We start from the raw sequence: 54,551 nt of genomic DNA on the forward strand, positions 1-54,551 counted from the left end.
TCGAGGTCGTTGAGCCCCCAGCTGGCCGGGAATACGATGGCCGGATACCGCCCGGCGGCGGACGGGGCGACGACATTGCCCTTGAGGACCACCCCGGAGCCGGGGAGGTCGACCCACCGGACCGGGGCCGTCGCGACGGCCGCCGCTGGGGCCTTCGCCGCGGCGCGCGGGGCGGCGACGGCGGCCGCCGGGATCGCGGCGCCGACCAGGACGGCGGCGGTGACCATGGACAGCAGGTGTACGAGCGGGGTCGAGCGGCGTGGCACCATGCGCACTCCTGAAGACAGGACGGGACGGTTGTCCAGGTAGCGGTGCGCTGTTCTGCCTGTGTGACGAGGACTACAGCGCTTGGTGGCCGGAGCGTAGGAACCGGTACCGAGAAATTGAAGACGGTGACATTCTCGTTACCGGCCGGTAACGTATGGGGTCAGCTCGGAAGGAGCGTGACATTGCTGTACGGTGCCCAGACGTCGCGTCGCCGGGACGCCCAGCGCAACCGGGCCGCCATCATCGCGGCGGCGAGCGAGGTGTTGAACGGCCCCGAGCCCGTCTCGTTGATGCCCGAGGTCGCCCGGCGTGCGGGTGTAGGCCAGGCGACGCTGTACCGGCACTTCCCGGACCGGCACGCGCTGACGGTCGCCGTCATCGGCCACTACCTGCAGGTGCTGGAGTCCGCGGCCGCCGCGAGCGTCGAACGGCCGGCGCTGTTCCGACAGTTGCTGCGCGAGGTGCTGCACACACTGATCAAGATGCGCCCGCTGGTCCTGCTCGCGCAGCGCCTCGACGCCGATGCCCGGCGCCGGTACATCCGGCGTGCCATCGCGGCGCTCTCGCCCCCGCTGCGCAGCGCGCAGGAGAGCGGGTACGTGCGCCACGACCTCGTGCCCGACGACCTGATCCTGCTGTTCACCATGGTGCGGGGCGCCGCCGAGGCCACGGGCGACGTGGTGAGCGGCCTGGTCGCGGGCGACCGGTCGATCGACCTGGTGCTGGACGGCGTCTTCCTCTGACACCGGCGGGGAACGACAGACGGTCCCTTCCCGCGGGAGAGGGACCGTGAGGTGTCGCGGCGCGCCGGCCCAGGCCGCCGGGCCCGGGTCTCAGTTCTTCCGGCGCTCCTCGTTCTGTCGCAGGGCCTCCTCGAGCTGGTCCTCGAGGATGATGATCCGGACGGCCGCGGCCATGTCGGTGCCCTGGTTGCACATCTCCCGGGCCCGTGCGGCGAGGCGCAGCTGATACCGCGAGTAGCGCCGGTGGCCGCCCGCGGACCGGAACGGGTCGATCAGTTTCGCCTCGCCGAGCCGCCGCAGGAAGTCCTGCGGCACTCCGACGATCTCCGCGGCTCGGCCCATCGTGTAGGCGGGGTAGTCGTCATCGTCGAGCATGTCATCGGGTTGGGCCATGTCACCTCCACGTCGCCGGGCCCCGGCGCGAAGTGCGCCGGGGCCCAGGGTTACGGGTCTCGGCGAGAAAGTCTAGTTGCCGATGCACAGCTTTCCTCGGCGGGCGTACGCAATTGTCGCCGGCGCCGCCGCGGGCTCCTCGCCGCACGCGGCCGTGCGGGCGGCGGGTACCGTTGTGACGACGCCCGCGCCCGACCCGACGGGCGCGCGGCCCGAGGAGGCGAAGTGGTCGAGCCGGCCCGCGGAGCCCGCGGCGCGGATCCCGTGCCGGGTCCGGTGCCTGGAATCGCGCCATGACCGCGCCCGGCACCACCGCGCCCGCGATCCACCGGGGGCGCTTCGATCATCCCGGCCTGCTGTACCGCGACCCCGGCGAGTATCTGTCCGGCACGACCGCGTTCGTCCGCTCGGCCCTCGCCGCCGGCGATCCCGTGCTGGTCGCCGTGCCCGGGCCGAACCTGGACCTGTTGCGTGGCGCCCTCGCCGACGTCGCCGGCCGGGTGACCTTCGCCGACATGGCGGTGGCGGGCCGCAACCCCGGCCGGATCATCCCCGGCGTCCTGCTCGCGTTCGCGGCTGCCCATCCCGGGCGCCGGGTCGCCATCATCGGCGAGCCGATCTGGCCCGGCCGCACCGAGTTCGAATATCCGGCCTGTGCCGCGCACGAGGCGCTGATCAACGCCGTCTTCGCCGGTCGGGACGCCGCCATCCTGTGCCCGTACGACGTCGCCGGGCTCGACGGCTCGGCGGTGCGCGATGCCTGGCGCACCCACCCGGTCATGCTGGAGCGCGGCGGCCGCCGCCCGAGCGGGGCGTACACCGACCCGCTCGTGACCGCCGCCAGCTTCAACCTGCCGCTGCCGCCGGTGCCGCCCGGCGCCGCGTTCATGGAGTACGACAGCGAGCTGCTCCTCGCCGGCGTACGCCGGTTCGTGCTCGGGCAGGCCGCCGGCGTCCTCGACGCCGACCGCGCGGACGACCTGGTGCTGGCGGCCAACGAACTGACGGCCAACACGATCGAGCACGCACCCGGCGGCGGCCGGATCACCGTCTGGACCGAGCTGGGCCGGCTCGTCTGCCAGATCGACGACGACGGACACCTGCGCGATCCGCTCGCGGGACGCATCGTGCCGCTGCCGCAGACGGAGGGCGGCCGGGGCCTGATCCTGGCCAACCAGCTCTGCGACCTCGTGCGGATCCACACGACCCGCGAGGGGACCAGCATCCGCCTGCACATGGCGCGCTGACACCCGCACACCGAGGTCAGGGCGCCGCCCCGTCGCCCGCGTCCGCGGGAAGCCGGCGGACGGCCAGCAGGGCGATGTCGTCGGTGGGCTGTTCGGTGCCGATGTTCGCCATGATGGTGGTGCAGACCGTCTCGGCGCCGTCCGGCCGGACCGCGTCGGTCAGGCGCTCGATCCCCACGTCGATGATCTCCCCGCGGTGCTCGACCAGCCCGTCGGTGTAGCAGACCAGGACGGCACCGGGCGGGAAGTCGATCACCGTGGTGGTGCGGGCCGCCGACGGCCGGCCGACGCCCAGGGGCGGCCCGACGGGTACCTCCGGCACGAACGCGCGGCGGCCGGGCGCGGCCAGGACCGGCGGCAGGTGCCCGGCCAGCGACAGATGGATGGTGGAGCGGTCCGGCGAGATCATGCCGTAGAGCGCGGTGGTGAGGTTCCCGGTCTCGAAGTGATGGACCTTGCGGTCCAGCAGCGTCAGCGCGGAGGCGGGGTCGTCGCAGACCAGGGCGTAGGCGCGCAGCGCGCTGCGGACGCGGCCCATCACGACGGCGGAGCCCAGGCCGTGGCCGGACACGTCGCCGATGACCACCCCCAGCCAGCCCGACGGCAGGCCGAAGACGTCGTACCAGTCCCCGCCGATGCCGAAGTCGTGCCCGGGCACGTAGCGGGCCGCCATGTCGACGCCCGGCACCCCGGGCAGCTGCGTCGGCAGCAGGCTGCGTTGCAGGGCCAGGGCGGCCGCCTGGTCGAGCTTGATCGATCGGATCTGTCCGGCGATGCTGGCGCGGTCGGCGACGAGCTGCAGCAGGTGTATGTCGTCGGGGGTGAACACGCGGGGGGTCAGGCTGCCGATGTGCAGGACGCCGACCACGTCGTCGCCGGCGAACATCGGCACGCCCAGCAGCGACCGGATGCCCTTGTCCAGCAGGACCGGGTTGACGACGTCGTCGGGGGTGACGTCGGCGATGGCGAGGGGCTGCCTGGTGTGGGCGATCCGGCCGGCGAAGCCACGGCCGATCGAGACCCGGAAGCCCTGCCGGACCTCCTCCTCGAGGCCCTTGGCCGCGGTCGCGACGAGCTGCCGGGCGTGCACGTCCACCAGGAGGATCGCCGCGGTGTCGACGTCGAGCAGGTCCCGGACGCGGTCGAGGAGTTCGTCGAGCAGATCGGCGACGGCGAGCCGCGACAGGGCGGTGTCGGTGACGGCCTCGAGCCGGCGCAGCCGCTCGTCGTCTCTGATCCCCTCGGCCTGCGACACGCCAGCAGCCTAGTACGTGAGCGGTCGCCGTCCCGCCGGACCGCCCCCATCGGCCGGCGGGCGGGGGTGCCTGGTCAGGAACCCTCCGACGAGTGCCCGGGGAAGAGGTGCGCCGCCGGGTTGATGGCCACGGCGGCGTTGTTGACGGCGGTGGCCGCCTCGCCGAACCCGGTCGCGATCAGCCGCACCTTGCCCGGGTAGTCGACGATGTCGCCGGCGGCGAAGACCCGGGGGAGGCTGGTGGCCATGGTGCTGGTCACCACGACGTGGCGCCGGTCGAGCCGCAGGCCCCAGTCGGCGAGCGGGCCGAGGTCGGCGGTGAAGCCGAGCGCGGCGACCACCGTGTCCGCCGGAACCCGCCGCGTCGACCCCTGGTTGTCGGCGATGTCGGCGGCGGCCACCCGGCCGTCGCCGTGCAGGGCGGTGACCTGCGCGTTGACCAGAATGCGCACGGAGAGCGCCCGGACCCGGTCGATGGTGGCCTCGTGCGCCCGGAACCGGTCGCGGCGGTGCACGAGGGTGACCGTCTTCGCCACCGGGTGCAGCGCGAGCGCCCAGTCGAAGGCCGAGTCGCCGCCGCCGACGATGAGCACGTGCTGGCCGGCGAGCTCGTCGAGGCGCGGCACGAAGTAGACGACGCCGGCGCCCGTGAACCCGTCCGCCGCCGGCAGCGGCCGCGGGGTGAATCCGCCGAGCCCGCCGGTGACGATGACGGCGCCGGCGGCGACCTGGCTGCCGTCCGCCAGCCGCAGCACGGGCGAGTCGTCGCGGTACGACAGCGTCTCGGCGCGCACGCCGAGCAGGTAGCGCGGCGCGAACGGCGCGGCCTGTGCGACGAGGTTGGCGACCAGGTCCCGTCCCTTGACCGTCGGGAAACCCGCGACGTCGAGGATGTCCTTCTCCGGGTAAAGGGCGGTGATCTGCCCGCCCGGCTCGGGCAGCGTGTCGATGACCGCGACGCTCAGGCCCCGGAAGCCGGCGTAGTACGCGGCGAAGAGGCCGGACGGGCCCGCACCGATGATGGCGACGTCCACCTCGAGCATGCCGCCATCGCCGCCCTTCCGTCGCACGGAACCACGGACCGCTTCTCCGTGACGGTAGGCCGATGGTACCCCCGGGGCGGCGCGCGACGCCGCGTGAACGCCGGGTCGCGGGCGGCGGAAACTTTTCCGCGATCCGGCGAACAAAAGGCCGCGGCGGGGTGACCAACACAGTGAAAGCCCATCACAACGGAGGAGAACCCCATGCACCGTCCGTCGTTTCACCGCCTCGTCGCCGCCGGCGCGCTCGCACTCGCCGTGCTGGCCACCGCCGCGGCACCCGCGTCCGCCTCGCGCGGCACCGCCGGCGGGGCCCGGACCGGCGCCGCCACGGTGGTCCCGGACACCTCCGTCCTGAGTGTCCGGGGCGCGGGACCCTACCGGATCGGCGCCCGCCAGCAGGCCCTGGCCGCGGCCGGGCTCCTCTCCTGGGTCGCGCCGCAGCCCGGCTGCGACGTCGTGGTCGCCGGCGCGACCGGGGACTGGGCCGGGGTGATCCTGCTGTCGTTCCGCAGCGGACGGCTGGCGGAGGTCGGCACCGCCACCGCGCCGCCCCGGTCACCGGCCGGGGCCTCGGTCGGCATGAGCTGGGACGACCTCGAGGACATCTACGGCGGCCGCGGCCGGATGATCCACAACGCCGACGGCGATCCGGCCTACGTGGTGCGCGCCGGCTCCCGGGTGGAGCTGTACACCGGGCACCCGATCCGGGCGGGCGCCGGCTACTTCCAGGCCGGACCGGCCGACTTCGTACTGCGCAACTTCCTGCGCGGAACCGTCTGCTGATCACGTGACGGATACGCCCGGACATCCCGTCCGGGCGTACCTGTCGGGTCAGGTGTGCCAGCCGTCCGCGGTGCGCCGCCACTCGGTCTCCGAGCGGGTCTCGAAACGGCCGTCCCGCCAGTGCCGGACCCGCAGGCGCAGGCTCTCGCCGGACAGTTCGAGAACCGTGTAGGACTGGCTCTCCCCGGCCCGGACCCGGCGGGAGCAGGCCGTGCCGCTCATCAGCCCGATCATGTGCCGCCCGAGGCCCGGCCGGGTGAGTGACAGGTCGGCCTGCGCCGCGACGTGGTCGTGCCCGCAGACGACGACGTCGACACCGGCCCGGGCCGCCGCCCGCAGCGCCCGCCCCGCCCCGTGCAGCAGCGTCAGGCCCGGGCGCTGCGCTGACCGGAACACCGGGTGGTGCACCATCAGCACCCGCAGACGGGCCGGCCCGGTGAACGCGGTGCCGATCCGGGCCACCTGCCCGGCGTCGACCCGCCCGTTCTTCCACAGGTACGGCCGCGCGGTGCTCAACCCGAGCACCTGCAGCCCGCCGGCGTGCAACATCGGTTGCGGCTGCGCGTCGACGAACCTCCGGTACCCGTCGAGCGGGCGCAACGCACGGGTCAGCACCCGGTCCAGCGGCAGGTCGTGGTTGCCCGGCACGCTGGTCCACGGCCGGCCGATCGACTCCAGCAGCGTCCTCGCCGCGCGGAACTGTCCCGTCCGCGCCCGCATCGTCAGGTCGCCGCTCACCAGCACCCGGTCGACGTCCTGCGCGGCCAGGTCCGCGCGCAGCCCGGCCACCACGTCGGGGTCCTCTGCGCCGAAATGCAGATCGGTGACATGGACCAGGCGCATGGCACGAGCCTAATACCATCCGGTACGGGCTACAGATCTTTCCGGGCGCTGCCCGCCGATGCCGTAGCCTGGTCGTCTGTCGCGTCGGCAGCGGCCTGGAGGGACGGCGTGATGCGGGTTTTGATGGTCGCGCCACCGGGCGCCGGCAAGGGCACGCAGGGCGCGGTGATCGCCGCACACTTCGACGTCGCGCACATCGCCACCGGCGACCTGCTCCGGGACCATGTGGCCCGGGGTACCGAGCTCGGGCTCGCGGTGCGCCACCATCTCGACAGCGGCGACCTGGTTCCCGACGAGATCGTGCTGGACATGGTCCGCGACGCGATGGTCGCGGCCAAGGAGCGCGGCGGCGGGTACGTCCTGGACGGCATGCCCCGCAACATCGCACAGGCCCGGTCGCTGTACCGCACGGCGCAGACCCTCGGCATGACGGCGAACGTCGCGCTGCACCTCAAGGCCGAGGACGACGAACTCATGCGCCGCCTGCTCGCCCGTGCGGCCCTGGAGCACCGCGCCGACGACACCGAACCGGTGATCCGCCGCCGACTCGCGCTGTACCAGGATGCGACGCATCCGATCATCGCCTGGTACGCCGAACGCGGCATCCTGGTCTCCGTCGACGCCATGCAGCCCGTCGAGCGTGTCGCCCGGCAGATCCTCACCGCGCTGGAGGCGATGCGCCCGCTGCTGGAGCACGTACCGGAGCACGCCCGCCGCCCGGTCGACCTCACCGGCCTGGGCGCCGCGTTCGGCCTCGACGCCTGACGCCGCCGCGCCCGCAAGGCGTGAGGTCAGTCGATGCCGAGCCCCGCGTGGTAGTGAGCGGGCGGCGCGATCCGTGCGGTGGAGAGCGCGTCGATCACGCTCGTCAGGTGGGCGCGCATGACCCGCTCGGCCGCCTCGGGATCCCGCGCGATCGTCGCCAGGCCTGGCCCCGGGCCGTGGACGGCAGGCTCGTCCCTTCGGATATCGTCTGGCATCGATAGCCGCGGGTCGGTGCAGAGGAGGTCCGATGAGGAGTAGTCCGCTGCGCCGCGGGCCCGCCCTCACCGAGCTGGGCATGGGCGCCGCCCAGCTCGGCAACCTCTACCGCGAGACCACCGACGAGGCGTCGGTCGCGGCCGTCGACGCCGCGTGGCGGGCCGGCATCCGCTACTTCGACACCGCGCCGCACTACGGCGTCGGGCTGTCCGAGCGGCGCCTCGGCGCGGCGCTCGCCGGGCGGCCCCGCGCCGAGTTCGTCGTCTCCACCAAGGTCGGCCGCCTGCTCGTGCCCAGCCCCGGCACCGCACATCTGCGGGACGACCAGGGCTTCGCCGTCGCGGCGGATCCGGTACGGCGCTGGGACTTCAGCCGCGACGGCGTGCTGCGCTCGCTCGCCGGCAGCCTCGATCGCCTCGGCCTCGACCGGGTCGACATCGTCTACCTGCACGACCCCGACGAGCACTGGGAGCAGGCGGCCGGCGCCGGGATGCGTACCCTGATCGAGCTACGCGACCAGGGTGTGGTCGGCGCGGTCGGCGCCGGCATGAACCAGGCCGCCATGCTCACAGAGTTCGTCCGCCGCTGCGACGTGGACGTCGTCATGGTGGCCGGGCGCTACACCCTGCTGGAGCAGCCGGCCGCGCGGGAGCTGCTGCCCCTGGCCCGCGAGCGCGGCGTCGGGGTCGTCGCCGCGGGCGTGTACAACTCCGGTCTGCTCAGCGCCCGCGAGGTGCCCGACGGCGCGCACTACGACTACGGCCCGGCGCCGGCCCCGCTGATCGAGAAGGCCAGGGCGATCGCGCGCGTGTGCGAGCGGCACGGGGTGACGCTGCCGGACGCCGCGGTGCGGTTCCCGCTACGCCATCCCGCCGTGGTCTGCGTCCTTTTCGGCGCCCGTACCCCGCAACAGGTCGACGGCGGCGCCGAGCGTCACGCCGCGGCGATCCCGGACGGGCTGTGGGCCGAGCTCGCCGAGGCCGGGCTGCTGTCCGGCCGATGACCGTCGTCGACACGCACCAGCACGTCTGGGATCGGCGGCACCCCGGCGCAGCGCGCCCGGGTGGCGCGCCCTGCTGGCCGCCGCCGCGGAGAATCCGCTGACCCACGCCAAGCTCTCCGGCCTCTACCCGGCCACCGGCCGGCTGGACTCGTGGACGGCCGACACGATCCGGCCGTTCGTCGACGACGCCGTCGAGCTGTTCGGCGCCGCCCGGCTGATGTACGGCGGCGACTGGCCCGTCTCGGTGCTCGCCGGTGGCTACGACCGCGTCTGGGACGCACTCTCCACAGTCGTCGCCGGCCTCGCGCCCGCCGGACGCGACGCCATCCTGGGCGGCACCGCGACCGCCTTCTACCGGCTCCCGATCGGGCGCTCCCGGGCGGGGTAGCGGTACGGGTCGCTACCGTGCGGGGGTGGAGCTCGACTTCTCGGACCCCGACTTCCTGCGCGATCCGTACCCCGCGCTGGGCCGGCTGCGGGAGCAGGCGCCGGTGAGCTGGCACGCCCCGACCGGCAGGTGGCTGGCCGCCAGCCACGCCGCGGCGAACGCCGTGCTGCGCGACCGGCGGCTCGGCCGGTTCTGGCGCGACCGGGAACCAGCCGAGATCTACGGGCCGTTCAACCTGCTGCACCGCAACCAGATGATGGAGAACGAGCCGCCCGCGCACACCCGGCTGCGCTCGCTGGTCGCCAAGGCCTTCGCCCGCGGCCACGTCGAGCGGCTGCGCCCGGCCGTCGCCGCCGAGGCCGCCGCGCTGCTGGCCGCCGCCGGTCCGCAGTTCGACCTCATCGCCGACTACGCGGAGCCGCTCGCCGTCACGGTCATCGCGGAGCTGCTCGGCGTGCCCGCCCCCGACCGGCACCGGCTGCGCCCCTGGTCGGCGGCGCTCGTGCGGATGTACGAGGTGTCGCCCACCGCGGAGGCGGAGGCCGCCGCGCTGACCGCCTGCCGCGAGTTCGCCGCGTACCTGGGCGACCTGGCCGCCCGCCGCCGCGCCGAGCCGCGCGACGACCTGGTCTCCCACCTGGTCGCGGTCCGGGACGGCACCGACCGGCTCTCCGGCGACGAACTGGTCGCGTCGGCGATCCTGCTGCTCAACGCCGGCCACGAGGCCTCGGTCAACGCGCTCGGCGGCGGCGTGGTCGCCCTGCTCCGGCACCCCGCCCAGCTGGCCCGGCTCCGCGCCGACCGCACGCTGATCCCCACCGCGGCGGAGGAGATGATCCGCTACGACGCGCCGCTGCACCTCTTCGTCCGCACCGCCGCCGCCGACGTGCCGCTGCCCGGCGCGACCGTCCCGGCCGGTGCGGAGGTCGCCGCGCTGCTCGGCGCCGCCAACCGGGACCCGGCCGCCTTCGCCGACCCGGACACCTTCGACGTCGGGCGCGACCCCAACCCGCACCTGGGCTTCGGCGCCGGCCTGCACTTCTGCCTCGGCGCGCCGCTGGCCCGCATCGAGCTGCAGGCCGCCCTCGCCGCCCTGCTCGACCACGCGCCCGACCTGGCCCTGGCGGCCGACCCGGTCCGCCGCCCGACTTTCGTCCTGCGCGCCTTCACCACGATCCCGGTGACGACGCGGCCGGCCTGACCCCCGGCCGGTGCCCGCGCCCCTGTCTCGGCCCGCCCTGGTCGCGTCCACCCCGGTGGTCAGCCGGGCGGCTTCGCGCCCGTCGCGAAGCCCGCTACCGCCGGGCGGGTCCGGGCGAGGCGTGGGCGTCCGAGGGCTCCCGTCTACGGCGCTGCACCCGTGCTGCTGCGCAACCGCTACCGTCCCCGCCCCACGCGCCGCACAGACTTCCGGCATGGTGGTGATCAGCAGCTGGAGCGTCGACGACCGGCCGCAGCGCCGGCTACACGTCGCCCGCGAGCTGATCATGGTGTGGGCCGTGCACCTCCACCGCTCCTTCCGACTCATCCGCGGCGGCTGAACCCCGCGGTCAGCCGCGACACCCGCAACGCGGCGAGGCCCCGGGCGGCGTGGCGCATCGACGTTCACCCGGCGAGGTTCAGCACCCGTCCGTAGCCGATCCGGTGGTACACCTCCGGTTCGAGCGTCCCGATCACACAGCGATGGTGCAACGCCAGCAGCGCCGTGTGCATTGCGTCGAGGCGTTCTCCGGTGTTCAGCTGCGTGATGACGTCGGCCTGCCGGAACGTCAACGGTGGCACGTCGACCACCGCCGCCGACGCCGGGTTCTCGTCCGCCGGCCGGTGTCGCAGTATCCGGTGGAGCCGCTGGTCGGCGCCGCGGACGCCGGCCAGTTGGTCGGCGATGTGCACGTATGCCAGCGGTGACACGATGACCTGGCAGGCGCTGTCTGCGACCGCGTCGATCAGCGCCGCACCGACGGTCTGGCTGTCCAGCCGGGCGAACGACAGCAGGACGCTGCCGTCGATGACGAAGTTCGGCCGGCACCCGGCCGGGTCCCGGTAGTCGGCGAACCCGAGCCCGCCGATGTGGGCGAGCAGCTGTGCGTACTCCTTAGGTTGCGGTTCCGCCTGCCGGTTCTCCCGCAGCTGGGTCAGCAGCATCTGGTAGATGCCGTCGAACCAGACACCTGCCTGCTGGTACTGGCCGAGGATGTGCGCGGAGGCGAGCTCACGCGACGAAGGCTGTTGATCCACGACGGGAGACCTTAGACAGGTGGCCCCGTTCGATCAAATGTATGAAACGGCAGGTCGGCGGGGGTGTTTCCGGTCGCTGCAGGTCAGCGCCGCCCGCCGCCCCGAGGCGTTGCCGGGATGCGGGAGAACCGACCCTTGCGAAGGATCGGAGACGCGGCAGCGGCCCGAGGAGGAGTACACCGTCCGGTACCAGCGGGCCGGGGACTTGTGGGCCATCTCCGTGCCGGAGCTCGACATTCACAGCCAGGCCGCATCCCGTGAGGAGATCGCATACCTGGCGCGTGACGCCATCGCGCTCACCCTCGACGGCCCCCTGGGCGACTGACTGCGGGCGTTGCCGTCCGAGATCTGCCGTCGATCTCATTCGGTGGGTTCGGGTCGGCCGGCGAGGAGCGTGGCGAGGATGTCGTCGGCGTAGGCGGTGCGGGCCGGCCCGGGCTTCGGCAGCAGGCCGGGAGCGGTGCGCAACAGCTGGAGCTGGCCCAGATAGGCGCTGTAGGCGAGCAGCGCCCGGCGCCGGGCCCGCGCTGGTGGGAAGCCCAGTTCCCGGAAGAGCGCGGCGATGTAGCCCAGCCGCTGTTCGGTCACCTCGGCCAGGGCCGACGCCACCAGGGGGTTGCCGGCGTCCGCGAGCAGTGCCAGGTCGGCATCGGTACGGGCCTGCGGGGCGAACACCTGGGTGAAGAGCTGCCTCAGCCGCTGGGTGGCGCTCGCGCCGCCGGCCTCGAGGCGCTCGATGATCGACGTGGTGCCGGCCTGCCGCCACAGCTGCAGTGCGGCCTCGACCAGCTCCTCCCGGCTGCCGAAATGCCAGTAGAAGCTGCCCTTCGTGGTGCCGAGCCGGACGGCGAGGGGCTCCACCGCCACCGCGGCGAGCCCTCCGCCGCTCAGCGCGTCCAGGGCGGCGGAGGCCCACTGTTCCCGGCTGAGTCTCGACACCTTCCGTACGCTACCGTATGGTCAAACCATACGGTACCGTATGGAGCGGGGTGGCGATGGGGCAGCGGCCGGATTCCGGGGTGGCGGCGTGAAACGGGGGGCCGCCGCGGGAGGCAGCGCGCTGTTCTTCGCGCTCGCGCCGGGCACGGTCGCGGGCCTGCTGCCCTGGGCCCTGACCGGCTGGCATACCGGGGCCGAGCTGCCCTGGGCCGTGCGCGGATTCGGCGCGCTGCTGATCTTCGCCGGGCTCCTGGTGCTCGTGCCGGCGTTCGTGCGGTTCGTCGTGGAGGGCGCGGGCACCCCGGCGCCGGTGGCGCAGACCGACCGCCTGGTCGTCGGCGGCGCGTACCGCTTCGTCCGCAACCCCATGTATGTCGCGGTGCTGCTGGTCGTAGTCGGCCAGGCGATGGTGCTCGGCCGCGCCGGGCTGGTGCTCTACGCCCTGGTGGCGGCCGCCGCGATGGTCGGCTTCGTGAAGGGCTACGAGGAGCCGCATCTGGCGCGCACCTACGGAGCCGAGTACGAGGCCTACCGCCGCGCGGTGCCCGGCTGGTGGCCGCGATGCCGGCGGTCGGGGTGCCTTCCGTCGCGTGACGGCGAGGGTGGCTGACGACCCCGGCTCCGCGGCGAACCCGCCCTTGCCGTCGGGAGCGGGCGCATAGGATCGCCGGCATGGCACTGCGACCCGTTCACGTGAACATCAAGGCCGTCGATCACGCGGCGGTCGGCCGGTTCTGGGCGGAGGCGCTCGGCTGGGGTGTTCACGGCCGTGCGACGACCTACGTCGGGCCCGGCGCGGACCTCGTCTGGCCGGACCCGGTCGCCGTCGGCATCGACGTCGTTCCCGTCGCGGAGCCGAAGACGACGACGAAGAACAGCGTGCACCTCGATCTCGCCACCACCTCCGCGGCGCATCAGGCGGAGCTGGTCGCGCGCCTGCAGGCTCTCGGTGCGACGCCGGCGCACGTGGGCCAGGGCGAGGTGCCGTGGACGGTCCTCGCCGACCCGGAGGGCAACGAGTTCTGCGTGCTGGAGCCGCGGGAGGTCTACCGGGACACCGGGCCGATCGCCACGGTGGTGGTCGACTGCGTCGACCCGCGGGTCATGGCCGGATTCTGGGGCGCCGCGATGGACTGGACCCTGCATGACGTGAACGACGATCACGCGAGGTTTCGCTCCGCCAAGGGCGTCGGCCCGTATCTCGAGTTCCTCCGCACGCCCGGCGTGAAGACCGTGCCGGACCGCATCCATCTCGACCTGCTGCCGTACCCCGGTGACGACAGGGCGGCGGAGGTGGCCCGGCTGCGGGACCTCGGCGCCACCGACCTCGACGTCGGCCAGGGCGACGTCCCGTGGACGTGCCTGGCCGACCCGGAGGGCCACGAGTTCTGCGTCCTCGCCCCGTCCTGACGCGGAGCGGGCGCTCGCCGGGCGGTGAGCCTCGTCGCCGATGAGTCCCGACGTGGGAGAACGGGCGCGGGATCGGCTACGGTGGGATGCGTTGCAGTCGTATTGTAAAGACTGGGGTCCCGATGCATCTGATCGAGCTGTCCGAGGAAACCGCCGGCATGGCGGCCCTGGCCGGTGGCAAGGCGGCCGGCCTGGGCGAGCTGATCCGGCAGGGCGAACGGGTGCCGCCGGGCTTCTGCGTCACCACCGAGGCGTACCGCCTCGGCGTCCTTCCCGAGGCTGAGATCCTCGCCGCGTACGCGCGGCTCGGCGCGGGTCCGGTGGCGGTGCGCTCCAGCGCGACCGCCGAGGACCTGCCGGACGCGAGCTTCGCCGGGCAGCACGACACCGTCCTCGGGGTGACCGGCGCCGCCGACCTGCTCGCCGCGATCTCCAGGTGCTGGGAATCGCTGCACAGCGCCCGTGCGGTCGCCTACCGCGACGCACACGACATCGATCATGAATCGGTGCTGATGTCGGTCATCGTGCAGCGGATGGTCGACGCCGAGACGGCGGGCGTGCTGTTCACCGCGAACCCGCTCACCGGCAGCCGCGCCGAGATGATGGTCGACGCCGCGCCGGGGCCCGGCACCGCCGTGGTGGAGGGCGCCGCCGATGTGGATCACTATGTCCTCGGCGCGGGGGCGCCGGCCGCCGGCGGGTGCGTGCCGCCGGGGCGGCTGGCGGAGCTGAGGGCGCTGGGGGAGCGGCTGCAGGATCGCGCCGGCGCCCCGCAGGACGTCGAGTGGGCGATCGACCGGGACGGCACGCTCTGGCTGCTGCAGTCGCGGCCGATCACCACCCTGTTCCCGCTGCCGCCGGAGAGCGACAGGCCGCAGCCCCGCGTCTACTTCGAGTTCGGCCACGTGCAGGGCATGCTGCAGCCGGTCACCCCGATGGGCATGTCCACCCTGAAGGTCCAGGTGGCGGGGATGCTCGCGGCGCTCGGCGTCCGGGCCGAGATCGTCGACATCGGCGGGCGCCTCTACGGCGACCTCACCGACCTGGCGCGCCACCCGGCCGGGCACAAGCGGCTGGTCAAGCTCATGGCGGTCGACTTCGGTCCCCGGGCGCAGGCGGCGATGGAGCACGTCCTGGCCGATCCGCGATTCGCGCCGCACCGGGACGGCACGCCCCGCGGGCAGGGTGCGGCCGCGCCGTCGCTGCGGACGGCCGTACGCGCGGTCCGCGGGATCGTCGGCAGCCTGGCCCGGCCGGACGCGGCGCGGACCCGCGTGTTCGGGGCGATCGAGCGGCTGCGGCTCGCGTCGGCCGCCCCCGGCGATCTGTGCGGTGCCGCCGACCGGCTGCGGTTCGTCCGGGCGCGGGGCGCGGCGGACGGCGCCGACGACCTCACCTGGCCGATCGTGGCCGGCATGATCTCCGCCGCGCTGCCGGGGCAGCTGCTCCGGGGCGTCGCCACCCCGGACGAGATCCACACCGTCCTGGGCGGGATGCCGCACAACGTCACCATCGAGATGGACCTCGCGCTGTGGCGGCTCGCGGGGCGCGCCGGTGAGTACCGCGAGCTGCTGCTCGGCACGCCGCCGGACGAGCTCGCCGCCCGGTACCGGGCCGGTACGCTCCCGGATCTCGGCCTGGCCGGGTTCCTCGAGGCGTACGGCCATCGCGGCATCGCCGAGGTCGACCTCGGCGTGCCGCGCTGGGACGAGGACCCGGCGCCGGTCTTCGCCATGATCGCGAACTGTCTCCGGGTCACGGACCCCGAGCAGGCACCGGACCGGCGCTTCGAACGGGCGGCCGAGGCCGCCGAGGCCGCCCTCGGCGACCTCGTCGTGCGGGCCCGGCGTCGCCGGCCGGTGCGCGGCCGGATCGCCGGATTCCTGCTACACCGGGCCCGCTCGCTGGCGGGCCTGCGGGAGGCGGGCAAGTTCGCGGGCCTGTATCCGCTGCGCGAGATGCGACGGCAGCTCCTGCTCGTCGGCGCCGAGTTGGCCGCCGCCGGGCGCTTGGAGCGGGCCGACGACATCATGTTCGTGACGCTCGACGAGGCGGACTCCGCCGTGGACGCCGGCGCCGACCTGCGGGAGATCGTCGCCGGGCGAAGGGCGGTGCACCGGCGGGAGCTGCGTCGCCGTGCGGTGCCGGTGGCGCTGCTGTCCGACGGCACCGACGTCGAGACCGTGCTGCCGGCGACGTCCGAACCGGACGGCGCGCTGCGCGGCGTCGGCGCGTCGTCGGGCCGCGTGACCGGACCCGCCCGGGTCGTGCACGACCCGGCCACCGCCCGGATCGAACCGGGCGACATCCTGGTCGCGGCGACCACGGATCCCGGCTGGACCCCGCTGTTCCTCACCGCCGGCGCGCTGGTGACGGAGACGGGCGCGGTCATGGCACACGGGCCGACGGTCGCCCGGGAGTACGGCATCCCGGCGGTGATCTGCGTACCCGGCGCCACCGAGAAGATCACTACCGGGCAGCTCGTCACGGTGGACGGTGCGGCCGGAACCGTCACGCCGGTCTCCGCCTGAGCGGCCGGGCGGACGGTGGCGCCGGCGTCCTCAATGGCCGGTTCGGGTCCCGGTGCCATGCCCGGCGCCGCGGGCCCAGCCCGGAGACCTCCCGCTGAGGTTACTCGCTGGCGCGGACCGGTAACCGTGCGATAGCATTAGCACCCTTTTGTTATAACATCACACGTTTTGATGGCGCGGCCCGACGAGGGAAGCGCCGTCATTTCAACTCTCCTGTTTTCCGGACATTCGGCGCCCAGAAGGAGATCTACCGAGTCCGGGCCCCTGGCTCTGTCCGCTATCGGCGTGACTGGGCCGAAAGCAAGGGCACGGACCCTCACCGGTCGGCTTGCCCAACTCGAGGAGGCCTCGTGAACGCTCGACCGCATGCCGTGTGCGCGATCGTCGGCTATGACGGATCTCCGGAGGCGAGCGCCGTGATCGACGTCGGCGCGGCGCTGTTCCCGCAGGCCCGCGTCTGGATGACACACATGTGGAGCCCGCCGTTCGCCAGCGAGACCCTGCGCCGGCGGCTGTGGGCCGGCACCGGGCATGTCGACGACTTCGTCGACGCCATCGAGCGTGAGGGCGAACGGGAGGCCGCCCGCATCGCCGGTGTCGGCGTCACGCTCGCCAAGGCCGCCGGGTGGGACGCGGAGCCGCTGGTCCGGCGCATCTACGGCGGCGAGGGCCTGGAGTTCGCGCAGCTCGCCGAGAAGTACGATCCGGACCTGGTGCTGCTCGGCTCCCGCGGGCTGGGCGGCACCAGCGCGGCCCTGGGCAGCGTCTCCGACGTGGCCGCGCACTACACGCCTCGGCCCGTGCTGGTCGCACCGCACCCGATGCTGATCGCCGAGCAGGAGGCGCTTCCCGCCGGCCCGGTGCTGGTCGGCTGGGACGGGTCCCTGGGCGCCGAGGCCGCGTACGGCACCGCCGTGCGCCTGTTCCCGGCAAGGGAGGTGCTGCTCGTGCACGTGGAGCAGGCCGGCGGGGAGCCGCACCCCGGCGTCGCGGAGGACGGCGGCCGCGAGGTCGTCACGGTGCGGGCCGGCCACCGGCACGGGCGCTCGGCGCACGCCGTCGCCGAGGCGCTGGCCGGCACGGCCCGGAAACGCGGCGCCGCGCTGCTGGTCGTCGGTACCCAGGGTCGTTCGATGGTCCGGGAGATGCTGATCGGCAGCGTCACGATGGGAACGCTTCACCTCGCACACCGGCCGGTCATGGTCGTGCCCAGGCGCGATCCCACGTCCACATAGCCGCCGGGGCGGCCGGTCCGGAAATGCGAACGGCCGGTCCGATTCGGACCGGCTCGGGGCGATGACTCCTGGCGATCGTGAACCGGTTCAGGGCCTCATCGGGGGTGCGGGGACGGACGACCGCACACAAACTCCGGCGACCGGACGCGGCGCGGGCGGGGAATTCGGCCGTTCGGGCCCGATCGCCGCCTCTGGCGGCAGGGCTAATGTCGCCGGCATTCCCGCGCCCCGGCCGACCGGCCGGGACCTTGCCGCGGTCTCCCGCGGACCTTGATCCGGCGTTCGGGCCGACGTCGGTAAAGACGCAGGCAGCCCAGGGAATGCCGTTGCGATTCAGCCCCGCGGAATTCGCAACGGCACCGGCAGCCGTTAACCCGTCAGCGCTTGCTGTGGAAGGCTTCGACGATCGAGCTCGGGATGCGACCCCGCTCGGACACCTCGTAGCCGTTCTTGGCGGCCCATTCCCGGATCGCCTGGTTCTGCTCGCGGTTCGTCCGGGCGGGCGCGGCAGCCGTGCCCCGGGAGGCGATGCGGCCGCCGGCGCCGCTGCGGCCGACCCGGGAAGCGACCGCGAGGTACGGGTCCAGCGCCTTACGCAGCTTCCCCGTGTTCTTCTCAGAAAGGTCGATGGTGTAGCTCACGCCATCGAGGCCGAATTCGATGGTGCGGTCCGCTTCGCTGCCGTCGATGTCATCGGTCAGCAGGGTGACGATCGTCTTTGCCATGGTGTGGTCGCTCCCGAAAGGCTGCGCAGTGAGGCATCAGGTGAATGCCTGCATTCGTACTACCATAGCCGCTCTGTTGAACGTCCCGACAGGCGCGGTGGAATGCGCGAGGAAACCCCCGAGTCAGATCCCGCGATATCGCACATCAGTCACGAAGGCATTGCATTAGGTGCCCGTTGGGCGGCGCCCCGGTCGGTGCGCCGCCGCGGCCGGGGTGCGAAGACGAGTCAATTCCAGCATTCCGAGCACCGGTCGGCCGGCTCCCGATCCGTCAGAGTTATTTGGCGCGGCGGTCACGGCAACAGGAGGTTCACGTCGCCGAACTCGTGCCACAGGTATCCCGCGTCGAGCGCCGCCGCGTAGCAGCGCTCCAGCAACGGCGTCCCCGCAACCGCCGCGAGCATGTCGAGATGCGAGGCCCGCGGCTCGTGGAAGCCGGTCAGCAGCCCGTCGACCACCCGCAGGCCCCGCTCCGGGGTGACCACCAGATCGGTCCAGCCGTGAGCCTGGCCGGCCCCGGCGCTCTCCAGCGCGCGCACCGCGGTCGTGCCGACCGCGATCACCCGGCCACCGTCGGCCCTGGCCCGCTCGACGACCCGCGCGGTGCCCGGCGGCACCGCGAAACGCTCCGGGTACGGCCGCTCGTGCGTCTCCGGCGAGGCCACCCCGGTGTGCAGCAGCACGGGTACGACGCTGACGCCCGCGACGACGAGCCGGGTCACCATGGCGTGCGTGAACGGCCTCCCGGCGCTCGGCATCTCGGCGCTGCCGGGGTGCACGCCGAACACGGTCTGGTAGTAGGCGAGCGGCCAGGAACGCCGCACGTAGCCATACCGGATCGGCCTGCCGTGCGCGTACAGGAGATCGGGAACGGACGCCGCGCCGGCGGTGTCGACGTCGGCGCGCCACAGCCGGCCGGCCGAGTACCGCTCGCGCAGCGTCACCGCGCCGCCGCCGGGCAGCGGATACCGCCGCCCCTCGGCACCGTCCGCATAGGGCGCGGTGGCCTTGCCGCTTCGCCGGCGCAGCTCGACCAGCCACGATCCGTCGTCGCTCTCGGTCGAGAAGTGGACGGTCAGTGGGCCGCAGGCGACCGGCACCGCCGCCGGCAGGGTGGCCGAGGTGTTGACGACCAGCACGTCGCCGGCGCGCAGCAGCGCCGGCAGCTCGGCGAACCGGTGATGCCGCACGGTCCCGCCGGCCCGCTCGCCCACCAGCAGGCGTACCCCGTCGCGGGCCCGTCCCCGCGCCTCCGGCGGCTCGTGCGCCTCGAGGGCGGGCGGCAGCGCGAAGTCGAGCAGCGCCGTCACCGGCCCGCCCCGGTGAGCAGGTCGGTGAGCCGGACGCGCCCCGACGGCGGCGCGTCGCCGAGCAGCCGCCGGAACGCGGGCACCACCGTCGCGGGCAGCGGCCGGTCGCTGATGTCCGCTCCGGGGAAGGCCTCCTGGTGCATCCGGGTGCGCAGGTCGCCGGGATCCACCCACCACACCCGCAGCGCCGGCTCCTCCGCGGCGAGGACCCGGCTGGCCTGCTCGATCGCCGCCTTCGCCGAGCCGTACCCGCCCCAGCCCGGGTAGGGCTCGACGGCCGCGTCCGAGGTGATGTTGACGACCGCGCCGCGGCGGGCCCGGAGCAGCGGCAGCGCGAGCTGGATCAGGGCGAGCGGCGCGACCACGTTCACCTCGTACACCTCGCGCAGCGCGCCGAGCGGGTAGGCCGCCAGCGGCGGTTGCGGGCTGGGCCCCAGGATGCCGGCGTTGTTGACCAGCAGGTCGAGCCCGCCGAGCCGGTCGGCCGCGGCGACCAGGGCGTGCCGGTGCGCGGCGTCGGTGACGTCGCCGGGTACGGCGACGACCCGGCCCACGCCGAGCTCCGCCACCGCGGCGGCCAGTTCGCCGGCGCCCCGGGCGTCGACGACGAGCTGCCAGCCGGCTTCGGCCAGCCCGGCGGTGAGCGCGAGCCCGAGCCCGCGGGACGCGCCGGTGATGATCGCGACAGGCATCGCTGATCTCCCTTCCACGCCGTCGACGCTAGGTCCGCGCGGGCCCGTCGCCATCGGGCCGAGGTCCGCCCGGGTACCCGCCCTTGGACCTAGGTCCCGCGCCCGATCCGGGGCACGGCGCCGGGTGGGTACGGTGCAGGGGTGACCGGCTGCGGCCGCGCCGAGCTGCGCGAGGTGAGTGAGGCGGTGCTGGCCGTCACCGCCCGGCTGTCGGTGCACGATGTACTGCAGACGATCGTCGCGTCCGCCCGGCGGCTTCTCAGCGCCCGGTACGCGGCGCTGGGCGTCCCCGGTCCCGACGAGACGTTCGCCGAGTTCATCACCGACGGCATCAGCGACGAGCGGTCACGCGCGATCGGCCCGCTGCCCCGCCAGCACGGCCTGCTCGGCGCGATGCTGCACGACCGCAACCCGGTCCGGCTGGCCGACGTGCGGTCCCATCCGCGCTTCGGCTGGTGGCCCGCCGCCCATCCGGTGCTCACCGACTTCCTCGGCATGCCCATCCTGCACGGCGACGAGATCCTCGGCACCCTGTTCCTCGCCAACAAGCGGACGCCGGGCGGTTTCACGGCGGCCGACGAGGAACTGCTGCGGCTGCTCGCGGCGCACGCCGCGATCGCCCTGGTCAACGCCCGCCTGTACGAATGCAGCCGCGAGCTGTCCATCGTGGCCGAGCGTAACCGGATCGCCCGCGAGCTGCACGACGCGGTGACCCAGAAGTTGTTCAGCCTCCGCCTGACCGCCGACGCCGCGGCGGTGCTGGTCACCCGGGACGCGGCGCGGGCGGCGGCCGAGCTGGACACGGTGCGCCGCCTGGCCGCGGAGGCCACCGAGGAGCTGCGGGCGATCGTGGTCGGCCTGCGCCCGGTGGACCTGGCCGGGGACGGGCTGGACACGGCGCTGCGCAAGCAGACGGACCTGCTCGACCGGGTGCACCCGCCCGCGGTGCGGTTCGCCGGCGGCCCGGTGCCGCGCCTGCCGGCCGTACGTGAGGAGGCGGCGTACCGGATCGCGCAGGAGGCCATGCACAACGCGCTGCGCCACGCCGGGCCGGGCCGGGTCACGGTGTCCGTGCGCACGGGTGACGGATCGGTCGTGCTGGAGGTGACCGACGACGGCCGGGGATTCGACCCGCTGACGCCGACCCGCCAGTTCGGCCTGGCGTCGATGCGGGAACGGGCCCGCGCCGCCGGTGGCCGGCTCGAGGTGCTCTCCCGGCCGGGCGCGGGCACGACGGTGCGCCTGGTGGTGCCCGCCGATGGCTGAGCCGATCCGGGTGCTGGTGGTCGACGACCATCCGGTCGTCCGGCAGGGCCTGCGCACGTTCCTCGACCTGCAGGACGGCCTGTCCGTGGTCGGCGAGGCGGCCGACGGCGCCGGCGCGGTGGCCGAGGCGGAGCGGGTGCGCCCCGACGTGGTCCTTCTCGACCTGCGGATGCCCGGCGCCGACGGCGTGGTGGCGCTGCACGGCCTGCGCTCGTCGGGCAGCGCCGCGCGGGTCCTGATCATCACCAGCTTCACCGAGCCGGCCGCCGTGCTGCCGGCGCTGCGGGCGGGCGCCGCCGGCTGCGTGTACAAGGACATCGACCCGCCCGCGCTCGCGGCGGCGATCCGGGCCGTGCACGCGGGCCACGTCCTGTTGCACCCCGACGTCGCGCGGCTGCTCGCCGAGGGCGAGACCCGGCGGGCCGGCGCGCACCTGACCGGGCGGGAGCACGAGGTGCTGGCCGCCATCGCGCGGGGCCGCGCGAACCGGGAGATCGCCCGGGAGCTCGGGCTGTCGGAGAAGACCGTCAAGACCCACGTCAGCGCGATCCTCGCCAAGCTCGGCGTGCAGGACCGCACGCAGGCCGCGCTGCATGCCGTACGCGCCGGAATCGTCGACGCCTGACCCGGGATGCCCGATCGGCGTGACAAGCCGGAAACTGTTGACACGCGGATAGTGACCGTTAACATCGTGAATTACATAGACGGGCATCGTTACGTTGCGCCCGTGCCGAGCGTGGACACGCCAACCGGCAGCCCGGCGGCAACGCACGCGAAGGACGCCACCTTCACGTCCGTCCACGACCCATACGGAGCACCGATGAACTCCACCGTGCACAGAGATCCGCGCCGGCGCGGGCGTACCGCGCTGCTGGCCGCCGCCACGATGGCGGTGGCCGCCGCGGGCGTCGCCGCCGGCGGCACGCAGGCCTCCGCCGCCGCCTGCGGCGCGCTGTCCTACCAGGCCGACGCGACGCTCAGCGGCAGCACCTGGACCGCCCGCCGCGGCGGCACGACGGTATACACCGGCACCGACATGCGCGCGGCCGTCCAGGCCGCCATCAGCAGCCTCCCGGCCCGCACCTCGAAGCAGAACGTGCTGGTCCGCGGCTCCGGCTCGATCAGCGCCAACTCCCGGATCTCGCTGCCCAGCTACACGCTGCTGGACGTCTGCGGCACCATCAACGTCACCGGCTCGGGCTCGGGAGACCAGGCGCCCGTCTACTCCCGCGGCACCCGCGACGTCGAGGTCGCCCACCTCAACGTCACCGGGGCGCCGCTCTACGGCATCTTCCTGCGCAGCGTGTCCAACGTGATCCTCGGCCAGATCGACATGCGGCTCTCCGGCGGCCTCGGCGTCCGCATCGACAACTACGGCGACACGAGCGTGATGTCGAGGAACATCCGCCTCGACAACGCCTACGTGTCCGGGGCCCGTTCGCACGCCGTGGAGACCTACGGCGTCGACGGCATCGCCATCGGCACCGTCACGGCCCGCAACGTCGGCGAGTCCGGCCTGCTGCTCAACCAGACGATCAACGCGACCGTCGGCACGGTCGACGCGGAGAACGCGGGCACCGGCACCGGCTACGCGGCGTTCCGCATGGCCAACCGCAACGGCCGCGTCGGCAGTGGCTATCCGACGAACATCCGGGTGGGCACCGTCAAGGCGCGCGGCGGCGGCCGCGGCGTCTTCTGCGTCTCGGAGAGCGGCGGGGCGACCATCGACAACGTGGACATCGCCAACACCGGCAACAACTCGGTGCTGGTGGAGAACTGCCACAACGTCGTCATCGCCGGCGGCTCCGGAACCATCAGCGGCGGCGGCGAGGTGCGCATCTCCTCGCGCACCGAGTTCGCGCCGTCGTCGGACATCCGGTTCCAGAACCTGCGGGTCACCAACACCAACATTCGGTGGAGCCCGTGCACCGGCACGAACAACACCATCAGCAACGTCACCCGGACCAACTCGACGCTGACCTGGTGCTGACCTGAGCGGTCGTGGCGGCGGCCCGGTGCGCCGGCCGCCACCACGCGAACGCCCAACTTTCGCAAACAGCACGTAACATGCGTGAGATGGATCGGCGTGCGACGATCTACGACGTCGCCCGCGAGGCGGGGGTGGCGGCCTCCACCGTGTCGCGGGCCTACGCCCGACCGGGACGGGTCAACGCCGACACGGCACAGCGGATCTTCCGGGCGGCGGAGTTGCTCGGCTACCGCTCCGGCCGGTCCGAGGGCCGGCGCCGCGGCGACCGGACCGTGCGGGAATCCATCGCCCTGGTCATCGCCGACGTCACCAACCCGTTCTACGGCGACATCATCAAGGGCGGCTACGAGGCCGCGCGCGAGGCGGGCTATCAGCTCATCCTGTCGCACACCAACGAGTCACCGGAGGTCGAGCGGCAGACCATCGAGCGCGAGCTCGAGCAGGTCGACGGCATCGTCATCGCCAGTTCCCGGATGACCGACTCGGCGCTGCGGATGATGGTCAAGCAGAAGCCCCTGGTGCTGCTCAACCGGATCATTCCCGAGGCGAGCTGCGTGGTGAACGACAACCAGCGCGGAATCCGGCGGGCCGCGGAACACCTCGGCGCCCTCGGCCACGAACGGATCTTCTACGTGGCGGGACCGGAGACCAGCTGGTCGGACGGGATCCGCTGGCGGGCCCTGCGCGAGGCGGCGGCCGAGCTCGAGCTGGAGGCGCGGCGCATCGGCCCGAACGAGCCCACCGTCCTGGCCGGCCTGAGCGCGGCGCGCCGGGTGGCCCGGGCCGGCGCGACGGCGGTGCTGGCCTACAACGATCCCCTCGCCATCGGTGTGATGAAGGGCCTGCGCAAGCTGGGCTTCGCCGTTCCGGAGCACGTCAGCGTCGTGGGATTCGACAACATCATCTTCGACGAGCTGGTCGAGCCGGCGTTGACCACCATCGCGTCGCCGCTGTACCGGATGGGCTTCACCGGGGTGCGGAACTGCATCGCGATGGCGCAGGGCGCCCGCACCAGCGGCGCGCCGCTGGTGCTGCCGGTCCGCCTGGTGCTGCGGCAGTCGACCGCCGTGTGCCGCCGGCAGCGGAGCTCACCCTAGGGAGTCGGTTCCAGGGCGGCCCGGGCCCACTCCAGCGAGATGCGGTGCGACTCACGCTTCGACCCGACGCTCGGCTCGTCCACCTCGATCATGAAGTCGCCGTCGTAGCCGGCCGGAACGGCCGCCAGCACCGCGTCGAGGTCGACCACGCCGAGGCCCGGCTCCGCCCACAGCCGCCCGGTGCCCTGCACCTCGTGGTAGCTCATGCCGGTACGGCTCGCCGGTGGCAGGAAGTCGGCGAAGCAGTCCTTGAGATGGATGCCGCCGATCCGGTCGGCGTAGCGGCGGATGAACGGCGCCGGGTCGATGCCGGCCCACCGCAGGTGCCCGGTGTCCGGCCCGAACCCGATGACGCCGGGGCCCAGGTCGTCGAGCAGCCGGACGATCTCGCTCTCGGTCTCGAAGACGCCGCCGACGTGTGAGTGGTGCAGCGGCCGCAGCCCCTCGGCCCGCAGCGCCCGGCACACCGTTCCGCAGCCGTCGATCGCGCGGGCCAGCCGGTCCGCGTCGAAACCGGCGCCGACCGCCGGCTCGGCCATCCGGGCCGGCAGGGCCATCGAGGAGATCATCGTACGGTCGAGGCCCAGCGCCACCTGCGTTGCGGCGAAACGCCGGGCCCGCTCCACCTCCCGGGCCAGCTCGACGGTCTCGTCGAACGGCGAGCTGAAGAGGCCGATCGACGGCGCGAGGCCGTATCCGGCGATCCATTCGGCGTACGCGGCGGGGCTCATGTCGTCCGGAACGTCGGCCTTCACGGCGGTGAAGCCGACGTCCCGCAGGTCGCGGAACGCCTCCTCGAACACCTCCCGGGTCTTGCCGGCCCGGCTCCAGTAGGGGATCGGGTTGGCGGCGATGCGGTTCATCGCAGCGTCACCGGCCGCCCGGTGCGGGCGGACTCGTACGCACCGGTGATGACGGCGACCGATCGCCGGTTGGTCTCCAGATCGACCCGCAGCCGTTCGGTGCCGTCGAGGGCGCCGAGGAAGTTCAGGTACTGCAGCCGGTGCGCGTCCGACAGCAGCCCCGGGTCGCTGCCCGCGGTCGGCACGGCCCGGGTGTACGTGGTGCCCGTCGGCAGCTCCTCCGGATCGGACCCCGGGGCGGTGGCGTGCAGGAAGGCCAGCCGGTCGTTGTCGATGACCGCGGAGCCGCGGTCCCCGTGCACCTGTACGCGCGCGCTGAGCCCCGGGTACGCCGCGGTCGTGGCGTGCAGCACGCCGAGCGCGCCGCTGTCGAACCGCACCACGCCCACCGCCACGTCCTCCACCTCGATCCGCTCGTGCGCCAGCGTGCCGGTGTACGCGAACACCTCCACCGGCCGGCCGAGCGCCGCGACCAGCAGGTCGACGGTGTGTACGCCCTGGTTCATCAGCGCGCCGCCGCCGTCGAGGTCCCAGGTGCCGCGCCAGGACCCGGAGTCGTAGTAGCTCTGCCCGCGCCACCAGTCGATCGAGGCGATGCCGGAGGTGATCCGCCCGAGCTCGCCTCGGTCGATGGCCGCGAGCGTGGCCTCGGTCGCCGGGTCGAAGCGGTGCTGGGAGACGACGGTCACCAGCGTGCCGGCCTTCTCCCGCGCCTCGATGATCTCGTCGATGCGGGCCACCGTCGTCTCGGCGGGCTTCTCGACGACGACGTGCTTGCCGGCGTCGAGGGCCTCGATCGCCATCTCGCCGTGGCGCCCGGTGGGGCTGCACACCACGACCACGTCGATGTCCACACCACACAGCGCCTCGGTCAGCGACGGGAACGCCCGGGCGCCGTGCCCGGCGGCGAGCCGCTCGGCGCGCCCCATCTCGACGTCGGCCACCGCGACCAGCGCGATCCGCCCCGGCAACCCGCCGATGACCCGGCCATGGTGCGCCCCGATAACCCCCGCACCCACGACAACAGCCTTCCAAACTCCGCTCTTGCCACCGCCTCCGCTTGGCGCTCCGGCGATGTCATGAGTTTTGGACTGAGTTGATGATTCGCTCGCAAGCTCGCTCATGCGTACTCGATCCCCTCGGTCTTGAGCATGTCGGTGAAGGACCGCCACGCGGTGCGGAACAGTTCGGGGCCGGAGAATCCGCCGGTGGCCGTCCCGGCGCTCAGGTGCGGTTCGAGCGAGAAGAACCCGTCGAACCCGTCGTGGTGCAGCGCCCGGATGGTGCGCGCGACCTCGCCGTCGCCCGCACCCGCGGGCACGACGCCGCCGTCCGCGGCCCGCGCGTCCTTGATCTGCACGTACGCCACGTGCGGGCGCAGGACGGCGTACCCGTCCGTGTACGGCCGGACACCCACCTGGACGAAGTTGGCCGGGTCCCAGGCGAGCCGCAGATGCGGCGAGTCGACGGACCGGACGACGTCGAGGCACCGGCCGGGCACGTCGCCGTAGATCTGCTTCTCGTTCTCGTGCAGCAGGACGAGATCCGCCTCCTCCGCCACCCGGGCCAGCGCCCGCATCCGGTCGATCACCTCCTCCCGGTGCCCGGCCGGGTCGGCGCCCGGGCGCAGGAAGAAGGAGAAGATCCGGACGTACGGCGCCGCGAAGAGGTGCGCGACGTCCGCGGCGTGCCGCATGCGGTCGAGGTGCGGCGCGAAGTCCTCGTCGATGAAGATCTTGCCGATCGGCGAGCCGATGCTTGAGACCTCGAGGTCGTGCGCCGCCAGCGTCCGCCGCATGTCGCCCAGCCGGCCGGGATCGAGGTCGAGGATGTTGACACCCCAGGCGCTGCGCAGCTCGGCGTACCTCAGGCCGAGCTCCGCCGCCGTCCGGCACTGCTCGGTGAAGTCCGGCGATATCTCGTCGATGAATCCGGAGAGGGTCCACATCGGCGGGCGTCCTTTCGTGCGTCGGCCGTTCCGGTGCGCCGGGCGTGGCGGCCCGGCCCTACTTGACGCCGCCGGCCGTCAGGCCGCCGACCAGGTAACGCTGGAAGATCAGGTACAGCACCACGACCGGCGCCGCGGTGACCAGCGCGGCCGCCATGACCTGGGAGTACACCGGCAGCGCGCCGCCCTCCTGGGTCGCGCCGAACGTGGACAGCGCGACCGCGGCGGTCTGCGTCTGCGGCCGGGTGAGCACGGACGCGAACAGCACGTCGTTCCAGCCCAGCAGGAACGCGAAGATGCCCGACACCACGACCGCCGGCAGGCTCAGCGGGAAGATGATCCGGAACAGGATGACGAGGGTGGACGCGCCGTCCGCGCGGGCCGCCTCCTCCAGTTCCCGCGGCAGCCCGCGCAGGTAGGTGACCATCACCCAGGTCGAGAACGGCAACGCGAAGGTCAGGTACGCGATGAACAGGCCCCAGCGGCTGCCGACCATCGCGATGCCGAGATAGTTGCCCGCGGAGGAGAACAGCACGAATACCGGCAGCAGCATCAGCGTGCCCGGGATGCTCTGCAGCCCGACCAGGCCGCGCAGGATGGTCAGCCGCCCGGTGAACGTGTAGCGCACCAGCACGTACGCGGTGACGGTGCCGAGCAGCGCCGACGCGGCCGCGGTGAACGCGCAGACGATGAGGCTGTTGACGAGGCCGGTGGCGAGGTTCGCGGTGGTCCAGATCCGCCGGTAGCTCTCCAGGGAGAACGTGCTGGGCCAGAACTCGCCCTCGGCCACGCCGATGTCGGTGTTCAGAGACGCGAGCAGGATGTAGGAGGTCGGGACCAGGACCATCGCGCACAGCACGACGGTGACGGCCATGAGCAGCGGCCCCGGCAGCAGCCGGTGCGCCTCGCCGACGGCCGTGCGCTTGCTTCTGCGCCTGCGCGTGGTCGCGGTCATCTCCGGCCTCCGTCCTCGTGCACGTCCAGCCGCAGCGCACGCAGGTAGGCGAACAGGGGGATGGCGATGAGCAGCAGCGACACGATCGCCATGGCCGCGCTGAGCCCGAACCGCAGGCTCTGGAAGCTGGTGACGTAGACGATCATCGGCATGACGTTGACGCTGTCCGGAGCGGGCGCACCGAACAGGACGAACGGCAGCGTGAAGTTGTTGATGTGGCTGAGGGTGGCCAGCAGGCACGCGAGCAGGACCGGGCCCCGCAGGTACGGCAGGATCACGTGCAGCAGCTTGGGCCACCAGTCGGCACCGTCGATGGCGGACGCCTCGTGTACCTCGCCGTCGACACCCTGCAGGCCGGCCAGCGCCATCAGGTAGATGAACGGCCACGCCGCCCAGATCTCCACCAGGATCAGCGTCCAGTAGGACGCCGGCCCGGACAGCCACAGCCCGCCCGTGACACCGACCTCGGCGAGCAGGGTGTTGACGATGCCGTCGGGCTGCAGCATGGTCCGCCACACGGTGGCGACGACGAAGGACGGGAGCACGTAGGGGATCAGGAACACCGCCCGGACCAGGCCCCGGCCCCGGAATCTGTTCTGGGTGGCGACCGCGGCGGCCACGCCGAACGGGACGGTCGCGACCGTGGAGACGACGGCGAAGGAGACACTGATCCACATCGAGCGCGGCAGGCCGGACCCGAACGCCTCGACGTAGTTCTGCAACCCGATGAACGGCGCCTCCAGCCACCGGCGCAGCGTGTACTGGTCGAGGTCGATCAGGGAGATGTAGACGGCCAGCAGCAGCGGGATGACGATGATCACCGTCATGAGCAACCCGCCCGGGGTGAGCAGCCAGAGCGGGCGCTGCCGTTCGGTCACGCCGCGGCGGCGTCTCTCCCGGGTCGCGGCGCGGTCGCCGGTCATGACCGGCTACTTCGCCCGGTCCAGCGCCGACTGGGCGGCCTTCTGCGCCGCGGCCAGCCGGCTGTCGAGCTGCGCGTCGCTGAGCGATCCGCCGGACAGGTCGGGTATCGACTGCACCACCACGTTGGTCAGGGCCAGCTGGATGTCGGCCCAGGCTCCGGTGAACGGGGTGGCCACCGACTTCTGTGCCGCCTCGGCCACGGGACCCAGCTTCTCCTGGGACCCGAGCGTCCGCAGCGCGGCGGCGTTGGCGGGCAGATTGCCGAGCTTGCGGTAGTAGTCGAGCTGGGCGTCCTGGTCGGTGATCAGCTTGACCAGCTGGAACGCCAGATCCTTGTTCTTGGAGTAGTCGGCGACCAGCAGGTTGTCGCCGGACAGGATGCTTGCGGCCTCCACCCCGTTCGCCGGCCGGGCGGTGGCGCCGGGCGGCACCGTCGGCAGCAGCGCGAAGGACCACTTGCCCTGGACCGCGCCCTCGTCCAGCGCCTTGGCGCCCGTGGCCGAGGTCAGCGCGACGTATCCGGTCCTGCCCTTGGCGAACGCCGCGATGGCCTGCGAGTTCGACCACCCGACGGCGGCCGGATCGACCACCTTGTCGGTGGTCAGCCAGCCGAAGTACGTCTGGTACGCCTTCTTGACGGCCGGGTCCTGCAGCCGCGCGGTCTTCCCGTCCACCAGCGGGTTGCCGGCCTGCATCGACATGCCCCAGACGAACTTCCACGGGTCGAAGTTGTCCTTGTAGGCCACCGCCAGGCCGTACTGGTCGCCCTTGGTGAGCCGCTTGGCCTGCCGGGCCAGCTCGTCCCAGGTGGTCGCCGGCGCGGCGATGCCGGCGGCCTTCAGCAGTTCGGTGTTGTACGCCATGACGAACGGCCGGCTGACCCACGGGACGCCGATCTGGTTCCGGTCGTCCGGTCCGGAGATGCCCAGCGTGGCCGGCACGAACTTGTCCTTGCCGCCGATCTTCGCCCACTCCTCGTCGCCCAGCTTCACGAACGCGCCGGTCGAGTACGCGGTGGGGGTCAGGGTCGTGCCGACCGCGTACACGTCCGGACCGGTACCCGACACCACCGATGTCTGGATCTTCGTCAGCTCCTCGTTCGCGCTGGCGAAGGTCTCGAACCGCACGGTCGAGCCGGTCTGCGCCTTGAACCGGTCGCTGATCGACTTCTTCCAGGCCTGGAAATCCTGCGGGTACTGCGTGTTGGCGCCGATCAGCACGTTGAGCGTCTTACCGTCGCCGCCCGCCTCGTCGCCGCCGCAGGCGGCGAGGGCGGCCGTGAGCGCGGCCGCACCGGCCAGCGCCACCACCGCACGCGTTCTTCTCAGACCCATCGTCGTTCTCCCTCGGCATTGAAGAGTTACGAGATGGCTACGCCCGGGCATCGACGCACGTAAAGAAATTGCCAGTTGTTGCTGCGCGGCGCGGGCAACAGGTGGCAACCGCTTGCCGGGTCGGGGTGACGCCACGAGGCTTCGGCCATGGCCACCCTGACCGTGCACCCCGACCGGCTGCTGCCCGCCGAGCCCGGGGTGCGAGACGTCGCCCGCCGCCTGTACGCCGCGGTCCGGGAGCTGCCGATCGTCTCGCCGCACGGCCACGTCGACCCGCGGATCCTGCTGGACGACGCGCCGTTCGCGGACCCGGTGAGCCTGTTCGTCCAGCCGGACCACTACGTGACGCGGCTGCTGCACGCGGGCGGCGTGCGGCTCGACCGGCTCGGCGCCGGCGCGGGGCCGCTGCCCGAGGAGCGGGCCCGCGAGGCCTGGCGGCTGCTGTGCCGCAACTGGCACCTGCTGCGCGGCACCCCGGTGCGGTACTGGCTGGACCATGAGCTGGCCGAGATGTTCGGCGTGCGGGACCGGCCGGCCGCGGACAACGCCGACGCGCTCTACGACCGGATCGCGGAGCAGCTCGCCGGCGCCGGGCACCGGCCGCGCGCGCTGCTGCGGCGCTTCGGCATCGAGGTCCTGGCGACCACCGACGATCCCGCCGACGATCTCGAGGCGCACGCCCGGCTCGCCCGCGATCCGGGGATCGGGGCGCGGGTCATACCGACGTTCCGGCCGGACCGCTATCTCGAGCCGGCCCGGCCGGGCTGGGCCGATGCGGTCGGGCGGCTGGGCGCCGCGGCCGGGACCGAGGTCGGCGACTACGGCGGATACGTGGCGGCGCTGGAGCGGCGCCGCCGGTTCTTCGCCCGGCGCGGCGCGGTGTCGGCGGATCACGGCCATGCCGATGCGGTCGCGGCGCCGCTCGAGCGGGCGGAGGCGGAACGGATCTACCGGTGGGCGCTGGCAGGGGAGGCCTCCGAGGCCGAGGCCACCGCGTTCCGGCGTCACATGATCATGGAGATGGCGCGGATGTCCTGCGACGACGGGCTGGTCATGACGCTGCACCCGGGGGTGCGCCGCAACCATCATCCGGACACCTTCGCCCGGTACGGCGCGGACGCGGGCGCCGACATACCCGTCGCCACGGAGTACACCGACGCGCTGCGCCCGCTGCTCGCCCGCTTCGGCACCCACCCGAACCTGCACCTGGTGCTGTTCACCGTGGACCCCGGCGCGTTCGCCCGCGAGATCGCCCCGCTGGCCGGCTTCTACCCGTCGGTGTACGCCGGCGCACCCTGGTGGTTCCTCGACAGCCCGGCGCTGATCCGTCGCTACCAGGAGTCCGTCACCGAGATCGCCGGGTTCGCCCGCATGTCCGGGTTCATCGACGACACCCGCGCCTTCTGCTCGATACCGGCCCGGCACGACATGGCCCGCCGCCTCGACGCCGGGTTCCTCGCCGGGCTGGTCGCCGCGCACCGGCTCGACGAGGACGAGGCCCTGGAGACCGTCACCGGCCTGGTCGCGGATCAGCCGCGCCGGGTGTTCAAGCTGTGACGCCGCGGCGCGGCGTCCGGCCGCCGGTGCGCATGGTCCACCTCGGACTGGGCGGCTTCTTCCGCGCACACCAGGCCTGGTACACCGGTGCGGCGCCGGACGCCGCGTGGTGGGGGATCGCCGCGTTCACCGGACGGTCCCGCGCGCTCGCCGACCGGCTGAGCCGCCAGGACGGGCTGTACACGCTTGTCGTCCGCGGCCGGGAACGCGACGAGACGTCCGTACAGCGGGCGGTGTCGGAGGCGCTGCCCGGCACCGACGTGGCGGCCTGGTGCGAGCGCCTGGCCCGCCCGGGGGTCGCCGTGGTGACGCTGACCGTCACGGAGGCGGCGTACCGGCGGGACCGCGACGGCGGCCTGGACCTCGACGACCCGGATGTGCGCGCGGACCTCGCCGCGGTCCGCGCCGGCGCCGCGGCGCGCACCGTGCCGGGCCGGCTCGTGGCGGGCCTGGCCGCCCGGCGGGCGTCCGGTGCCGGGCCGCTGGCCGTGGTCCCGTGCGACAACCTGCCCGGCAACGGCTCGGTCGCCGCCCGCGTCGTCACCGACCTCGCCGAGGCCGTCGACCCGGCGCTGGCCGGGTGGATCCGCGGGCAGGTCAGCTTCGTGAGCACCATGGTGGACCGCATCACCCCCGGCACCACCGCGGCGGACGTCCGCCTGGTCGCCGAGCGGACGGGCTGGCGGGACGCGGTGCCGGTGGTCACCGAGCCGTTCACCGAGTGGGTGCTCAGCGGCGCGTTCCCGGCCGGCCGGCCCGCGTGGGAGGCCGCGGGGGCGCGGTTCGTCGACGACGTGCACCCGTACGAGACGCGCAAGCTGCTGCTGCTCAACGGCGGGCACAGCCTGCTGGCGTACGCGGGGAGCGCGCGCGGCCACCGCACCGTCGCGGAGGCCGTCGCCGACCCGGTGTGCCGCGACTGGCTGGACCGGTGGTGGGACGAGGCGGCGCGGTACGTGCCGCTGCCCACCGCCGGCGTGGCGGCCTACCGGGCGGCGCTGCTGGGGCGTTTCACGAACCCGCGGATCCGGCACACGCTGGCGCAGATCGCCGCGGACGGCTCGCAGAAGGTGCCCGTCCGCGTCCTGCCGGTGCTGCGCGGGGAGCGGAGCGCCGGCCGGCTGCCCGCCGGGGCGGTACGGATCCTGGCGGCCTGGATCGGCCACCTACGCGGCATCGGCGCACCGGTGAACGACGCCGGCGCCGGCCCGTACCGGGCGCGAGCGGGATCGGCGCGCGACGTGCTCGCCCTGCTCGCGCCGGACCTGGCCGGCGACACGGATCTGATCAGTGCGATCGACGATGCGTCGCGCACCGACGACCGCTCGACCTCAGGATGACGGTGACACGCTGTCGAGGTCCTGAAGCTGCTGGGCCAGGTGGTTGTTCAGGGCCGCCTGGTAGCTCTCCGCGAGCTGGCCGAGGCGCTCGATCTCGTCCAGCAGCGCCGCCCGCTTGGCGCCCAGGCTGTTCATCGCCTCGGTGTGGTTGCGACGGGCGTCACCCTCGATGGTGCCGGCCTTGAGCTGCGCGTCGCTGGTGATCTGCAGCGACTTGTCCTGTGCGTCGGCGAGCAGCGCCTCCGACTCCTGACGGGCGTCGCGCATGTGGTCGTCGGCGGTGCGCTGCGCCATCATCAGGACCCGGGCGTTGCGGTCCTCGCCCTCGGGGGACAGCGACGGGCCGGACGGGACGGAGTTGCGGGCCTGCTCGAGCCGGGCCTGCACGCTGCGCGCGTTCTGCTCGGCCCGGGCGCGGGCCTCCTGCATGCGCTCGAGTTGCGCGCTGAGGTCGGAGAACTCGGCGTTGAGCGCCGCCGACGCGGCCGGGCCGGCGCCGGTGGAGCCGCCGCGCTGCACCTGGCCGTGCAGGGCGTTGTTCTCCTCCAGAAGGCGGGTCAACTCCTGCTCGAGCTCGTCCAGGAACGCGTCGACCTCCTCCTCGTCGTATCCGCGCTTGCCTATCGGCGGCTTCTTGAAGGCCATGTTGTGGATGTCGGCCGGCGTTAACGGCATCGTGCTCCTCGGATCAGCGGGCGTGCGGGCATGCGGCCGGAATCCTACGCAACATCCTCGGGCGGCGGGCGCTGGTGCGTCGCAGGCGAGTCGTTACCGATGTCACTTCTGCCGGTCCGGCGGGTCGCCGTGCCGGAGCCCGGGCGGCGGTGCTCGGTGCTCAGGCCGTCCCGACGGGGGTCCAGTCGAGGTACTTGCCGGTCCGGTCGTCGCCCGAGGAGCGGCCCCGCACGCGCCGGTGCAGCCACGGCAGGACGTGCTCGCGGTAGTAGCGGGCCTCCGCGACCACCCGGCGGCCTCCGCCCGGCGGCGGGTCGACCACGTGCGCGGCGCGGGTGTGGCCCAGCGCGGTGAGCACCAGGCTGGCCACCCGCTGGTGACCGGCGGCGTTGAGGTGCAGCCGGTCCGGCGACCAGTAGCCGGCGCCGCGGATCTCGGCGTCGTGGAAGACGTCCACGAGCTCGATGTCGTAGCGCGCGGTCAGCTCGGCGGTCGCGGCGGTGAGCAGCTCGCCGCGGCGGCGCATGACGCGACCGAACGGCAGCCGCTCCGACGGGTCCGCACCGCTGAGGACCACCAGGCGTACGCCCGCTTCGACGCACCGCCGGATGGCCCGTTCGAGCAGCCCGACGAGGCGGGCCATGTCGGTGCCGGGCCGCATCATGTCGTTGCCGCCGCCGTTGAGGGTGATCAGGGAGGGAACGGGCGAAAGCGACAACGCCGCCTCCAGCTGCCCGGTCACGATCGGCTCGAGCAGGCGGCCGCGGATCGCCAGGTTGGCGTAGCGCACCTCCTCGGTCCGCTCGGCGGCCAGCCCGGCGGCCACCAGGTCGGCCCAGCCGCGCACCGAGCCGTCCGGCAGCTCGTCGCCCATGCCCTCGGTGAAGCTGTCACCGACCGCCACGTACCGCATCGTGACACCTTCCCTCGAGTCCGTCCGGAGCCATCAAGTTACCCGGGGGTACTCCGCCCGGCCGCTCATTCACTGGGGATGAGGCACGAAACACCCCCGGCGACAATGATCGTTTTCCATGACCGAGGGAACGAGCACCGCCGGTCCCGGGCCCGTGACCTCTCACCGGCGTTTGGCCATCCTGCTGGCCATGGCGATGTTCGTGCTGGTCGTCGACACCTCCCTGATGAATGTGTCGATCGCCTCCGTGGTGAAGGACCTGGACACGACCGTGAGCGGGGTCCAGTCGGCGATCGCGCTCGAGGCGCTGGTCTCCGCCGCGTTCATCCTGATCGGCGGCAAGGTCGGCGATCTCATCGGCCGCAAGCGGGCGTACGTGCTGGGCCTGATCGGCTATGCGACCGGAGCCATGGCGATGGCGCTCGCGCAGAACCTGATGGCGATCGTGATCTTCTGGGCGGTGCTGGGCGGCATCGGTGCGTCGCTTCTCCTGCCCGCCATGCAGTCGCTGATACACGGCAACTTCGAGGGCGCCGAGCAGAAGCGGGTATACGCCCTGGTCGGCGCGGCGGCCGCGATCGCCGCCGCGGTCGGGCCGCTGCTCGGCGGCTTCATCACCACCTATCTCTCCTGGCGCATCGCCTTCCTGGGCGAGGTCGTCATCATCGCGGTGGTGCTGTCCGGCATCCGCATCGTCCGCGACGTGCCCTACACCGGCCCGCGCGAGGTCGACGTCGCCGGCGCCTGCCTCTCCGTCGTGGGGATGGGCGGCATCGTGCTGGGCATCCTGGTGTGGCAGGAGGGCGGAGAGTACGTCCTCGCGCTCCTGGCGATCGGCGCGGCCGCGATGGCGGTGCTGGTCAACTGGCTGCTGCGGCGCAAGCGTCGGGGGCAGCCGACGCTGCTGGATCCGGACCTGTTCAGATCCAGGATCTTCCGGCTGGGGATCACCCAGCAGATGCTCCAGCAGATCGCCCTGGGCGGGACGATGATCGCGCTGCCGATCTACCTACAGATGGTGCTCGAGTACAACGCGATGCAGGCCGGCCTGTCCCTGGCGCCGCTCTCGCTGAGCATGTTCGCGGTGGCGCTGCTCGCCGGGAAGAAGGCGGGCGACCGCCGCCCGAGCAGCATCGTCCGGTGGGGATTCCTACTGCTGACCGCGGGACTGCTGTTGCTGATCCCGATCGTGCCCCGTGCTGAGTTCGGCTGGGGCCTGGTGCCGCCCCTGCTGATCGCCGGTACGGGCCTCGGCCTGCTGGTGTCCCAGCTCAACAACTACACCCTCGCCCCGATCTCGCAGGAGCGGGTGAGCGAGGCCGCCAGCGCGAACTCGGCGGCGGGGTCGTTCGGGCTGTCGTTCGGGCTGGCGTTCGCCGGCGCCGTGATGCTGGCGACCCTCTCCATCACCTTCACCGCGATGGCGCAGGCGAGCACCGTGCTCCCACCGGCCGACCAGCAGCGCGTGGCGCAGGTGCTGGAGGAGGATGCCGAGGTCATGAGCAACACCCGCCTCGCGGAGCTGCTCGCCGGCCAGCCCGAGCAGGTGCGGGACGAGATCATCCGCATCAACACGGAGGCGCGCCCGTTCGCCCTGCAGGTGGCCCTGCTCATTCCGATCCTCGCCGGGCTCGTCGGGCTGTTCAACTCCTTCCGCATGATGCGCCTGCCCGACCCCGAGCCGACGGGCGCCGCCGAGGGAACGGTCATCGGCTGACGTACGCATCGGCCCCGTCCGGGTGGTGCGGTTCCGGTTACACATGAAGGGATCGGCAATGCTGAAGAGGATCGACGACATGCCGGCTGGCACACTCGGCTTCGAGGGCGTCGGTGAGGTGGACGACGACGACGTCGAGAACGTCCTCACGCCCGCGCTGCGCCGATGGGTGGCCGAGCGGGGGAAGGTCCGGCTGCTGTACGTCCTCGGCCCGCGGCTCGACGAGGTCGAGGGCGACGCGGTCTCCGAGAAGGCCAAGTTCCTCGCCCGCAACCCCACCGCCTTCGAGCGGGTCGCCGTCGTCAGCGACGAGGATTGGCTCCGGCCGGCGATCAAGGCGCTCTCGCTGCTGCTGCCCGGCCAGGCGCGGGCGTTCCCGAACCGGGAGCTGGCCGCCGCCAAGGCATGGCTCGCCGAGGGGCTGGCCGCGGACGGCTCCGCCGTCTCCGGCTGAACGGCGCTACCGGTGCGCCTTCTCCCGCTCCGCAGCGCCCTCCGCCGCCACGGCGAAGGTGGTGGTGACGACCTGCCCGGGCACGCGTTCCTGCTGGCGCCCCAGCAGCGCGAGCGCCCGGCGGTCCGCCGCGTTGGGCACGCTGCCGGTGAGACTGCGCGGCGACAGCCGGTCCCCGATGACGGCCGAGACCTCGACGCTGAGCACCAGCGTCTGGCTGATGAGATACAGCAGCGTGAACGCGCCCACCACGGTCGCGAAGCTGCCGTAGACGGGTCCGGCCCGAGCGATCATGGCGGGCAGGACCGTCGTCGCGGTCCGCAGCAGGGCGGTGACGACGAGGGCGCCGATGACGCCGCCGACCCAGATGTCGCCGAGGCGCAGCGGCCGGCAGACGAGCACCTTGTGCGCGACGGTGAGGGTGGCGAAGACGGCGGCGGCGGTGGCGACGGCCGACGCGCCGCGCTCGGCGGTCGGCAGTCGCAGAAACGTGTCGGTGATCAGGGCCGACGCGGCGGCCAGCAGGGCGCAGAGGAACGTCAGGAGCATCACGGAGAACGCCCGGACGTACTGGCGGACCAGACCGAACCGGTCCCGCCACGGCACCGCCCAGATCCGGTTCAGCGCGAAGTACGCGGCGAGCACCCCGCCGTTGCCGGCGAACAGGAGGCCGATCAGACCGACGGCGAGCGGAACCCCGCTCGGCGGGAGCTGGGCCAGCGCCTGCTCGACCTCGGACTGCAACTCGGGCCGGACGAGGCGGTCGAGCAGCTCCTGTTGCAGCGCGGGGTGCGACTTGAGCGTCGCGGTGACCGCGGCCGTTGCCAGCAGCAGCACGGGGAACAGGCTGAGGAATCCGTAATAGGTGGTCAGGGCCGCCATCCGCGGGCCGTCGTCGTCGAAGTACTTGCGCATCACCGCCACGGGGAGGCCGAGGAACCGGTGCCGGCGTTGCAGGGCGTCCAGCCGCCGGACCAGTCCGGATCCGAACGCGCCGGGACGGGAGCCGGGTTCACCGCTCATGAGATCTGCGGCCCTGCCTTCCATGCTGGACGATGACGTGGTCGGATACGGCCACGCTGCCCATCGACTGAAGCCACCGCCTCATCCCGGCGGGATATATGCCAGTGCCATCCGCCAGTCGCTCGGCGCGCAGCCGGGGTTTAGGAGGCGTCGATGAAAGGCGAGCGACCGGCCCCGGAGGGGTCGGCACCTCCGCCGCGGCGCGGGCCGGGCCTCCGCGAACGGCTCGCCGGCGTCGCCATGGAGCGCGGGGCGGACCTCCTGTCGCGGGCCGAGTCGACGCTGGTGGTGCGCTGCCTGCGGCGCTTCGCGGCGATCAACGGCCGCGACCGGTCGCTCGTGCTGGGCGGCCAGGCGTTCACGGCCATCATCCCGCTGCTGATCGTGGTGGCGGCGGCGGCCTCCGGGAAGGGCCCGACGGCGCTGGCCGACCGGCTGGCCGCGCGGTTCCACGTGACCGGGGTCTCGGCGCAGGCCATCCGCACGCTCTTCGAGCGGCCACCCGGCGCCACCGGGACGTTCACCATCGTCGGCGTCGTCGTCCTGCTGTTCTCGGTGCTGAACCTGACCCGGTCCCTGCAGCGCACGTACGAGGCCGCCTGGCAGCTGCCGGCGATCGGCGTACGGGGGACGCTCAACGGGGTGACCGCGGTCGGGCTGCTGATCAGCTCGCTGCTGGTGCTGTCGCTGCTGGTCGGCATGCTGCGCCAGGTGCCGGCCGGCACCCTGTTCGCCGTGGTCCTGCGCGTCGTCATGTCCACCGGGATCTGGCTGCTGCTGCAGTTCCTGCTGCTGTCGCGGCGGATCCCGTTCCGGCGGCTGCTGCCGGGCTCGATCGTCGCCGGGGCCGGTGGCGCGCTGCTGAACCTGTACTCGGCGGTGTGGATGCCCCGGGTGATCGAGAACAACTCCGGCCGCTACGGGATCATCGGAATCACGTTCGCCCTGCTGACGTGGCTGATCCTGGTCTGCGTCTGCGTGGTCGTGGCCGCCGTCATCGGCGCCGAGATGGGCGGCGCCCCCGCTCCCGGCGGCCATCGCGGGCCGGCGGTGTCGTCCGGCCGCGCCGACGAGGTGCCCCCGCGGCCCGATGACGACGCGCTTTGACTCCGGGCCCCCGGGCCCGCCCCGAACGCGTACCCGGACCGCGGCCGTGACGGCGCACGGCATCCGGCTGGTGCGGCGAGCACACCAGCCGGCGGATGTCGACGGCGAACGGCGGCCGTCAGCCCAGGATGCGCCGCTTCTGGGTCTCGAACTCCGCTTCGGTCAGCAGACCCTGCGACTTCAGCTCCCCGAGCTGCTTGAGCTGGGCGAGCTTGTCGTCCATCGTGTCGTCGGGCGGGGGTGCCGCGTACACCTGCTGGGGCGGCGGCGCCGCATAGGCCTGCGGCGGCGCCGCGTACGCCTGCTGCTGCTGTTCCTTGGCCGCCCAGCGCCCGGCCTGCCGGCGCGAGACGCGATTGGAGACGCTGGTGGCCGTACCGGCGATGACGGCGGTGCGGGCGATACCGCGAAGTAGACCTGGCATGGCGTTCTTCCTCTCGTGCGGGGGTCAGGCGGATACTTCGGACGCTTCCAGCGCGGCAAGGGCCTCATGGATGGGGATCCGCCCGCTCGCGACCAGCCTGCCACCGCCCCGGCGCAGCGCCGCCGCGAAGGGCCCGGCCCAGCGGTTCTCGTAGACGAGGATCCCGGCGGAGCTGCCGGGTTCGAGCACGGAGCCGGCGTGCTCGACGTCGTCGGAGCCGAGCAGGCCCGACGACGCGCCCTCGAAGACGGCGAGGTCCAGGTCGCCGTCGTGGTCCAGGTCCGCGATCGCCAGGCCCGAGACGGAGCCGTCGGTCTCCTTGCGGATGAACAGCAGGTCCAGGATCCGGATGATGCCGCGATCGTGCAGCTCGACCAGCAGCGGCAGCCCCTCGCCGGTCATGCGGTTCCCGGGAAACTCCACCACCAGGTAGTCGATCGGGCCCATCTCGTCGAGATCGTCAGTCATTTCAGCCCTTCCGGTCAGCTTGGTCAACCACACCTCACGCTGCCCGAGGGCGGCCCGCGGTCCTTCATCCCCAGCGGGTGAAAAGCCGGTCGGCCGGACGCGGCCCGGCGGACGCTCATCCCGGACGGATGACGACGGAGAACCGGGGCGCGGGCGACGGTGGAACCGATGTCGCGCAGCATCCCGGCTGCGGACGAAAGGCCGCGACCCTTGCCCAGGAGGCAGAAAATGGCTGCTGTTACCAACCCCGCCGGCACCAGGATGTCGGGAGCGTACGTCGACCGGCGGCTGGTGGGAGGCAGTGCGGCCCTCATGACCGTGGGGTTCGTGACCTACGCGGTGGGTGCCGCCATCGGCGCGATCGCCGTGGTCGGCGCGGCCCGGCGGTACATCGCGAGTCTCGACGAGCCGCCGCAGGTGACGGTCCGCCGCCGCTGGGGCCAGGTCCGCTCGGCCACCGGTGCCGGCGTCGGCGCCTGGCGGGACTACGACCGGGGCGCGCTGTCCAACTCCGTCCGGTGAGACTCCGGCTGGGCGCCGGTACGAGCACGGCGTAAGGCCGTCCCGATCGGGGCGTCGAGGAAAGTGGCGGTGCTCTGCCGGCCGCCGCCCTCGGCGCCCCGTTCGTCCGCGCGGAGGTTTCCCGCCCGGGTCCGGCCTCCGGGCGGCGGCGTACCCGCCCGGCGGCTGGCGTCCTGGCGGTCGGCATGCCGCCATGATGGTGCCGCCGGCGCGGCGGTGCGTCATCCCTGCGGGATGAGCCCGCCGGCCCGGATCATTCGGTCTTCGGGCCGGGAAGCGCCGAAGGATCTTGGCGCGTCCGCCGCTCGCGCTCGTCGGCGACGCGGTCGAGGCGGATGAGCTGCACGCCGACCCGTTCCACCCGCAGCAGCAGCGCACGGAATTCCTCAGTGGAGAACCAGCCCTCGATGATCGTCTGTCGCGGCACCACCTCCGAGCGCATGCCGGCGAGGGCGCCGAGCAGCACCGGTCCGAGCCGATCCGATACGCGGATCTCGTATCTCTCTGTCATCCGATTACCTCCGCGGTGTTCCTTCCTGCACCATCGACCGTGCGGGCCGGTTACGGATCGTCCGTAGGGGATGGCGGCGCGTAAGAACCTTTCGCCCGGAGAAGTGCCGGCGCGCCCGGCTGGTGATCAATGCGACATTCCCCGGCGCAAGCGTCTGATCCAGGCTCATCGATCTTGGGTTACGCTCAATCCGGCGAAGCGTCGCCATGCCTGTTGACCAGGGAAGACCGGGATATCGCATGGGTGATCGGGGCAGGAACACCCGGCTCGCAGGTGCGTACTCCCGCGCTGCCGGTCCCGGCGGGCTGCTCGCGGCCAAGCTGGTGTGCCCGCCCCTGCCGCGTGCGTTCGTCCTGCGGCGGCGCCTCTTGGACCGGGCGGACGAGGGCGCCGAGGGCGAAGTGACGCTGGTGTGCGGGGGCCCGGGCTCGGGCAAGACCCTGCTCGTCGCCGCCTGGGCGGAGGCCGGCCGGGCTCCCGGACCCGTCGCCTGGCTCTCCCTTGACGCCTACGACAACGATCCGACCTCCTTCTGGTCGTACGTGCTTGGCGCGATTCGCGGCACCAGCGCGGTTCCGGAGCGGAGTCCGCTGGCGCGGATGGTTCCCGGCCCGCGCATCGACGAAACCTTCGTCCGCCGGCTCGCCGGCGGGGTCGCCGGGCTTCCCGTACCCGTGGTGCTGGTCCTCGACGACCTGCATGAGATCGACAATCCGCGGATCCTGCGGTCGCTGGCCTTTCTCCTGCGCCATCCCCTGGGGCGGCTGCGGCTGGTGATCACCACCCGGGGGGACCGGGTGCCTTCGCTGCACCGGCCGCGCACCCGGGCGGGGCTGACCGAGCTGCGCGCCGCGGAGCTGGACTTCACCCCGGACGAGGCGGCCCGGCTCCTGGCCGCCCACGACGTGCAACTCACGTCGGCCGAGATCGGGGTTCTCCTCGATCGCACCGAGGGCTGGGCCACCGGCCTGTGCCTCGCCGCGAGGTTCCTGGGCGTACGGGGCGCGGGGCGCGGGGTCGAGGAGTTCACCGGAACCGAGCCGGCCGTCGCCGACTACCTGGTGTCGGAGGTTCTGGGCGGTGAGCCGCCGGAGGTGCAACGGTTCCTGCGGCGCACGTCCATCGCCGGGCGGGTGTGCGGCGAACTGGCCGAGGTGCTCACCGGAGAGGCGCACGGCCAGCAGATCCTCGACCGCCTGGCGCGGTCGAACGCGCTGGTGAGCACGGTGGGGGAGCGGCAGGAGTGGTTCCGCTACCACCGCCTGCTCCGCGACCTGCTGCAGTACCGGCTGCGGCTCGAGACGCCCGAACTCGTCGCGGACCTGCATCTGAAGGCGGCGCGCTGGTTAGCCGGCGCCGACGACGGGCCGGCCGCGGTCGGGCACGCGGTCGCGGCGGCGGACTGGCCCCTCGTCGGCCGCCTGATGGTCACCGTCGTCGGCGCCCGGATCGACTCGGCGAACCGCCGGCCGCTCACCGACCTGCTGGCACGGGTGCCGGCGAGTCAGCTTTCGGCCACCGCGAGCCTCGCCCTTTGCGGTGCGCTGCTCGCCTATGACCGCGGTGAGTACGACGTCGTCCCGGCCCAGGTCGCCCGGGCCCGGGCGCTGATCGCCGACGAGGACGCGGATCTCCGGCTGCCGGCCGAGATCCTGGCCCGCGCGCTCGACGCGGCGCTGGCCCGGGGACAGGGCGACATGACGGCGCTGGTCGAGACGACCGCCGAGGCCATGAACCTGTTGGCGGACGTGTCACCGGAGCAGTTGTCCGACGCGGGCCGCTACCGGGCGACCGCCTTCACCAACGCCGGCATCGGGCTGTTCTGGACGGGACGCCTCGGCGCGGCGCATACCCGGCTGCGATCGGGGATGGCGGTGGCACAGCACGCCACCGCGGAGCTCACCCAGCTCGACGCGATGGCCCACCTCGCGCTGGTGGAGGCGGAGCGGGGCCTGCTCCGTGACGGGCTCGGACATGCCCGCGGCGGACTCGACCTGGCACAGGGCGCCTGGCGATGGGCGCACCAGGCGGTCCCCGCCTACCTGGCGCTGGCCCTGATCAACCTCGAACGTCACCAGCTGAGCGAGGCCGACCTGGCCCTCGAGAACGGCCTCGCGGCGCAGCGGGCGGACGCCGAGCCGGTGCTGTACCTCGCCTTGCGGGCGTTGGAGGTCCGGGTCCTGCTCGCGCACGGCGAGACCGACGCGGCCCGGCTGGCGGCCCAGCGCATCGACGAGGAGGCCGACGCCGGCCGGATGCCCACCACCCTCGCCCGGTGGTTCGCGATAGCGGAGGCCGACCTCGACCTCTCGGCGGGCGAGCCCGAGAAGCTGATTCGACGGGTACGCCGCCCCGGGGCGGGCGCGAGGATGTTCCCGAGGCTGTTGACCCGCGTCGCGCGCGCACACCTCGCCCTCGAGGCGTTCGAGGCGGCCGAGGCGGTGCTCGCCCCGTTACACGCCTCCGCGCCCGACGTCGGTTCGGCCGTCGAGGCCTGGCTGCTCACCGCCCTGGTGGCGGACGAACTGCGGCAGAACAGCCGCTCGGTCGACGCGTTCTCCCGGGCCGTCGCGCTTGCGGAGGCCCAGGAGATGCGGGCGCCGTTCGTCGGCGTCGGCCTGCCGCGTCTCGGGGCGTTTCTGGAGCGCTACCAGTGGCTGACTCCACACAGCTCGCACTTCGTCGCGGAGCTGCTGACCGGCGCGACGGCCGAGCCGGCCCGGTCCGAACCGGCGTGGGTGCAGGACGGCGAAGAACTGACGGAACGCGAATTGGACGTGTTACGTTATCTACCAACAATGCTAAGAAATCAGGACATAGCGGGACAGATGTACGTCTCGGTTAATACAGTAAAGGCACACCTCAGATCGCTCTATCGTAAGCTTGGAGTTACGCAGCGTCGTGAAGCGGTTGATCGGGCTCGGGAGTTGGGCCTCTTATAGGCCTTTGTCGTGACTTCGTCCCGACTACCACTTGGTTACTCCTGGCGCTCCGTCAATCACCCCATGTGGACGATGCAAGGTCACCTCGCCTGCCGAACGCTGAGGGCTGAAACTGATCGACTCGACAAGCCGACGCGACAACGGAGCCTGCCGAACGCCACCGCGACCACAATCGAGGCAAAGCCGTGACGAGCGACGTGACGATTCGTGCCGATACCGCCATAGTTCCTACGGCTGAGATAACGCCGACCGCGGAGAGCGACCCATTGCTCGCCTCGAAGTTCGCCGTGCCCAAGACGCCGCCGTTCACGGTCGAGCGGGATCGGCTGCTCAGCCGCCTCTCGCAGGCGGTCGCCAACCCCATGACGGTGGTGACCGGCCCGCCCGGCAGCGGCAAGACGCAGCTGGTCGCCTCCTGGGTGTCCTCCGGGGGTGCGCCCGGACCGGTCATCTGGATCGCCCTCGAGGAGGGCGACGACGAGCCGGGCGTCTTCTGGTCCTACCTCGTCGAGGGCTTCCACCGGAGCGGAATCGCGCTGTCGCCGGCGATCGAGGAGGCGGCGCGCCGCGGAACGATCGGCAGATCGTTGCTCGCCCGCCTGGCCGCGGACCTCGCCGCGCAGCACAGCGCCGTCGTGCTGGTTCTCGACAGCGTCTCCGTGCTCGCCGGCCGGCGCCTCGGCGACGACCTCGACGCGCTGCTGCGGCACGCCGATCAGCACCTGCGGGTGGTACTGGTCGGCCGCTGGGATCCGCCGCTGCCCCTGTACCGCTACCGCCTCGCCGGGACGCTCAGCGAGATCCGCGGCGACGACCTCGCCTTCACCGCGGCCGAGACCGCCGCTCTGCTGGCCGGTCACGGTGTGCACCTGCCGGACTGGGCCCTGCGATCGCTCGTCGAACGCACCGAGGGGTGGGCCGCCGGCATCCGGCTGTTCGCCATGGCCATGGAGCGGTGCGGCGACGCCGAGGACCTCGTCATCACGATCGCCGGCGACGACGCGAACATCGCCGAGTACTTCCTCGGCGAGGTGCTGTCCGCCCAGCCGCCCGAGATCCGGGACTTCGTCCTGAGGACCAGCATCGTCGACGACTTCACGCCGGACCTCGCCGACGTGCTGACCGGGCGCAACGACGCCCGGCAGATCCTGGCGGTGCTGGAGCGGGCCAACGCGTTCGTGCAACCGGTCGCCGAGCGGTCCACGGTGCACCGCTACCACCGCCTCTTCGCGGAGCTGCTGCGGGCGCAGCTGACGTACGAGGAGCCCGAGCAGGTACCCCAGCTGCACCGTCGCGCCGCGGCCTGGTTCGTCGCGCACGGGCGCGCCGCCGAGGCGATCCGGCACGCGGTCGCCGCCGGGGACTGGGACCATGCCTGCGCGCTGGTGATCCAGGATCTGGGCCTCGGCCGGCTGGTGGCCGGCGGGGACGCCGATCGGCTCGGCAAGCTCTTCCGCGACCTGCCGGCCGGACTGGACGGGCCGGCACCCGCCCTGGTGACGGCCGCACAGCGGCTCGCCGCCGGCGACCCGGACGAGGCGGAGCGGCACCTGGAACGCGCCGCGGGCCTCGCGGCCGACGGCGCGCCGGAACAGGCCCTGCCGGTCCGGCTCGCCGCCGCGCTCCTCGGCGCCGGCGTGGCAGCCACGCGGCACGACGTTCCGCGGGCCCTGTCCGCCGCGGACGAGGCGGAGGCGCTCATGGCACAGGCGCCGCCCGAACGCGTCGACGCCCACCCCGAGCTGCGCACGATCCTGCGGTACTGGCGGGGGCTTTCCCAGATCTGGGCCGGTGATCTCGACGATGCCGTCGTGACCCTGACCGACGCGGTCAAGAACGCACCGCCGTCGGGCTGCGAGGGCGTGCGGCTCGCCTGCCTGCACCGGCTCGCCCTGGTCGACGTCTACCTCGGACGCCTGCGGGACGCCTCCGACACCGCCGGCCAGGCGGCCCAGCTCGCCGGCCGCTGCCCGACACCGTCGCAGCACTCGCTCGCCACCTCCGTGGTGCTCGCCTGGGTGGCCGGTGAGCGCTGGGCGGTGCCGGTCGCGTGGCGGCACCTCAGGGACGCCGAGGCGGTCGCCGACTCGCACGAGGACGCCATGGCCACGGTCGCGGTCGCCCTCGTGCGCTCGCGCCTGCTCAGCGGCCGGGGCGAGCTGCGGGCCGCGGCCCGCGTACTCGCCGACGTGCCGACGGGCCGCGAAGGCGGGGTCCTGCCGTCGTGGCTCGAGCATGAGGTCGCCCTGAGCCGGGCGCATCTGGCCGTGGTCATGGACCGGCCGGACGAGGCGCTGGCCGCCGCCGGCGCCCTGGGCGATCCGCCGTCCCCGCGGGCAGCCGTGGTGAACGCCGCCGCGCTCGTGGCGCGCGGCGAGACGCGGCAGGGCGCCGAGCTGCTCACGCCGATCGTCGAGGCCGCCGCGGCGCCGTCGCCGATCCTGATCGAAGCCTGGCTGGTCAAGGCGATCGCGGCGAGCGAGCAGGGCGACACCAACGTCGTCCGCGACTGCCTGCGGCAGGCGCTGGCCCTCGCGGTCCCCGACGGCCACCGGCGCGTCTTCCACGAGGCCGGCCCGCGGCTGCGCCAGCTCCTGCGCAGCGACCCGGAGCTGGCGGCGGCCTACCAGTCGATCGGCTCGACCGCACCGCCGCAGCCGCGTGCGCGGCCCAGCGGCGCGCCGGCCGAACAGAGCGCGCCGATCGTGGTCGACCCGCTCAGCGAGCGGGAACTCGAGGTGCTCCGGCATCTCGCGGCCCTGCTGGGCACGGAGGAGATCGCCGAGGCGATGTACCTGTCCGTGAACACCGTGAAGACGCACGTCCGCAGCATTCTCCGCAAGCTGGCCGCGTCACGGCGCAACGAGGCCGTTCGCCGGGCCCGCGAGCTCGGGCTCGTCTGAGGGGTTCCGACGCCACGGCCGGGCGGCCACCGGGAACCCGGTGGCCGCCCGGCCGTGCCGGTCAGGCGGGCGCCGCCTTCGGTCCCGTCGCCGCCGCCGGCGGGCCGAGGTCGCCGGGACCCGGCTCCGGCGCGGGCGGCAGGTCGGTGCCCCTGCGGAGCAACTCGATGACGGCGAGCAGGCCCAGCAGCGCGAGCGTCAGCCAGACGACCACGGAACTGGTCGGCCTGGTCCAGAGCGCGTACACGATGATGATCAGGCCGAGGGCGGCGGCGCGGAGCACGGTGACATGGTCGGCGACCCAGCGGTCGACCGCGGTGGGCCGCCAGCCCAGCCGGCGGCCGCCGACCCGGGCGGAGGTGACCAGCCAGTTCGCGCCGGTGCGCAGCCCGCGGGCGAGCTCGCCGGGCCCGACCACCCAGGCGCCGAGCGCGATCACCACACCGACCAGCACGACGGTCTGCAGCCGGACGACGAACTGCGCCGTCATGGTGTCCCAGACGACGGCGGCGGCGTCGGTCGGAAGGGTGTTCTGCGGCAGGTGGCTGAGGTAGTACTCGCGGCCCGCGGCGAGCCCGCCGAGGAGCAGCAGCAGCGACAGGGCGATGCCGAGGCCGGCGATGGACAGCATGCGCCGGCGGCCCGGCGCCAGCCAGACCGCGACGGCGAGCAGCAGGAAGGCGAACAGCACCAGCGGGATGGCCAGCGTGTCGAGTAGCGAGGCGGCGCGCTGGACCTTGGGGATCTCGTCGGAGTGCAGCAGCGGGAAGGACAGGTTCACCGTGGGGATCCGGTCGGCGAGCGGCACGCCGGCCGCGACCAGCCGGGGCTTGATGGTCTCGATGAACATGCCGAGGTTCACCGAGACGGTGCCGTTCTCCACCTCGATCGCCCCGCCCTGCGTGCCTCGGAGCGCGGCGACCAGGCCCGCGTGTGCCGCCCGGTTGGCCTGCTCCCAGGCCTGGGCGAACATGTCCGAGCTGACCGCGTTGTGTACCTGCGTTCGGGCGAACGAGCGCACGCCGTTGACCATCGGTTGCTGGAGCATGGTGAGCTCCGCCGGCGCGCCCTGCTTCACCAGGGCCTCGATCGCCCGGTGCGTGAATCCCTCGATGTCGAGCGCGGCGAACACCTCGGCGGTGATGCGATCGGCCACGGCGTTGCGCACGGCGGGATTCTGCGCCAGCGGTGCGACCGTCGCGACGTACCGGTCGGTGTCGAAGACGACCGTCCGCGCGAACATCGCCACCGCACCGACCGGCAGCAGCAGGCAGCCGACGACCAGGAGGACGGTCGCCGCTGTCCATCGCCCGACCCGGCGCCGACGGGGTTTGCCGTCCGGCGGAACCTGGCGTTCCACGAGCGCCCGCAGCCGCTCGTTCTCGGCGCGCAGCCGCGCGAGTTCCTGCTCGGTGTCCGGTACTTCAGGCTCGGTCATTTGGGTTGGCTCCACTTCCGCCGGGAGCTGTGCAGAGCCCGAACCGTACGTCTCAACGGTGGCACCGGGGCTCCCCCTACGCGGATGGGACGCAGGGGAAACGCGGTCCGCGGAGCGGCTCGGCGGTGCCGCCCGAGGCGCGCCACCTCATCCGCGGAAGGCGATGCCGGCGGTCGCGCCGGCGAAGAGAATCGGTACACGAACCCGGCCGAGCGTGGCCGGGTCCGCGGCGCGAACCAATGTCACGTGACCGACGCGTCACGCCGCGGTCATTCGACAGGAAGTAGGAGCGACATGGCACAGACGCCGACGTTCGACAAATCCGCTTCGCCCCGGACCGCCTGGCTCGGCTGGGTGTACTTCGCCGGCATCATGATGATCACGGTCGGCTTCTTCCAGGCCATAGCCGGCCTGGTGGCGCTCTTCGACGACGGGTACTACCTGGTCGGCCAGAGCGGGCTGGTCGTCTCCGTCGACTACACCGCGTGGGGATTCGTACACCTCATCCTCGGCGCGGTCGCCTTCGGCGCCGGCTTCGCGGTGATGACGGGGAAGACCTGGGGGCGCACGGTCGGCATCATCCTCGCCGTCGCGAGCGCGGTCGTGAACATGGCGTTCATCGCGGCGTACCCGCTGTGGGCGACCCTGATCATCGCCATGGACGTGATCATCATCTACGCGCTCGCGGTACACGGCCGCGAGGCCGCGGAGTAGCGCCCGTCCTGCGGCGCGGCGGCATCCGCGAGAGGACCGCCGCCGCGGCGCTCGTCGTCGCGGCCCGCCGTGGGCCGCAACGGCGCCGGCCCCCGAGCACGGGCGCGGCCGGCTCACCGTGACGCGGAAGGGCGGCGACGATGTCCCTGGCGCATGGCCGTAACGGCCTGCGGTCCGGCCCGGGCGAGCGGCCGGACCGTTACGGGATGATGTTCGCGTTGCTGCTGGCGAGCTTCCTCGTCGCCGGAGTGCTGGACGGCCGCCTGGCGCGGCTGGTCACGCTCTCGTTCTACGTCTTCGTGCTGGTCCTCGCCCTGAGATTCGCGCGGCTGCCCGCCCGGACGAGGCGGTGGCTGCGCCGGACCCTGCTTGCCGGATCGGCGGTCGTCGCCGTTCTGGTGGCCGTGCTGCACGAAGACGTGGTCCAGGGGCTCGCCGCCCTGTGGACGGCGGGACTTCTGCTGCTGACCGTCTTCGTGGTGGTCGGGCGGATCCTGCGCCACCGGGTGGTCACGATGCAGACCATCTTCGGCGCCCTCTCCGCCTACCTGCTGGTCGGATTCGTCTTCGTCGCGCTGTTCACCGCGGTCGCGAAGCTGGCGCCCGGGCCGTTGTTCGCCGGGGGCGAGCCGGCCGACGGCGACTCGATCCAGTACTTCGCCTTCATCACCCTGACGACCACCGGGTACGGCGACCTGACGCCGGCCGGCGCGCCGGGACGCAGCCTGGCGGTGCTGGACGCGCTGTGCGGCCAGATCTTCCTGGTGACGCTTGTGGCCCGGCTCGTCTCGGTGTTCGGCACCGAGCGGCGCCGCCCGGGCGACGACGTCGCCGCGGGCGGGTGAGCCGGGCCCGGCGCCGAAGAGTTCATCCGCTCGTGGTGAGCCGCACGGAGAAGTTCGGTGCCACTGTGACCTCACCGTCGACTACCAGGAGGGGCGCATGTCTGCCTCGGTCCCCTACACATCCGAACCGTTCTCGTCCCAGACCACATCGGCCCAGCAGGCCGCCGCCGCGAAGTCCTTCGGCAAGGCCGTCTGGTGGCTGGCCCTCGGCTCGGCCGTCTTCAGCGTCGTGCTCGGCGTCATCATGCTGGTCTGGCCGGAGGCGACGCTGAAGGTCGTCGCGGCCCTGTTCGGCATCTGGCTGCTGCTGCACGGCGTGGTCCGGATCGTGCAGGCGATCACCGCCACCGCGCGCGACGGCGCCGAGCGCGCCATCCTCGGCGTCATCGGGGTGTTCTTCGTCGTCGCCGGCGTCATCGCGCTTCGGAACCTGCTGGTCACGCTGGCCCTGATGGTCACGCTGGTCGGGCTGATGTGGCTCATCGGCGGCATCCTGGAACTGATCTCCGCCTTCGGCGGCCCCGGCGGCGGGTACCGGCGCTGGCAGATCGCCCTCGGCGTGCTCAGCATCGTCGCCGCGCTGGTCGTGCTCCTCTGGCCCGACCTCTCCGTGGTCGCGTTCGTCTACCTCACCGGCGCATGGCTGATCCTGATGGGCCTGATCCAGGTCGCCATGGTGTTCTGGGCCCGCCGGGTGCTCACGGCCTGACACCCGGGCCGGCCGGGCTCAGTGCCCCAGCGTGGCCTTGAGCACCACGATCACCGAGCCGAGCGCCAGGTTGACCAGGGCGGTCAGGAACATCAGCGAACGACTCGCCCCGGCCTGGCGCGCGGCGACGGTAGCCCAGCCGATCTGACCGCCGATCGCCACCAGCAGTGCCGACCAGCCGGCCGCCTTGTCGCCGCCGCCGAGCAGGCCCACCACGACGGCCGCGGCCGCCGGCGGAAACGTCGCCTGCAGCAGCGGCCACTCGAGCCGGGCGACCCGGACCACCTCCGCCCAGCTGACGGTGGTGCGATGGATCCGGTCGCCGACCAGCCGGGCGTACGCGTGCGCCAGCCAGAAGACCACCCCGGTGGCGATCAGCAGCGACGCCAGCTCGACCGGCGGGGGGACGTGGCCGTCCGCTCCGGAGGCCGCACCGACGACGACCGACCCCGCCAGCATGGAGCCGTAGATCGCACCGGCGAAGTCCGCCTCGTTCGCCTCGTGTCTCGGCTTGACGCGGCCGGCGCCGTCGTCCGCCTCGCTCATGTTCGGTCCAGGTCAAGCATCGCGTACCTCCGGGCTGCGGGAGTCCCATCGTGCCGCGACGCGGCCGGCGGATCTTCACCCCGCGTGGGTGATCCGGGTCCCGGGTCACCGCGGCGGCGCCGGGCCGGCGTATCCGACGGGGACGCTCATCCGGGCGGGATGAGCCGCCGCCGCGTCGCCGTGCGATTCCCTCTGTTGGTGGTCCTGCGACTCGTGAGGCAGGAACCGCCCGGCGGCAAACGCCTGCCGGGCAACGAAACGAAGGAAGGATCCGCATGTCCACTCTGGTCGCCATCGGGTACCCGGACGAGACGACCGCCGCGGAGGCGGCGGCAGAGGCGCGTCGGCTCGCCAAGGACCTCATCATCGAGCCCGAGGCCATCGCGGCGATCAGCCGCGACCCGGAGGGCAGATTCCACGTGAGCACGAGCCACCACCCCGTGACCGGGGGAGCGTCGTGGGGCATGTTCTGGGGTCTGCTGTTCGGAATGCTCTTCTTCATTCCGTTCTTCGGCATGGCCGTCGGCGCCGGCCTCGGCGCCCTGATGGGCAAGGTCGCCAAGAGCGGCATCCACAAGGACTTCCAGGATCGGGTACGCGACCAGCTCCAGCCGGGCACCTCGGCACTGTTCCTGGTGGTCAGCCACGCCACTCCCGACAAGGCGGTCGAGGCGCTGAGCCGCTACGGCGGCACCGTGCTCAAGTCGTCGCTGTCCAAGGAGACCGAGGAGGAACTGCAGGAGGCGCTGCACGGCTCCCCGGATGCCGCCAAGAACCCGCAGACCGCCTGACGGCCGTCGTACGGGCCGGTGGTTCGGGCCGTGGTGGGAGGCCGGTCAGCTCCCGCCGCGGCCCTGCGCCGCGTCGAGCGCCGGCGTGCCGCCCGGTGCCGCATCGTCGGCGCGCAGCTCACCGCGCTGCCCGGCCTGCTCCAGCCAGCGCACCAGCTGCCGGTGCACCGCGTCCGCGCCGATCAGCGGCGGGGCCGCGACCACCCAGTCCTTCGGGTGCACCAGCACCGCCTCGGTCTGCCATCCGCCGAGACCGCCGTGGCACCCGACCAGTTCCTCGTACGCGGCGACCTCGTCGGTGTCGGGGTCGACGGGGCTGTTGATGACGAGGTCGCCGACGTGCGCCAGGGCGTCGTGACGCAGCACGTCGGCCACCGCGTGCGGGCCGAAACCGGCGAGTGGGTCGACACCCTCGACCCGGTCCTCGTGCAGGTGGCGGATTCCGTCCCGGCCGAGCACCACGGTGCCCTGGCCACCGGTGCGTACCGTGATGAAGCCGATGCCCGGGTGCTGGGTCAGCGCGCCGACCAGGCCCGGATAGAGCTGCTCGATGTCCTCGAGGACCAGCCGCCCGGGCAGGCGGGTGAAGTAGATCATCGACAGGTTGCCCGACGCGATCAGCACGAGATCCGACTCGTGCGCGGCCTGGCCGGCGTCCGGCGCCGGGCTGAGCTCGACCTGGCCGTCGTGGGTCCTGGTGTGCAGCGCGCGCCGGGTGAGCCGGCCCGCCGTGCCACCCTGCTGCGCGACCTGGGTCAGGAAGGTGTTCACCGGGCCGACGGTCTCGTCGAGTCCGGTCGAGGCCGCCACGGTTCCGGAGCCCATCAGCCGGCGCACGACCTCCTCCAGCGCGACGCCGTGGCGCTGCAGGAACGTCGCGCCCTGGCTCTGCCCGTGGTCGGACAGCACCACGAAACGGTAGGGGCGGGGCGCCCGCGCGGCGACGTGCTCGAGGACGCCGATCAGGTGGTCGATACCGGCCAGCGACGCCAGCGATTCCGGGCGGGTCGGTCCGGCGTGGTGCGCGATCTCGTCGTAGTCGGTGAAGTCGCAGTAGATCGACGGTGTCCCGGCCATCATCTGGTCCGCGATCAGGCCCGCGTTTAGGTCCCTCAGCAGGACGTTGGTGACCGCGCGCAGCAGGATGTAGGAACCGTGGCGGCGGATGCGCGGTTCCACCCGCCGTACCCGCTGCAGCCGGGACTGGTGGATCTCCTTGACCATCTCGGCGACGGTGAGCACCACCGACCGGGTCAGCCCGTAGGGGTTGATGAAGAACGTGGCGAAGGTGCGTGACGGACCCCGGCGCCCGGTGCGGCCGGTCAGGCCGCTCATGGTCAGCAGGCTGGTCGGCGCGTCGCCGGAGAAGATGTTGGAGATGCTCACGCCGCCGTCCGCGAGCAGGCCGCGGCCGTCGCTGAGGCGGGCCTGGATCACCGCGGCGTCCCTGGGGCGGTTGGCGACCAGCAGCCTGCCGGTCTCCTTCTCGTACCAGCGGAACGCCGGTATCTGGTCGCTGCCGCCGTGCAGCAACCCCGCCTGGCTCGCCGGTGTGGTCGCCGGCAGCTGCGCATGCCAGTCCGTCAGCCGGTGACTGCCGGAGCGGATCCACCGGCTGAGCGTCGGCAGATCGCCGGACCGGACCGACCACCGCAGCAGCGGCGCCGCGAGGCCGTCGATCTGCACGAAGACCACCCCCGGCACCGAACCGGCCATCCCGGGTTCCGCCGGCTCGCCGGCCCGCTGGATGAGGTGGGTGAGGAAGGCGGCACTGTCCCCGGCCGTCGCCATCCAGGTGACGACGGTCATCAGGAACGCGAAGATCCAGGAGCCCCAGAAGGCGTGCCAGAATCCGTCGACGGTGATGCCGGGCGACAGGCTCAGCGCCAGGTAGAACAGCAGCGCCTGGGCGCCGAGCCCGGCCAGCAGGACGCCGGCCCATCCCAGCAGCAGGGCGAAGGACGTCAGCAGCGGCCGCAGCAGCGCCGCCAGGATGGCGAGCAGCACCGTCGCCACCACGACGTCCGCCGCGAGGGACGCCGACATGCCGGGCACGATCCAGATCGTCACGGCCATCGACAGGCAGCCGAGCACCAGGGTGACCAGCAGCCGGCGCGCCTCGGCGAAGGTGAGCCGGCGGCGCCGCAACAGCTTGACGCTCCACCGGGCCCGGGACCGCGCGCCGGATCCGGAGTCGTTCCCTGGTTCGTTCACGCTGACCGCCTGCCTCCGAGGAACGCCCGCAACGCCGCCATTCGACGCGATCGGCCGCCCGCCCGGGACCATCCCGCCGGGATGAACCCGTCGCCGGGCCACTCATGCGCCAGGGATGATGGCAACCGGGCGCGACCGGCGCAGCGTGACCAGATGCGGAGCAACCCGGAAACGACGACATTCGATGGCGTGAGGCATCTGAGCCCCGCGGAGCGGGCCCGGCTCGGCAAGGCCGCCCGCAAAGTCACCCCGCTGGAATCCCACGCAGAGATCCACTCCGGAGACGGGCGCGATCCGGTGGCCGTCCTCGCGGGCGAGGACGCCACCCGGCTACC

At 72.9% G+C, this 54,551-nt stretch carries 56 protein-coding genes (2 of these 56 cut by a window edge); 30 read left to right on the forward strand and 26 right to left on the reverse strand.

Features of this window, described 5'->3' with window-relative positions; all coding sequences use genetic code 11:
• On the reverse strand, positions 1-269 hold the start of the coding sequence (locus AB0B58_RS26990; RefSeq protein WP_360229144.1) for a CocE/NonD family hydrolase. The gene continues 1,345 nt to the left of window position 1, outside the view; 269 of the gene's 1,614 nt are visible here — the first part of the coding sequence; its start codon is at positions 267-269; the stop codon falls past the left edge of the window.
• A gap of 174 nt (positions 270-443) precedes the next feature.
• On the opposite strand from AB0B58_RS26990, the gene AB0B58_RS26995 reads away from it, so the two are divergent.
• Positions 444-1,010 (forward strand): TetR/AcrR family transcriptional regulator, encoded by a 567-nt coding sequence (locus AB0B58_RS26995; RefSeq protein WP_360229147.1) that lies wholly within the window; start codon positions 444-446, stop codon positions 1,008-1,010.
• A gap of 90 nt (positions 1,011-1,100) precedes the next feature.
• On the opposite strand, the gene AB0B58_RS27000 is transcribed toward AB0B58_RS26995, so the two are convergent.
• On the reverse strand, positions 1,101-1,403 hold the full coding sequence (locus AB0B58_RS27000) for a MerR family transcriptional regulator (protein WP_360229150.1): 303 nt from the start codon (positions 1,401-1,403) through the stop codon (positions 1,101-1,103).
• 293 nt (positions 1,404-1,696) lie between these two features.
• On the opposite strand from AB0B58_RS27000, the gene AB0B58_RS27005 reads away from it, so the two are divergent.
• Positions 1,697-2,650: an anti-sigma factor RsbA family regulatory protein gene (locus tag AB0B58_RS27005; RefSeq protein ID WP_360229153.1), complete on the forward strand. Its 954-nt coding sequence runs from the start codon at positions 1,697-1,699 to the stop codon at positions 2,648-2,650.
• A 16-nt stretch (positions 2,651-2,666) separates the two neighbouring features.
• Here the strand turns inward: AB0B58_RS27005 and AB0B58_RS27010 are convergent, their stop codons facing one another.
• Together AB0B58_RS27010 and AB0B58_RS27015 are read right to left on the reverse strand one after the other, a co-directional pair.
• The gene (locus tag AB0B58_RS27010; protein WP_360229156.1) at positions 2,667-3,905 is read right to left on the reverse strand and encodes a GAF domain-containing SpoIIE family protein phosphatase; all 1,239 of its coding nucleotides are present in this window, start codon (positions 3,903-3,905) and stop codon (positions 2,667-2,669) included.
• A gap of 74 nt (positions 3,906-3,979) precedes the next feature.
• A complete protein-coding gene (locus AB0B58_RS27015; protein ID WP_360229158.1) occupies positions 3,980-4,948 on the reverse strand; it encodes an NAD(P)/FAD-dependent oxidoreductase in 969 nt (322 codons plus the stop codon).
• Positions 4,949-5,149: 201 nt separating this feature from the next.
• Here AB0B58_RS27015 and AB0B58_RS27020 point away from each other — a divergent pair, with 201 nt between their 5' ends.
• On the forward strand, positions 5,150-5,731 hold the full coding sequence (locus tag AB0B58_RS27020) for a hypothetical protein (protein ID WP_360229161.1): 582 nt from the start codon (positions 5,150-5,152) through the stop codon (positions 5,729-5,731).
• Between the two features lie 48 nt (positions 5,732-5,779).
• Here AB0B58_RS27020 and AB0B58_RS27025 read toward each other — a convergent pair whose 3' ends face one another.
• Positions 5,780-6,574: a metallophosphoesterase gene (locus tag AB0B58_RS27025; protein WP_360229164.1), complete on the reverse strand. Its 795-nt coding sequence runs from the start codon at positions 6,572-6,574 to the stop codon at positions 5,780-5,782.
• 111 nt (positions 6,575-6,685) lie between these two features.
• On the opposite strand from AB0B58_RS27025, the gene AB0B58_RS27030 reads away from it, so the two are divergent.
• Positions 6,686-7,339 carry an adenylate kinase gene (locus tag AB0B58_RS27030; RefSeq protein WP_360229167.1) on the forward strand — a complete coding sequence of 218 codons (654 nt, stop codon included), beginning with the start codon at positions 6,686-6,688 and terminating at the stop codon, positions 7,337-7,339.
• Positions 7,340-7,365: 26 nt separating this feature from the next.
• Here AB0B58_RS27030 and AB0B58_RS27035 read toward each other — a convergent pair whose 3' ends face one another.
• Positions 7,366-7,554: a hypothetical protein gene (locus tag AB0B58_RS27035; RefSeq protein WP_360229169.1), complete on the reverse strand. Its 189-nt coding sequence runs from the start codon at positions 7,552-7,554 to the stop codon at positions 7,366-7,368.
• A 32-nt stretch (positions 7,555-7,586) separates the two neighbouring features.
• Between AB0B58_RS27035 and AB0B58_RS27040 the strand changes: the two genes are divergently transcribed.
• From AB0B58_RS27040 to AB0B58_RS27055, 4 genes are all read left to right on the forward strand, one after another.
• The gene (locus AB0B58_RS27040; protein ID WP_360229172.1) at positions 7,587-8,558 is read left to right on the forward strand and encodes an aldo/keto reductase; all 972 of its coding nucleotides are present in this window, start codon (positions 7,587-7,589) and stop codon (positions 8,556-8,558) included.
• Between the two features lie 25 nt (positions 8,559-8,583).
• Entirely contained in the window at positions 8,584-8,946 is a 363-nt protein-coding gene (locus AB0B58_RS27045) for an amidohydrolase family protein (RefSeq protein ID WP_360229391.1), read from the forward strand.
• Between the two features lie 25 nt (positions 8,947-8,971).
• Positions 8,972-10,147 (forward strand): cytochrome P450, encoded by a 1,176-nt coding sequence (locus tag AB0B58_RS27050; protein ID WP_360229175.1) that lies wholly within the window; start codon positions 8,972-8,974, stop codon positions 10,145-10,147.
• Positions 10,148-10,361: 214 nt separating this feature from the next.
• Positions 10,362-10,487, forward strand: a complete 126-nt coding sequence (locus AB0B58_RS27055) for a hypothetical protein (RefSeq protein WP_360229178.1) — start codon at positions 10,362-10,364, stop codon at positions 10,485-10,487.
• Positions 10,488-10,551: 64 nt separating this feature from the next.
• Here AB0B58_RS27055 and AB0B58_RS27060 read toward each other — a convergent pair whose 3' ends face one another.
• Positions 10,552-11,184 carry a hypothetical protein gene (locus AB0B58_RS27060; protein ID WP_360229181.1) on the reverse strand — a complete coding sequence of 211 codons (633 nt, stop codon included), beginning with the start codon at positions 11,182-11,184 and terminating at the stop codon, positions 10,552-10,554.
• Between the two features lie 37 nt (positions 11,185-11,221).
• On the opposite strand from AB0B58_RS27060, the gene AB0B58_RS27065 reads away from it, so the two are divergent.
• Positions 11,222-11,509, forward strand: coding sequence for a hypothetical protein (locus tag AB0B58_RS27065; protein WP_360229184.1), 288 nt, complete (start codon positions 11,222-11,224; stop codon positions 11,507-11,509).
• Positions 11,510-11,544: 35 nt separating this feature from the next.
• Here the strand turns inward: AB0B58_RS27065 and AB0B58_RS27070 are convergent, their stop codons facing one another.
• Positions 11,545-12,123, reverse strand: coding sequence for a TetR/AcrR family transcriptional regulator (locus AB0B58_RS27070; RefSeq protein WP_360229187.1), 579 nt, complete (start codon positions 12,121-12,123; stop codon positions 11,545-11,547).
• Between the two features lie 88 nt (positions 12,124-12,211).
• Here AB0B58_RS27070 and AB0B58_RS27075 point away from each other — a divergent pair, with 88 nt between their 5' ends.
• From AB0B58_RS27075 to AB0B58_RS27090, 4 genes are all read left to right on the forward strand, one after another.
• Complete coding sequence (locus AB0B58_RS27075; RefSeq protein ID WP_360229190.1) at positions 12,212-12,733, forward strand: isoprenylcysteine carboxylmethyltransferase family protein; 522 nt, start codon at positions 12,212-12,214, stop codon at positions 12,731-12,733.
• A gap of 62 nt (positions 12,734-12,795) precedes the next feature.
• On the forward strand, positions 12,796-13,533 hold the full coding sequence (locus AB0B58_RS27080) for a VOC family protein (protein WP_360229193.1): 738 nt from the start codon (positions 12,796-12,798) through the stop codon (positions 13,531-13,533).
• A 122-nt stretch (positions 13,534-13,655) separates the two neighbouring features.
• Positions 13,656-16,064: a PEP/pyruvate-binding domain-containing protein gene (locus AB0B58_RS27085; protein ID WP_360229196.1), complete on the forward strand. Its 2,409-nt coding sequence runs from the start codon at positions 13,656-13,658 to the stop codon at positions 16,062-16,064.
• Positions 16,065-16,414: 350 nt separating this feature from the next.
• Positions 16,415-17,299 (forward strand): universal stress protein, encoded by an 885-nt coding sequence (locus AB0B58_RS27090; RefSeq protein WP_360229199.1) that lies wholly within the window; start codon positions 16,415-16,417, stop codon positions 17,297-17,299.
• Positions 17,300-17,676: 377 nt separating this feature from the next.
• Here AB0B58_RS27090 and AB0B58_RS27095 read toward each other — a convergent pair whose 3' ends face one another.
• From AB0B58_RS27095 to AB0B58_RS27105, 3 genes are all read right to left on the reverse strand, one after another.
• A complete protein-coding gene (locus AB0B58_RS27095; RefSeq protein WP_360229202.1) occupies positions 17,677-18,024 on the reverse strand; it encodes an Lsr2 family protein in 348 nt (115 codons plus the stop codon).
• Between the two features lie 293 nt (positions 18,025-18,317).
• Positions 18,318-19,334, reverse strand: coding sequence for an S-adenosylmethionine:tRNA ribosyltransferase-isomerase (locus AB0B58_RS27100; protein ID WP_360229205.1), 1,017 nt, complete (start codon positions 19,332-19,334; stop codon positions 18,318-18,320).
• Positions 19,331-20,026, reverse strand: coding sequence for an SDR family oxidoreductase (locus AB0B58_RS27105; RefSeq protein ID WP_360229208.1), 696 nt, complete (start codon positions 20,024-20,026; stop codon positions 19,331-19,333). Before AB0B58_RS27105 ends, AB0B58_RS27100 begins: the two co-directional genes overlap by 4 nt.
• A gap of 141 nt (positions 20,027-20,167) precedes the next feature.
• On the opposite strand from AB0B58_RS27105, the gene AB0B58_RS27110 reads away from it, so the two are divergent.
• The 4 genes from AB0B58_RS27110 (at position 20,168) to AB0B58_RS27125 (ending at position 24,379) form a co-directional block, all read left to right on the forward strand.
• Positions 20,168-21,292, forward strand: a complete 1,125-nt coding sequence (locus AB0B58_RS27110) for a GAF domain-containing sensor histidine kinase (protein ID WP_360229210.1) — start codon at positions 20,168-20,170, stop codon at positions 21,290-21,292.
• The gene (locus AB0B58_RS27115; protein WP_360229213.1) at positions 21,285-21,917 is read left to right on the forward strand and encodes a response regulator transcription factor; all 633 of its coding nucleotides are present in this window, start codon (positions 21,285-21,287) and stop codon (positions 21,915-21,917) included. Before AB0B58_RS27110 ends, AB0B58_RS27115 begins: the two co-directional genes overlap by 8 nt.
• A 195-nt stretch (positions 21,918-22,112) precedes the next feature.
• Entirely contained in the window at positions 22,113-23,282 is a 1,170-nt protein-coding gene (locus AB0B58_RS27120) for a hypothetical protein (protein ID WP_360229216.1), read from the forward strand.
• Positions 23,283-23,368: 86 nt separating this feature from the next.
• Positions 23,369-24,379: a LacI family DNA-binding transcriptional regulator gene (locus AB0B58_RS27125; protein ID WP_360229218.1), complete on the forward strand. Its 1,011-nt coding sequence runs from the start codon at positions 23,369-23,371 to the stop codon at positions 24,377-24,379.
• On the opposite strand, the gene AB0B58_RS27130 is transcribed toward AB0B58_RS27125, so the two are convergent.
• The 6 genes from AB0B58_RS27130 to AB0B58_RS27155 form a co-directional block, all read right to left on the reverse strand.
• Complete coding sequence (locus AB0B58_RS27130; protein ID WP_360229220.1) at positions 24,376-25,242, reverse strand: sugar phosphate isomerase/epimerase; 867 nt, start codon at positions 25,240-25,242, stop codon at positions 24,376-24,378. The genes AB0B58_RS27125 and AB0B58_RS27130 overlap by 4 nt on opposite strands.
• Positions 25,239-26,261: a Gfo/Idh/MocA family oxidoreductase gene (locus tag AB0B58_RS27135; protein ID WP_360229222.1), complete on the reverse strand. Its 1,023-nt coding sequence runs from the start codon at positions 26,259-26,261 to the stop codon at positions 25,239-25,241. The genes AB0B58_RS27130 and AB0B58_RS27135 overlap by 4 nt, the downstream gene beginning before the upstream one ends.
• 101 nt (positions 26,262-26,362) lie before the next feature.
• Positions 26,363-27,190, reverse strand: coding sequence for a sugar phosphate isomerase/epimerase family protein (locus AB0B58_RS27140; protein ID WP_360229224.1), 828 nt, complete (start codon positions 27,188-27,190; stop codon positions 26,363-26,365).
• A 58-nt stretch (positions 27,191-27,248) separates the two neighbouring features.
• Positions 27,249-28,145: a carbohydrate ABC transporter permease gene (locus AB0B58_RS27145; RefSeq protein ID WP_360229226.1), complete on the reverse strand. Its 897-nt coding sequence runs from the start codon at positions 28,143-28,145 to the stop codon at positions 27,249-27,251.
• Positions 28,142-29,068: a sugar ABC transporter permease gene (locus AB0B58_RS27150; RefSeq protein WP_360229228.1), complete on the reverse strand. Its 927-nt coding sequence runs from the start codon at positions 29,066-29,068 to the stop codon at positions 28,142-28,144. The genes AB0B58_RS27145 and AB0B58_RS27150 overlap by 4 nt, the downstream gene beginning before the upstream one ends.
• 6 nt (positions 29,069-29,074) lie before the next feature.
• Positions 29,075-30,403 (reverse strand): extracellular solute-binding protein, encoded by a 1,329-nt coding sequence (locus tag AB0B58_RS27155; protein ID WP_360229230.1) that lies wholly within the window; start codon positions 30,401-30,403, stop codon positions 29,075-29,077.
• 147 nt (positions 30,404-30,550) lie between these two features.
• On the opposite strand from AB0B58_RS27155, the gene uxaC reads away from it, so the two are divergent.
• A complete protein-coding gene (uxaC, locus tag AB0B58_RS27160) occupies positions 30,551-31,960 on the forward strand; it encodes a glucuronate isomerase (RefSeq protein WP_360229232.1) in 1,410 nt (469 codons plus the stop codon).
• A complete protein-coding gene (locus tag AB0B58_RS27165; protein WP_360229233.1) occupies positions 31,957-33,300 on the forward strand; it encodes a mannitol dehydrogenase family protein in 1,344 nt (447 codons plus the stop codon). The genes uxaC and AB0B58_RS27165 overlap by 4 nt, the downstream gene beginning before the upstream one ends.
• Here the strand turns inward: AB0B58_RS27165 and AB0B58_RS27170 are convergent.
• Both AB0B58_RS27170 and AB0B58_RS27175 read right to left on the reverse strand, forming a co-directional pair.
• Complete coding sequence (locus AB0B58_RS27170; protein WP_360229234.1) at positions 33,292-33,975, reverse strand: DivIVA domain-containing protein; 684 nt, start codon at positions 33,973-33,975, stop codon at positions 33,292-33,294. The genes AB0B58_RS27165 and AB0B58_RS27170 overlap by 9 nt on opposite strands.
• 160 nt (positions 33,976-34,135) lie before the next feature.
• Complete coding sequence (locus tag AB0B58_RS27175; RefSeq protein WP_360229236.1) at positions 34,136-34,888, reverse strand: SGNH/GDSL hydrolase family protein; 753 nt, start codon at positions 34,886-34,888, stop codon at positions 34,136-34,138.
• A gap of 190 nt (positions 34,889-35,078) precedes the next feature.
• On the opposite strand from AB0B58_RS27175, the gene AB0B58_RS27180 reads away from it, so the two are divergent.
• Together AB0B58_RS27180 and AB0B58_RS27185 are read left to right on the forward strand one after the other, a co-directional pair.
• Positions 35,079-36,605, forward strand: a complete 1,527-nt coding sequence (locus tag AB0B58_RS27180; protein WP_360229238.1) for an MFS transporter — start codon at positions 35,079-35,081, stop codon at positions 36,603-36,605.
• A gap of 79 nt (positions 36,606-36,684) precedes the next feature.
• A complete protein-coding gene (locus tag AB0B58_RS27185; RefSeq protein WP_360229240.1) occupies positions 36,685-37,059 on the forward strand; it encodes an STAS/SEC14 domain-containing protein in 375 nt (124 codons plus the stop codon).
• Between the two features lie 6 nt (positions 37,060-37,065).
• Here AB0B58_RS27185 and AB0B58_RS27190 read toward each other — a convergent pair whose 3' ends face one another.
• Positions 37,066-38,082 (reverse strand): YhjD/YihY/BrkB family envelope integrity protein, encoded by a 1,017-nt coding sequence (locus tag AB0B58_RS27190; protein ID WP_360229242.1) that lies wholly within the window; start codon positions 38,080-38,082, stop codon positions 37,066-37,068.
• A 153-nt stretch (positions 38,083-38,235) separates the two neighbouring features.
• Here AB0B58_RS27190 and AB0B58_RS27195 point away from each other — a divergent pair, with 153 nt between their 5' ends.
• On the forward strand, positions 38,236-39,189 hold the full coding sequence (locus AB0B58_RS27195; RefSeq protein WP_360229244.1) for a YhjD/YihY/BrkB family envelope integrity protein: 954 nt from the start codon (positions 38,236-38,238) through the stop codon (positions 39,187-39,189).
• A 118-nt stretch (positions 39,190-39,307) separates the two neighbouring features.
• Here the strand turns inward: AB0B58_RS27195 and AB0B58_RS27200 are convergent, their stop codons facing one another.
• Positions 39,308-39,613 carry an SHOCT domain-containing protein gene (locus AB0B58_RS27200; RefSeq protein ID WP_360229246.1) on the reverse strand — a complete coding sequence of 102 codons (306 nt, stop codon included), beginning with the start codon at positions 39,611-39,613 and terminating at the stop codon, positions 39,308-39,310.
• Between the two features lie 24 nt (positions 39,614-39,637).
• On the reverse strand, positions 39,638-40,081 hold the full coding sequence (locus AB0B58_RS27205) for a DUF6325 family protein (protein ID WP_360229248.1): 444 nt from the start codon (positions 40,079-40,081) through the stop codon (positions 39,638-39,640).
• A gap of 228 nt (positions 40,082-40,309) precedes the next feature.
• On the opposite strand from AB0B58_RS27205, the gene AB0B58_RS27210 reads away from it, so the two are divergent.
• The gene (locus AB0B58_RS27210) at positions 40,310-40,603 is read left to right on the forward strand and encodes a hypothetical protein (RefSeq protein ID WP_360229250.1); all 294 of its coding nucleotides are present in this window, start codon (positions 40,310-40,312) and stop codon (positions 40,601-40,603) included.
• 253 nt (positions 40,604-40,856) lie between these two features.
• Here AB0B58_RS27210 and AB0B58_RS27215 read toward each other — a convergent pair whose 3' ends face one another.
• The gene (locus AB0B58_RS27215; protein ID WP_360229252.1) at positions 40,857-41,114 is read right to left on the reverse strand and encodes a hypothetical protein; all 258 of its coding nucleotides are present in this window, start codon (positions 41,112-41,114) and stop codon (positions 40,857-40,859) included.
• A 239-nt stretch (positions 41,115-41,353) separates the two neighbouring features.
• Here AB0B58_RS27215 and AB0B58_RS27220 point away from each other — a divergent pair, with 239 nt between their 5' ends.
• Together AB0B58_RS27220 and AB0B58_RS27225 are read left to right on the forward strand one after the other, a co-directional pair.
• Entirely contained in the window at positions 41,354-44,056 is a 2,703-nt protein-coding gene (locus tag AB0B58_RS27220; RefSeq protein WP_360229254.1) for a LuxR C-terminal-related transcriptional regulator, read from the forward strand.
• 266 nt (positions 44,057-44,322) lie between these two features.
• A complete protein-coding gene (locus AB0B58_RS27225; RefSeq protein ID WP_360229256.1) occupies positions 44,323-46,959 on the forward strand; it encodes a LuxR C-terminal-related transcriptional regulator in 2,637 nt (878 codons plus the stop codon).
• Positions 46,960-47,020: 61 nt separating this feature from the next.
• On the opposite strand, the gene AB0B58_RS27230 is transcribed toward AB0B58_RS27225, so the two are convergent.
• Complete coding sequence (locus AB0B58_RS27230; protein ID WP_360229258.1) at positions 47,021-48,397, reverse strand: hypothetical protein; 1,377 nt, start codon at positions 48,395-48,397, stop codon at positions 47,021-47,023.
• A 294-nt stretch (positions 48,398-48,691) separates the two neighbouring features.
• Between AB0B58_RS27230 and AB0B58_RS27235 the strand changes: the two genes are divergently transcribed.
• The 3 genes from AB0B58_RS27235 to AB0B58_RS27245 all read left to right on the forward strand — a co-directional run bounded on the left by AB0B58_RS27235 (position 48,692) and on the right by AB0B58_RS27245 (position 50,665).
• Positions 48,692-49,111 carry a hypothetical protein gene (locus tag AB0B58_RS27235; protein WP_360229260.1) on the forward strand — a complete coding sequence of 140 codons (420 nt, stop codon included), beginning with the start codon at positions 48,692-48,694 and terminating at the stop codon, positions 49,109-49,111.
• Positions 49,112-49,251: 140 nt separating this feature from the next.
• On the forward strand, positions 49,252-49,956 hold the full coding sequence (locus AB0B58_RS27240; RefSeq protein WP_360229262.1) for an ion channel: 705 nt from the start codon (positions 49,252-49,254) through the stop codon (positions 49,954-49,956).
• 97 nt (positions 49,957-50,053) lie between these two features.
• Positions 50,054-50,665 (forward strand): DUF308 domain-containing protein, encoded by a 612-nt coding sequence (locus AB0B58_RS27245; RefSeq protein ID WP_360229264.1) that lies wholly within the window; start codon positions 50,054-50,056, stop codon positions 50,663-50,665.
• Between the two features lie 18 nt (positions 50,666-50,683).
• Here AB0B58_RS27245 and AB0B58_RS27250 read toward each other — a convergent pair whose 3' ends face one another.
• Positions 50,684-51,211: a hypothetical protein gene (locus tag AB0B58_RS27250; RefSeq protein WP_360229266.1), complete on the reverse strand. Its 528-nt coding sequence runs from the start codon at positions 51,209-51,211 to the stop codon at positions 50,684-50,686.
• Positions 51,212-51,486: 275 nt separating this feature from the next.
• Here AB0B58_RS27250 and AB0B58_RS27255 point away from each other — a divergent pair, with 275 nt between their 5' ends.
• Positions 51,487-52,002: a DUF1269 domain-containing protein gene (locus tag AB0B58_RS27255; RefSeq protein WP_360229268.1), complete on the forward strand. Its 516-nt coding sequence runs from the start codon at positions 51,487-51,489 to the stop codon at positions 52,000-52,002.
• Between the two features lie 45 nt (positions 52,003-52,047).
• Here the strand turns inward: AB0B58_RS27255 and AB0B58_RS27260 are convergent, their stop codons facing one another.
• Positions 52,048-54,216, reverse strand: coding sequence for a phage holin family protein (locus AB0B58_RS27260; protein WP_360229270.1), 2,169 nt, complete (start codon positions 54,214-54,216; stop codon positions 52,048-52,050).
• A gap of 189 nt (positions 54,217-54,405) precedes the next feature.
• On the opposite strand from AB0B58_RS27260, the gene AB0B58_RS27265 reads away from it, so the two are divergent.
• On the forward strand, positions 54,406-54,551 hold the start of the coding sequence (locus tag AB0B58_RS27265; RefSeq protein ID WP_360229272.1) for a DUF2252 domain-containing protein. It continues 1,243 nt past the right edge of the window; 146 of the gene's 1,389 nt are visible here — the first part of the coding sequence; its start codon is at positions 54,406-54,408; its stop codon lies off the right edge, out of view.

The sequence above is a fragment of the Actinoplanes sp. NPDC049118 genome, assembly GCF_040648555.1.
GTDB lineage: Bacteria > Actinomycetota > Actinomycetes > Mycobacteriales > Micromonosporaceae > Actinoplanes.

What these genes read in the sequence shown, in the direction of transcription:
- AB0B58_RS27000 (WP_360229150.1), bottom strand. Translation starts at nt 1,403, where the DNA reads ATGGCCCAACCCGATGACATGCTCGACGATGACGACTACCCCGCCTAC.
- AB0B58_RS27005 (WP_360229153.1), top strand. Translation starts at nt 1,697, where the DNA reads ATGACCGCGCCCGGCACCACCGCGCCCGCGATCCACCGGGGGCGCTTC.
- AB0B58_RS27015 (WP_360229158.1), bottom strand. Translation starts at nt 4,948, where the DNA reads ATGCTCGAGGTGGACGTCGCCATCATCGGTGCGGGCCCGTCCGGCCTC.
- AB0B58_RS27020 (WP_360229161.1), top strand. Translation starts at nt 5,150, where the DNA reads ATGCACCGTCCGTCGTTTCACCGCCTCGTCGCCGCCGGCGCGCTCGCA.
- AB0B58_RS27025 (WP_360229164.1), bottom strand. Translation starts at nt 6,574, where the DNA reads ATGCGCCTGGTCCATGTCACCGATCTGCATTTCGGCGCAGAGGACCCC.
- AB0B58_RS27030 (WP_360229167.1), top strand. Translation starts at nt 6,686, where the DNA reads ATGCGGGTTTTGATGGTCGCGCCACCGGGCGCCGGCAAGGGCACGCAG.
- AB0B58_RS27035 (WP_360229169.1), bottom strand. Translation starts at nt 7,554, where the DNA reads ATGCCAGACGATATCCGAAGGGACGAGCCTGCCGTCCACGGCCCGGGG.
- AB0B58_RS27040 (WP_360229172.1), top strand. Translation starts at nt 7,587, where the DNA reads ATGAGGAGTAGTCCGCTGCGCCGCGGGCCCGCCCTCACCGAGCTGGGC.
- AB0B58_RS27055 (WP_360229178.1), top strand. Translation starts at nt 10,362, where the DNA reads ATGGTGGTGATCAGCAGCTGGAGCGTCGACGACCGGCCGCAGCGCCGG.
- AB0B58_RS27065 (WP_360229184.1), top strand. Translation starts at nt 11,222, where the DNA reads ATGTATGAAACGGCAGGTCGGCGGGGGTGTTTCCGGTCGCTGCAGGTC.
- AB0B58_RS27080 (WP_360229193.1), top strand. Translation starts at nt 12,796, where the DNA reads ATGGCACTGCGACCCGTTCACGTGAACATCAAGGCCGTCGATCACGCG.
- AB0B58_RS27085 (WP_360229196.1), top strand. Translation starts at nt 13,656, where the DNA reads ATGCATCTGATCGAGCTGTCCGAGGAAACCGCCGGCATGGCGGCCCTG.
- AB0B58_RS27095 (WP_360229202.1), bottom strand. Translation starts at nt 18,024, where the DNA reads ATGGCAAAGACGATCGTCACCCTGCTGACCGATGACATCGACGGCAGC.
- AB0B58_RS27105 (WP_360229208.1), bottom strand. Translation starts at nt 20,026, where the DNA reads ATGCCTGTCGCGATCATCACCGGCGCGTCCCGCGGGCTCGGGCTCGCG.
- AB0B58_RS27115 (WP_360229213.1), top strand. Translation starts at nt 21,285, where the DNA reads ATGGCTGAGCCGATCCGGGTGCTGGTGGTCGACGACCATCCGGTCGTC.
- AB0B58_RS27120 (WP_360229216.1), top strand. Translation starts at nt 22,113, where the DNA reads ATGAACTCCACCGTGCACAGAGATCCGCGCCGGCGCGGGCGTACCGCG.
- AB0B58_RS27125 (WP_360229218.1), top strand. Translation starts at nt 23,369, where the DNA reads ATGGATCGGCGTGCGACGATCTACGACGTCGCCCGCGAGGCGGGGGTG.
- AB0B58_RS27130 (WP_360229220.1), bottom strand. Translation starts at nt 25,242, where the DNA reads ATGAACCGCATCGCCGCCAACCCGATCCCCTACTGGAGCCGGGCCGGC.
- AB0B58_RS27140 (WP_360229224.1), bottom strand. Translation starts at nt 27,190, where the DNA reads ATGTGGACCCTCTCCGGATTCATCGACGAGATATCGCCGGACTTCACC.
- AB0B58_RS27145 (WP_360229226.1), bottom strand. Translation starts at nt 28,145, where the DNA reads ATGACCGCGACCACGCGCAGGCGCAGAAGCAAGCGCACGGCCGTCGGC.
- AB0B58_RS27150 (WP_360229228.1), bottom strand. Translation starts at nt 29,068, where the DNA reads ATGACCGGCGACCGCGCCGCGACCCGGGAGAGACGCCGCCGCGGCGTG.
- AB0B58_RS27155 (WP_360229230.1), bottom strand. Translation starts at nt 30,403, where the DNA reads ATGGGTCTGAGAAGAACGCGTGCGGTGGTGGCGCTGGCCGGTGCGGCC.
- uxaC (WP_360229232.1), top strand. Translation starts at nt 30,551, where the DNA reads ATGGCCACCCTGACCGTGCACCCCGACCGGCTGCTGCCCGCCGAGCCC.
- AB0B58_RS27170 (WP_360229234.1), bottom strand. Translation starts at nt 33,975, where the DNA reads ATGCCGTTAACGCCGGCCGACATCCACAACATGGCCTTCAAGAAGCCG.
- AB0B58_RS27175 (WP_360229236.1), bottom strand. Translation starts at nt 34,888, where the DNA reads ATGCGGTACGTGGCGGTCGGTGACAGCTTCACCGAGGGCATGGGCGAC.
- AB0B58_RS27180 (WP_360229238.1), top strand. Translation starts at nt 35,079, where the DNA reads ATGGCGATGTTCGTGCTGGTCGTCGACACCTCCCTGATGAATGTGTCG.
- AB0B58_RS27185 (WP_360229240.1), top strand. Translation starts at nt 36,685, where the DNA reads ATGCCGGCTGGCACACTCGGCTTCGAGGGCGTCGGTGAGGTGGACGAC.
- AB0B58_RS27190 (WP_360229242.1), bottom strand. Translation starts at nt 38,082, where the DNA reads ATGAGCGGTGAACCCGGCTCCCGTCCCGGCGCGTTCGGATCCGGACTG.
- AB0B58_RS27195 (WP_360229244.1), top strand. Translation starts at nt 38,236, where the DNA reads ATGAAAGGCGAGCGACCGGCCCCGGAGGGGTCGGCACCTCCGCCGCGG.
- AB0B58_RS27200 (WP_360229246.1), bottom strand. Translation starts at nt 39,613, where the DNA reads ATGCCAGGTCTACTTCGCGGTATCGCCCGCACCGCCGTCATCGCCGGT.
- AB0B58_RS27205 (WP_360229248.1), bottom strand. Translation starts at nt 40,081, where the DNA reads ATGACTGACGATCTCGACGAGATGGGCCCGATCGACTACCTGGTGGTG.
- AB0B58_RS27210 (WP_360229250.1), top strand. Translation starts at nt 40,310, where the DNA reads ATGGCTGCTGTTACCAACCCCGCCGGCACCAGGATGTCGGGAGCGTAC.
- AB0B58_RS27215 (WP_360229252.1), bottom strand. Translation starts at nt 41,114, where the DNA reads ATGACAGAGAGATACGAGATCCGCGTATCGGATCGGCTCGGACCGGTG.
- AB0B58_RS27220 (WP_360229254.1), top strand. Translation starts at nt 41,354, where the DNA reads ATGGGTGATCGGGGCAGGAACACCCGGCTCGCAGGTGCGTACTCCCGC.
- AB0B58_RS27230 (WP_360229258.1), bottom strand. Translation starts at nt 48,397, where the DNA reads ATGACCGAGCCTGAAGTACCGGACACCGAGCAGGAACTCGCGCGGCTG.
- AB0B58_RS27235 (WP_360229260.1), top strand. Translation starts at nt 48,692, where the DNA reads ATGGCACAGACGCCGACGTTCGACAAATCCGCTTCGCCCCGGACCGCC.
- AB0B58_RS27240 (WP_360229262.1), top strand. Translation starts at nt 49,252, where the DNA reads ATGTCCCTGGCGCATGGCCGTAACGGCCTGCGGTCCGGCCCGGGCGAG.
- AB0B58_RS27245 (WP_360229264.1), top strand. Translation starts at nt 50,054, where the DNA reads ATGTCTGCCTCGGTCCCCTACACATCCGAACCGTTCTCGTCCCAGACC.
- AB0B58_RS27250 (WP_360229266.1), bottom strand. Translation starts at nt 51,211, where the DNA reads ATGAGCGAGGCGGACGACGGCGCCGGCCGCGTCAAGCCGAGACACGAG.
- AB0B58_RS27255 (WP_360229268.1), top strand. Translation starts at nt 51,487, where the DNA reads ATGTCCACTCTGGTCGCCATCGGGTACCCGGACGAGACGACCGCCGCG.